This window comes from Shewanella sp. LC6 (genome assembly GCF_006385735.2).
Classification (GTDB): domain Bacteria; phylum Pseudomonadota; class Gammaproteobacteria; order Enterobacterales; family Shewanellaceae; genus Shewanella; species Shewanella xiamenensis.
The window spans coordinates 1,051,373-1,109,043 of the sequence record NZ_CP043902.1 but is presented as its reverse complement, the minus strand read 5'-3'; the positions used below and the strand labels follow the sequence as shown (position 1 = coordinate 1,109,043).

Below are 57,671 nucleotides of genomic sequence, written 5' to 3'. Positions count from 1 at the left end.
TGATAACCATAGGGCGAAATAAAGCTAGCGCTAGCCCCAAACACCACAGCCATAATAAAGGGCCTTGGATCGACGCCATAATTCAGCGCCACCGCATAGGCAATAGGAAAAGCCAAGGCCGCGGCGGCGTTATTGGTGACCAGTTCAGTCAACAACAAGGTAACTAAATAAACCCCCACAAACGCCCCAAACACCCCGTAACCATTTATTGCGCCGAGTAAGCCTTGAGCGAGTCCCTCAGCAAGACCTGTGCTCATCATCAGGTTCGCCAACCCCAAAGCGCTGCCCACAATCACGACTAACTCGAGCGGGAAACGGCGCTTAAATTCAGTTAAGGTTACGGCGCCAATGGCAAAGTAGCTGAGCAGCAATAGCACCAATCCTTTTGCCAAGGGTAAAATCCCCGCCAGACTCAGGCCAATCGTCAACACAAATCCGGCTAACACGATACGACTGCGTTTAGTGTCTAAACGCACATTCAAATCGAGTCCGCTGACAGCGGCAAATTCGGTACTCAGCTTAGCATTGGTGCTAAAACCATCCCCCGGCGTCAGCAGTAACACATCGCCCGGTTGCAATACGATATCGCCCAAGCCGCCTTTTAACGGATGATGGCCACGGCGAATCGCCATAACCGCCGCATCAAACTGTTCGCGAAAGCGAGATTCCTTTAAGCTGCTACCCACTAGGCTCGACGAAGGGGCCAATACCGCTTCGACTAGGTTTTGTCCCTTGGCCTGATGCTTACCAAACCAATCTAGGCCATCGAATTGATGCAATAGCTCCACCGACTCCACCGCGCCACTGAACCGCAGCACATCGTCCGCTTGCAATACTAACTGTGGCGGAACCGGGCAAATACAAATACCGCTTCGCTCAAGCTCCACTAAATAAAGCTTTTTTAGGGCTCTGAGCTTGTTGTCCACCACACTGCGACCGACTAAAGACGAGCCTTTAGCGACATGGGCCTCAAGTAAATAGGGTAGTGCTTCTTCTGTCGTTTCATCCCGTCTGTCGGGCAAGGTATTAGCCAGCATGATCAGTAGCGGAATGCCTAACAGTACAATCAACGCTGCAACAGGGGTAAACTCAAAGAAACCCAGCGCAGGTAAGCCCGCATTCTCCACAAACGAATTAACGATAAGGTTAGTGGAGGTACCAATCAGTGTGAGCGTTCCCCCAAGAATCGTCGCATAGTTAAGCGGCAGTAATAACTTAGCGGGCGCATGGGCCTGATTACGACGCACTACCCCAATCAAAGATGCCACAACGGCAGTGTTATTGGTAAATGATGACAGCAGAGCCGTGGAAAATCCCAACTTTGCCATTGTCATCGCCAACGAGCTATTACCAATCACTTGGCTTAACTTTCCCAGCAATGAAGTCTTTTCCAGCGCTGTCGCCGCAAGCACCAATAACACTAATGTGACTAATCCAGTATTAGTAAAGCTAGTGAGCGCTGCGTCGAGCGTTACCATACCTAGGAGGTAACATATTAAAAAAGCAAATAAAAACAACACCGCAGGGTTTATGCGGCCAGCAATTAAGCCTGCCAACAACCCAAACAACACTATCGCCAATAGCCACAAGTCACTCACAAATTAGGCTCCAAGCTTTGAAATATCAATCGCTTGCCAGTGCGGGAAGTGTTTACGTACTAGCGCATTAAACTCAATTTCAAAGGCACTAAATTGTGAAGACACTTGCTTGCTCACATGTTGACCTGACACAACCATCACCGCCGCCACAGTGGCATTGGATAAACGGTCAATCAGGATCATGCCGCCAGTATCACGTACCAGAGAATAGGCATCGAAAACGATATCTTCGGTCAGCTCTAAGGTCACGCGAGCGATGGCATTGAGCCCTAGTGTGTCGGCGCTGCTGCGCGCAAGTGTGTTCACATCAACCACATATTCTATGGTCGAGACTGAGGCTTGAGTCTTTTTACCCGCAACCTTGATGTCATATAACTGGCCGAGTTGTAGTGGTTTTTCATCCATCCACACGAGGTCAGCCACGATTTGGTTGGCAACCTGTGGCGCACTCTCTGGCAGAGCCAGTAAATCACCACGGGAAATATCGATTTCATCTTCTAAGGTGAGAGTGACGGCTTGCCCCGCCGTTGCCTCGGCCAAATCGCCATCGAAGGTCACGATACGCTCAACCTTGCTGCGTTTACCCGAAGGCAGCGCTACCACTTCATCACCCACCTTGATGACACCAGAGGCTAAAGTACCGGCAAAACCCCGAAAATCCAGATTTGGACGCGACACGTATTGCACAGGGAAGCGCACGGGTAAGGCACTCAGTTCACGTTGGGTATCAATGGTTTCCAACAATTCCAGTAATGTACCGCCCTGATACCAAGGGGTATGTAAACTTGGCTCGACCACGTTGTCGCCATTGAGTGCTGATAAGGGCACAAAGTGAATATCTAACTCACCAAAGCCTTTAACGAACTCACTAAAATCATTACGAATACGATTGAATACTTGCTCATCGAACCCGAGTAAATCCATCTTATTGACCGCGACCACAAAGTGGCGAATACCCAGCAAAGAGGCAATAAAGGCATGGCGCTTGGTTTGGGTCTGCACGCCGTAACGCGCATCCACTAAGATCACCGCTAAGTCACAGGTTGAGGCGCCAGTCGCCATATTACGGGTGTACTGCTCATGACCTGGGGTGTCGGCGATAATGAACTTACGCTTATCGCTTGAAAAATAACGATAAGCCACATCAATAGTAATGCCCTGCTCACGCTCGGCTTGCAGACCATCCACCAGCAAAGCTAAGTCGATTGCTTCGCCCGTTGTACCCATCTTAGCGCTATCATTTTTTAAGCTGGCGAGTTGGTCTTCATATATCTGCGCACTGTCATGCAATAAACGACCAATTAAGGTGCTCTTGCCATCGTCGACGCTGCCACAGGTTAAAAAGCGCAACAAACCTTTATGTTGCTGCTGAGCTAGATATTCTTTAACCCCATGCTGGCTGATTTCAGCCGCCATACGATTAGTTTTATTGACCGCTTTATCCATCTTTATCTCACTCTTATCTTGCTCAACTGTTCGTGAAGTCTGCTGGTACTTGGTTGATCTAAAAGCCTTCATCGGGACATTCACGAAATCGGTTTAATCTGTCTCTGAACCTTCGCTCGAAATGCCTTAGTTTAGAAATAACCTTGGCGTTTCTTCTGCTCCATCGATGCACTCTGGTCCGAGTCAATCAACCGCCCTTGGCGTTCGCTCGAGCGAGTTAGCAGCATTTCTTCGATGATTTTTTCGAGATTGTCCGCCTGCGAATGCATTGCCGCCGTTAATGGATAGCAACCTAAGGTTCTAAAACGCACTATCTCATGCTTGATGGTTTCGCCTTCTTCGAGCTTCATGCGCTCATCGTCGGCCATAATCAACTGACCACCACGCTCAACCACAGGACGCTCAGCCGCAAAATACAGGGGTACTAACTCAATGTTTTCTTGATAGATATATTGCCAAATATCGAGTTCAGTCCAATTCGATAATGGGAAGACACGAATACTTTCGCCCTTGTTCACCGCGCCGTTATAGGTGCGCCACAGTTCGGGGCGCTGATTCTTAGGGTCCCATCGATGGTGGCGATCGCGGAACGAATACACCCGTTCTTTCGCGCGGGATTTTTCCTCATCACGACGGGCGCCACCAAAAGCGGCATCAAAACCATATTGGTTTAATGCTTGTTTTAAGCCTTGGGTTTTCATGATGTCAGTGTGCTTGGCACTGCCATGGTCGAAGGGGTTAATCCCTTGGGCAACGCCTTCTGGGTTAGTATGAGTTAATAATTCAAAGCCAAATTTTTTCGCCTGCGCATCACGAAAGGCGATCATCTCTTTGAATTTCCAGCCCGTATCCACATGCAGCAAGGGGAATGGGATCTTGCCGGGATAAAAAGCTTTACGCGCAAGGTGTAACATCACCGAAGAATCTTTTCCGATGGAATACAACATGACTGGATTATCGAATTCGGCTGCGACTTCCCGAATGATCTGAATGCTTTCGGCTTCCAGTTGTTGTAAGTGGCTTAATTCACGCCCGGCCATACTCTTCTCCGTTTACCTAAAATGGGCTGCGACAGGCAGCTGGATTTAATTTAACTTAACTATTTCTAAAAAATGTTCTGATTTAACTAAATTTTTGCTGCAACTTTGGTCGTATTTAAAGCGTCAAGCGGCAGCAGGCCTTCGCCCTTGGGCTGAAACCAATTTAAGGTTTCGGACAACCCAACCACTTCGCCAATAATCATTAATGCGGGCATTTGCAACTGCGGATCAGCAGCAAGTTGTTCGAGTGAATCTAATTGCCCAATAAAACGTTGCTGCGACTGAGTGGTCGCCTTCGAGACGATGGCCACTGGTGTCTCTGGGCTACGACCTGCGTTGATTAACCCTTGACGGATAATGCCCGCGTTTAAAATCCCCATATATACAACTAAGGTATTGTTGGGATTAGCATAACCCTGCCAATCCATCGGACGGCTTTCGAGCTGACAATGGCCAGTGATGAACGTTACCCCTTGGGCGTAATCCCTATGGGTTAATGGAATGCCCGCATAGGCCGAAGTGCCGCTGGCGGCGGTAATCCCGGGAACCACTTCAAATTCGACGCCCGCTTCGACTAAGGTTTGTAACTCTTCACCACCGCGACCAAAAATAAACGGATCGCCGCCCTTGAGGCGTACCACGTTTTTACGGGTATAGGCTTTCGTCACCAGTAACTGATTAATTTCATCTTGCGCCGCGCTATGCTTGCCTGCACGTTTACCGACGGCAATTTTTTCAGCATCTTTAGGGATCAAATCGAGGATATCTTGGCTAACGAGCGCATCGTATAACACCGCATCGGCAGACTTTAGAATGCGCCACGCTTTAAGGGTTAATAACTCCACATCGCCGGGGCCCGCACCAACCAGCCAGACTTTGCCCTTAGCGCTTTGGCCTGGTAAAGATAAAATTTCCATCACATTCCCCGATATGAGATCAATGTGTAGCAATATAGCGCCAGTTATATTCCATAATAAATATAAAATCATTAATTGTTATATCAAAAAGAAATAACAACCAAATTTGAATTAAGCCAGTTAACTATAAACGAGGTTGGCAAAAGCACCATACTGACTAAAATAAGTTAATTATTTGAAATAACTAAATAAAACATGATAACAGGGCAAATAGGAATGCAACCTAAACTTGCATCACCTCACATAACAGCACTATGTTATTGCTAAAAAATCTACTCAGTCAGCGCGTTAACGCATAAGAAGAGATGCAGTTTCACTCAAGTTAAGTAGTACAAGTGACAGTATTTCTCACAAAAGATCCACAGACTAATGTTAAGCTCGGTAAATAAAGATAAAGCAAACAGACACATCAAGGAGAGTCGATGTCCCCATTTTATCAAGGTATCGCATTAATCGGACTGCTAACTTGTGCAGGGTTACAGGCAGAGGAATCTTTAATCAAAGATCGCGTTAAGGATGAACTGGCGACTTCAGAGCGTCCATTTGTAATAACGCCGCATAAAGTCAATTACATTTTACCCGCGACCTATAATCCCGATCCGAATATGAAACCCTATGCAGGGGAGGCCGCCGGAACAAACTATGAACTCGATGAGATGGAAGCTAAGTTTCAGATAAGCTTTAAGTTTCCAATTTGGTACAATGTCTTTGGTGATAATGGTCACCTATTTTTTGCCTATACCAATCAATCCTATTGGCAGGTATACAATAAGGAAATATCTTCACCCTTTCGTGAAACAAACCACGAACCCGAAATCTTTATGCTATTCAATAATGATTGGAAAATTGGCAGTGTGACAAACTCGTTTTGGGGATTGGGCGCTGTCCACCAATCTAATGGTAAAGCAGGTTTATTATCCCGTAGTTGGAACCGCATCTATGGCACGATGATCTTTGATGCTGGCCCACTGGCGTTTTCAACTAAGGTGTGGTGGCGCATTCCTGAGGATGAAAAAACAGACATCCACCAAGCCCGTGGCGATGATAATCCCAATATTGATGAGTATATTGGCAATGCTGAATTTGTTGGCGTGTATGGGATTGATGAGCATAGATTCACTCTCACCGTTAAAACTAACTTTAAAGATATTGACCGAGGTTCAGCAGAGATCACTTGGAGCTATCCCATCATAGGTAACTTACGCCTTTATACTCAATACTTTAATGGCTACGGTGAAAGCCTGATCGACTATAACCATCATAATCAACGTATTGGGATCGGTGTATCACTCAACGATATTCTCTAGGACGTGACACAGCACAAAAAACAGCCATAATTCTATGCTGACACAAACAAACTGCTGCTAAATTGCTCAAGTGCGAGCAACCTAAGGGAGCTTAATGATGATTTGTATTGCCAACAGCGGCATTTACATCGATAGTCGCACACCTTTTTAGCAGTAAGGGTCGTCATGGAGGAATATGAGTTTTAGCTATCGAACGGTAATAACTTTGCTGAGCATGATTATTTGCGCGAGCCTTATCAGGCTCGCGTTTTTTGCTATTCCTGAAAAAGAACAACCCACGTTAACGACAAAAGATATTCGCCAAGATCTCTATATTCTGCTCAATCAAATTGAACAACACTCCGCATTTTATGCGTTGGATCCACAACATAATGACAACCAACTCGAACGACTTGCTGGACTGATGACTGAGCAATACCAAGATCTTGTTCCTACAGAACGGTTCGCAGCGGAGCTTACAAAACTGCTTAACGCCTTAAAAGATCCTGGTGCTCAAGTTGCGAAGGTTGACAATAGTAGCGCCGACTTACCCTTAACACTGAGACCCGTCAACGAACAATGGCTTGCCTTAGACCATAAAAATAATCCTATTAGTGCCGAGTATCCTTTTATCACCCATATTGATGGCATCCCCTTAAGTAAGTGGATTTCTGCCAGCCAAGCCTATCTGTCAGAGCCTGCAAAAAATAGCCAAGAAATGCAGCTGATTTGGCTTAAACGACTCAACCTACTGCGGGAAGACTTAGGCTTAAGCATCAAACCTTATGTGATTATTAGTTTGATAAATGATGATTTGCAGACAACGCAGGTCACTATTGCTCTGCCTCCCCCTTCTAAAACGATAGTTAAACCGATTGAAGACGACACAGAGATAAGCTTTGAACGCCTACTCACTCAACTTGATGACTTAGGGCCGACTACGGTCTCAAAACCTGACTATTCACTAGAACAGATAAATCCAACCACGGCTCGACTCAAAATAGATGACCTCTATGCTTTTGAACTCGATAAAATACAACAAGAAGAATTACGTAAAGGTATGGAGCAGCCATTACTGATTGTCGATCTCAGGCAAGCGAAGGGATTTAGTCCTAAGTTACTGACCATGCTCTCGCGTTATCAGGATATGCCCGCCATGGACATACCACCTCATTCAGCGGTCGAAAAAATCATGGGGGTTGCCCATTATCGACGCTCGCCAGAACTTAGAAACGATTATTTAAAACCGTTGAATTTTAAACCGCTTGATGAACTTGAACTCAGCCCTGCGCGACTTAACGTGTTGACACGGCGGCTACCAACTATCGATAAAACCCGGTTTAGTCCTTGGTTTGTTCGCACCAAACCTGAAGTACTCACCGAAGGCAATAATCGTCTTGCACTGCTTGTCAGTCCCTTGTGTAAGCAAGAATGCGAGTGGATCGCCTACCGGACAAAAGCATGGTCGAGAGTGAATTTAATCGGCGAAAAAACCTCAGGGGATTTTGCCAGACAACATCAATTTACCTTGCCAAATAGTGACTTAGAGATTCGATTTAGTAGCTCTCTCACCTATGATGCTAAAGGTGAGTTGCTGTCAGGAAAAGGCACTGAGCCCGATATTTGGTTACCACAAAACAATGATATTGAATGGCAAGGACTCGTAAGTTTAGTTAAATCAGCCAAACCCAAAGCCGTAGATCCAACTAACGGTCGACAAACCAAATTAGCCCAATCTCATTAGGGCGTGTTGACGTTTCGAGATTAAATTTTGTTCGTTCTGGCAAGTTCGTGCTCGCGAAACGAGGAATGATGTGTAGTTATTCTACTCAAATGACGAGTGACAAAGAGCAAGGGCTTGCCAGACGAACCCTTCGGGCAGCATTTGGCTGGCTTTTCTGCCGCGTTATCGTCCGTTTATGTAGAATAACTACACTGCACGGACTTTGCCTTGCATAAAAGCCAGCCTAATTGCTGCAAAAATGACCATGAAACGTCAACACGCCCTAGTAAAAAGCCAGCAATTTGCTGGCTTTAAAATGCGGTGGAGTGATAAGTTTATTTCTTATCGCTTGCCTTTGAGTTCATCACAGAGCCAAAAACCAGACCTTGTTTATTCACATCAAAGCTCATTTGCACGCGCATATTATAGTCTTTCAATGCTTGCAGCTCTTCAGGCACTGGTTCACCGGTCATTTCTAACAGCGTCAGCACTGGGGTAAACATCTTACCGTAGTCGGCTGACATGCTGTAAAGGCCATTGGCTGATGGTTTTTCGCTCGCCAGTTTATTGGCTAACGCTAAACCTTTATCGCCAGAGTAAACCACTAAGTGTTGTCCCTTAATCGCCAACATCGGTTTGATATTAAGTTCTGGCGGCAACATTAATAGTGGAGATAAATCAGTGGGTTCACCATTATCCGCGACTTGCAGTTCAGCCAACATAGGTGCAAAAGGCTTAACCATGTTGAATAACATTGAAGGATTATCAGCGGTTAAACTGATTAAGGCATCTAAACTTTCGAGTTTAGGCTCTTGATCCTGTGAACTCATCTTATAGTCGAGTAATGACACACTCAGGCCTTTAACACCATTAGCCATGCCGGTAAACATACCCAACATCGCAGGGCTTTGCTGGCTTAATTCAGCCTGTAGCTCGGCCAGAGGCGCACAGGTCAACTGCGGCTTTTGCAGATCATCCCAAATCGCGGTGAGCGAAGGCGCTACTTCATTAACATCAATCCCAAGGCCCATCGAGAAAATAGTGCTGTTAATATCCGCTAAATGGGCAGGAATAAAGCCGCGCATTTTTTGTAATGCCGTTAAAATTGCTTGGTTTTTGCTTTCAATCACAAAAGAAGCCGCCATATGGCTTTCTTTTTCAGTCGACGTGAATGCGGTTAAACCTCCCACTGTGCGCGGCCAGTTAGCCGCAATCGCGGTTAACTCAGTGCGACATTCTGGTGTACGGATTTGCGCTAACGGATCTTCACCTTGGCTTTCTTCTGCTAAGAACTTGGTGAGCTGTTTAGCTAACATATTGCCATCTTGAGAGGTTATCGCTTTAACAATCTCAACATGGTTGATAAAGCTGATGCTATCGTCCATAAAACCATGGGTTTTAATGATCTCTTGCAACATGCCAGATGCGGCTAAAGATTGGGCGGGTTTCTTCAATCCTAAAGCCATTTCCAATACTTCAGGCTCGATAGAGGAAGCCGAGAATGTGACCGTTAAAATGCCATCTTTATGGGCAAATAATAGGTCAGCTTTATCAGTTGAACCTTCTTCGGCAAACGAATAAGCACGGTAGTCAATCCCTGCTAAAGTACGCTTTTCGTGGGTATAACCACTTTCTTGTTCGGCTTTATCCAGTACAGCCCAGAATGCATCAATTTGATTAATATCTGTTTTAAGAACAGGCACTACACCTAAGGTATAAAAATAAGGCTTGATCTCATTCGGTAAACCGAAAGTCTTAAGCAATGCGGTAGGATCTTTCATTCCATCCATATATTGCTTGTAAATACTCACAAAAAACTTAGCCATTGGGCTATCCAAATCGCCTAACTGAGCTAAGGAATCAGTTGAGTATTGCTGGTAATTGCCAGAAATGGATTGTATGTAGTTTTTCAGTGGAAACGGCTTTAACTGGCCAGTAAACACAGGGGTATCGGCTGGAATATAATCTAGCAAAGGATTGGCTGAAGCACTCGAGCTACTTCCGTGTTGAGTGTACCAATAAGCACCCGCCCCCGCTGCAATAATTGCCGCAGCAATAACTATCTTTTTCATTTAAAACTCCATTTAATTACCGTCAAAGTGACAAAAATAATACCGAAAGCACTTACCTTCGGCATTTAAATACTGACCTATTGTCATTCCTTATTACATCAACATTGCAAAATCAAAAGCTTATTACAACTAATTTTGAGAACGGATAAGCTAAGAAATCACTAATAGCGAATAAGAACTCATTAATTTGCAAAAATCCGCGATAATCTACCATTAAAACCTCTTTGGCGCTAATCGCGACATGTGTCAGAAGCTTCCTATTTACTCGGCGCAATCGTTCGAAACCATCCTGTTACGGAAAAGCGTGGGCGTTTTGCAAACGGTGCGACAAATGAAACAGAGTGAGGATGGTGGACATCGAATAATGCCAAATTATTAAATGTGGGCACCCAAGTATCAGTCAGCACGCCTTTAGGAGTATAAAACTGCAGCAGACCACCCCAATCAGGATGCCATTCTGGCGTAAAGCCAAAAACAAATGCAACTTTACGACCCTCACTTTCCACAACATCATTATGTCTTGTTAAGAAATTCCCCTGAATATAACGACTCGCCTGCAGTGAGGCATAACAAATACCTTCAATACCCGTAATCGTTTGAATAAATTTAAACATGTCAGGGCTGTTAATAAAACGATGTAGCGATGTGAGTAATTCCGGTGACGGCTTTCCATCTAAGCCCCCCACGAGATGACTTCCATATAAAAAACCAATTCCATTGGCAGCATTTTGTAATATTTTTTGTTGTAAATCTTTCTGAGCTTCAACGGGTAATTGACGTATTTGTTGATCCGACACTCTCATTGGCTTATTGTCGACAAACATTGCATTATCAAAACTCACTTCACTAGCAAGTGTGTTAGCAATGACAGCTGCGGTTTCATTCTGCCAGACGTGTTGAATATTGATTTTTGCATCTTTAGCATATTCTTCACGCAGTGAAGCCATATCTCGCTCAAAATTAAACTGAAACATCGTTTATTCCTTGGTTCATCCAAGCACTTAAGCTCATCCCACTAATTAGAAAGACCATAATTACAATTTAACAACAAAATCACAATCGCCAGTTCATTGTGCCTCGTTGACTTTTTTGAGCGTCACCTCACCTAACTGGCGCATTTGCTTGCGGATCCAAGCGGAGCGCTGCTCAACATAAGGTGAAGGGGGGGAGACTTTATAACGCCAAGGATTCGGTAAAACAGCTGCAAGTAATGAGGCTTCATAACGGGTGAGTTTGGCGGCACTCTTACCAAAATAATGTTTAGATGCTGCTTCAGCGCCATATATCCCTGGGCCAAATTCCACGATGTTGAGATACACCTCGAGAATGCGCGCCTTGTCCCAAATCAATTCCATTAACAGGGTAAACCAAGCCTCGATTCCCTTACGGATAAAACTACGGCTCGACCACATAAAGAGGTTTTTTGCGGCTTGCTGGCTTAAGGTACTGGCTCCACGAACCTTTTTACCTTTCTGATTGTATTCGATTGCCGAACTAATCGCGTCTAAATCAAAACCACTGTGACCAGCAAACTTTTGATCTTCTGCGGCAATCACGGCTAATTGTAGCTCAGGGGAGATTTGCTCAAGCGAGCGCCACTGATGCCTCACTTCAGTAATCGGCGCTGGCGGAAATATCGCCCGCTCCATTCGCCAACTCCACATCGGAGGATCAATAAAACGAAGTAATACAACACTTAAAATAGAGGCAAAAAATAAACCCAAAACCAATTTGGCTAACCAAGTGAATACACGCTTTACACCACGCATCTTAGGCTTTGGGGCAGGAAGATTAACTTGGGGACGATTGACATGATCGCGCATGGCATACAAAGGGGCGGTCATTTAATTATCCTCATCAATCAAGCCATCCAAACTGACTGTTAGTCTAAGAGATTTTTTGCTTACAGTAGAATAGCAAAGTGTAAGCCGATGATAGTAAGTCATAAACCGCAAAAAACCGAGCTGAATTGATTTAGGGAGATAAATTAATGATGTCACAAATTTGGCTCAACCTCGGCAGCTTTGACTACAGCTGACCGAGGTGAAAATGACTGATTAACAAGCGCTAGCAAGTCAATCAAACTGCTGGATACTCGCGGCTGCGAGCAAGGTCTTTTGGAATATCTACTGTTTTGGGTCTCGTTATATCGTTACACAGCAAACTAAGCCCATAAATAACGATATTCAACAACTTAACTTGGCAAAATACCGACTAATCTGTATCTGCGCAGTAAACATCCTCAAAACCATCTACGGGAACTTTGAAATATAGCTCAGAACATCCTAATGTGCATAACCCTGTGAGTAAAAATGTACAAAAAATTTAATTCAGGCAAACACATCTTAACTAACTCTATGAAAATACAATTTATCTGACTTTGATGACGGCAGAATGACATACAAAACACCTTAACGGCCAAGCTGCTTTAAAATTAAGCAAAACACTCTTTTGGCGGCATAAAATAAAAAATGCCACAGGGAATACTGTGGCATTTTTCTATAGAATCAAACAATTGGCTATATTTCGTAATGCAAACCGCACTCACGTTTTAAGCCATTAAAGCGCGTTTCTTCCTCTGTCATCCCTAATTCTAAGGGTTTGCTCGAATGAGTATCCCCAACAGAAACATAACCTTGCTCCCATAAAGGATGATAAGGCAAGTCAAATTGCGTCAGATACAGATGCACATCTTTATTCGACCATTCGATAATCGGCAGCAACTTAAAGCGAGTTCCGTGGATAGCCAATATCGGTAACTCTTCGCGAGTGCTCGACTGACTGCGGCGAAGTCCCGCAAACCAAGTTCCGACTTCAAGTTCAGCCAAGGCGCGTTGCATAGGCTCCACTTTATTGAGGCGATTATAACGTTCAAGACCCTCTAAGCCCTGCTCCCACAATTGGCCAAAGCGCGCCTCCTGCCATGCCGCCGTCATCGGCGCTTGGTAAACCTTAAGGTTTAAGGATAAACGCTCGGTAAGCTGGTCAATAAACTGATATGTCTCAGGAAAGAGGTATCCAGTATCCGTTAAAATCACCGGAATATCCGATTGCACCTGACTCACCATATGCAACATCACCGCCGCCTGGATCCCAAAACTGGATGACAGCGCGTGATTACCCGGCAAATAGGCTAAGCCCCAGAGCACTCGCTCTTGAGCCGTCAAGCCAGCTAAGAAGCGATTAATGCGCTCCAGTTCTGCTTGCTGCACATCTTTAGGCGCCGTCAGCAGCGCTTTAAGTTCACTGTGACTTACCACGCTCTGCAACACGTTCGGCAAGCCAGAACCCGTTGCCCCTGAATGAAGATCAGCCATGGAAATCCTTAGCGGCATCGATAACCGCCTTCACCACGCCCACGCGGACAGTGAAGTTACCAAAGGTTTCGCCTGCATTTCGCTCAATCGCGTAGCGGGCAAATAATGCATCCAATTCAGCAAGGATCTCAGCCTCTTGGATATTCTCTCTATACATTTTATTCAGACGAGTACCTTCGAAGTTCGCCCCGAGATACAGGTTGTAGCGGCCCGGCGCTTTACCCACTAAACCGATTTCAGCGGCAAATGGGCGGGCGCAACCGTTTGGACAACCTGTCATTCGCACCACAATGGCTTGATCGCTAATGCCATTTTTTGCCTGCAGCGCATCAATATGGTCAATAAATTCAGGGAAGTAACGCTCAGCTTCCGCCATCGCCAATGGACAGGTTGGTAAGGCCACACAGGCAATCGAATGACCACGGGTTTGAGTCAGCACTTGGCCGAGTAAACCGTGTTTACGGGCAAGCCCTTCGATAGTCGCTTTATCCTCAGGCGCCACACCCGCGATAATCATATTCTGGTTTGAGGTCATACGGAAATCACCCTTGTGGATCTTAGCGATTTCACGCATACCAGTTTGTAAGCTCTTACCCGGCAAGTCTTTGATACGGCCGCTTTCGATAAACAGGGTTAAATGCCACTTACCATCAACACCTTCTACCCAGCCGTAACGATCGCCGCGATCGCCAATCACCACATCGCGCTTGGGTTCAAACTTAACGCCGGCACGGGCTTCCACTTCGGCCTTAAACTTTTCATAGCCATGGTCGACGATGGTGTATTTCAGGCGTGAACGCTTACGGTTGGTACGATTACCCCAGTCACGCTGCACTGTCATCACAGCTTCGGCAAACTTCATCACATCTTCAGTTTTGATAAAACCAAAGTCATCGGCTAAGCGTGGGAAGGTTTCTACCTCTCCGTGGGTCGAGCCCATGCCGCCACCTGCGGTCAGGTTAAAACCGACTAATTCGCCATTTTCAGCCACGGCAATAAAGCCTAAGTCGTTAGTGTAGACATCAACATCGTTATCAGGCGGTACGGCCACGGCCATTTTAAACTTACGTGGTAAGTAGGTTTTGCCGTATACAGGTTCTACGGTTTCGTCTTCTGTGGTCAGTAATTTCTCTTCGTCTAACCAAATCTCTGCGTAAGCACGAGTGTGCGGCAGCAGGTGATCAGACAGCTTTTTCGCCACTTCATAGGCCTGCGCATGCAGCTTAGATTCCACCGGATTGGGGTTACACATCACGTTACGATTAACGTCACCACAGGCAGCGATAGAATCCAGAGCTTCACGATCCAAGCCTTGGATAATGGTCTTCAGGTTACGCTTTGGAATGCCGTGGTATTGGAATGTCTGACGCGTCGTTAAACGAATGCTGTTAGAGCTGGTGAGCGTCGAGGCAATTTCATCCACGCCTAACCATTGCTTAGGCGTACACACACCGCCTGGCACGCGGGCACGTAACATAAAACTATATAAAGGCTCGAGTTTTTGCTCCTTGCGTTCGTTACGTAAATCGCGGTCATCCTGCTGATAGAAACCGTGGAATTTGATCAATTGCTGATCGCCGTCGCTAAAACTGCCCGTCACCGAGGAATCTAACCCCTCTTTAATGGTGCCACGCAGATAATCACTGTCGGTCTTTAGGTATTCGTTTAATGCTAACTTTTGCTCACTCATGGCAACTGCCTCTTAAAATTCGGTCGGCGGCAGTATCTCAGTGGATACTGCTCTCTATCTTTAGGATCGATTAATTAGTACACGTCTTTTTGGTAACGTTTATGACTGCGCAGGGTCTCGAAATATTCTTCCGCCGCCTCGCTCGACAGTCCGCCAAACTCCACCGCAACCGCTAATAAGGCTTGGTGTACGTCTTTAGCCATACGCTCGGCATCACCACAAATATAAAGATGCGCGCCGTTTTGCAGCCATTGCCACAGGGCTTGCCCCTGCTCTTTGATACGGTGCTGTACGTAAACCTTATGGGCTTGATCCCGCGAAAATGCCACATCGATACGGGTTAAATCGCCGTTTTTCAAATATTGTTGCCACTCGGTTTGATACAGGAAGTCCTGTTCGAAATGCGGGTTGCCGAAGAATAACCAGCTATCGCCCTCAGCGCCTTGTGCCACGCGCTCCTGCATAAAGGCGCGAAACGGTGCAACCCCGGTGCCAGGACCAATCATGATGACTGGCGTTTGTGGATCTTCAGGTAAACGGAAATGCTTATTCGGTTCAACATACACTTTTACTTCGGCGCCTTCCTGCGCCGAGGCTAAGAAGTGAGAAGCACCGCCAAAACGCGTTTGCCCCTGATGTTCATCTTCCACCAATGCCACGGTGAGATGCACTTCGGTATCGACTTCACTCTGGCTAGAGGCGATGGAGTAGAGTCTTGGCGTTAATGGGCGTAGTAACTCAACTAACTTGTTAGCGTCGAGATTAGCGTCAGGCTTGAGCTTGTAATTAGCCACTAAGTCAGCAAACTGATGATGTAAGATAAACTGACGAACCTGCTCTTTATCTTCGCTAATAGCAAGCAGCTCAGGACTTGCGGACAACTCGGCCCAAGTTTTGACTAAACCAGGATACAACTGCGTCAGTTCTTTCTTCTCGATCAAGGCTTGCTTGAGGCTGATTGACTCATTAGTGACAGTCACCTTGGTATCGGCCGCTAACCCTAAGCCCGCTAAAATCTCATCGACTAAGGTTTCGCTATTGCTAAACCACACCCCAAGGGCATCACCGACTTCATAGCGTAAGCCTGATTCACCTAAATCAATTTCAACGTGGCGCACATCTCTGTCTGAACCGCGTCCGGTGATCTTTTGGCTCACCAACACTTCGGCACTGTAAGGGTTTTGCTTAGTAAATTCGCCCTCGCTGGCAACTTGCGCCGAAGTTGAATTAATTTCATTCATTGCCACCACATTAGCCGTGGTTTGAATGAGTGGCTTAACCGCAGTAAGCACATCGGCGTGCCACTGTCCGGCCGCAGCCTCATAATCCACATCACACTCAACCAACGGCAATAAGGCTTTAGCGCCTAATGCCGAAAGCCGCGCATCAAAGTCTTTACCGGTTTGGCAGAAGAACTCATAGCTCGAATCACCCAGCGCCAACACAGAGTAATGTAAGTTGTTTAATTGAGGTGCGCGTTTTGATGCTAAAAACTTATGTAATTCAATCGCATCATCCGGCGCTTCACCTTCACCATGGGTACTGACCACCAGCAATAACAAAGTTTCTTGCTTGAGCTGGCGCACATTGTATTCACCCATGGAGGCTAAATTCACGCTATAGCCCTGTGCTTTAGCCTTTTCGGCCAAGGCTTTGGCAATGCCACGACCATTGCCGGTTTGGCTGCCATAGAGAATGGTTACAGTCTGCGCTGCCTGTGTATCAGACACTGGCACTAGCTGGGCTTGATTCCCTCCCGCATTGGCCGTTGCGGCTAAATAACCACTCACCCAAGCAAGTTGCACGGCATTTAATTCCGCGGTGAGTTGTTTCAGCTTGTCGACCTGCGGTTGCGACAGGGGTGAAGCCAGTGATGAAAGTTCTTTTAACAACATGAGACGGCCCTATGACAGTGTAATACCCAGCAGATTAACGTGGATTTGGAAAAGCAAAAAAGAATAAAATTTGATTTTTAATTCCATTTTGGAATATACAAAGTGCAAAAATTAAGCTACAAAAGTGTGCACTGGTTAAAACTTTTTGATACGACCAGTGCAGAATCGACTAGCTTGAGCAATATGCGCTTGTGTCAAACCAAAGTATTGCCACAATGGTGACAAGCCTGCTGTACTGTGACCTTTTGTGGCTCGCGAAGAAGTTTGTTTTAAAACACAAATTTCATACCAAGATTGAATGCGCTAACTAACTGCCACAATTGAATAGACGAGTTCATTCTTACCGCGGCCTAGCCCTACCTAGGTTTAGCTCAAGGGAAGCACTCAGGCGGAACGATTATATAAACCATCAGGGAGTAATCATGCAGATTGGAATACCGAGAGAGAGTCTCGTCGGTGAGACTCGGGTCGCCGCGACTCCAGCCACCGTCGAACAGCTTAAAAAGCTCGGCTTTGAAGTTGTTGTTGAGGCCAATGCTGGCTTACTGTCTAGCTTTGACGATGCCGCTTTTGAAGCAGCTGGCGCGAAGATCACGACAGAGGTTTGGCAAGCGGATCTGATTTTTAAAGTCAATGCACCGACCGATGCTGAAATTGCGCAAATTAAAGAAGGCGCGACCTTAATCAGCTTCATCTGGCCCGCTCAAAATGCTGAGTTGGTCGAGAAACTGTCTAAACGCAACATCAATGTGATGGCGATGGACATGGTGCCACGTATTTCCCGTGCCCAATCCCTCGATGCTCTCTCTTCTATGGCAAATATCGGCGGTTATCGCGCCGTTGTTGAAGCCGCGCACCACTTTGGCCGTTTCTTTACCGGACAAATTACCGCCGCAGGTAAAGTCCCTCCGGCCAAAGTGCTAGTGATTGGTGCCGGTGTGGCAGGCCTTGCAGCCATTGGTACCGCAGGTTCTTTAGGCGCAATCGTTCGCGCCTTCGACACGCGTTTAGAAGTGGCCGAACAAATCGAATCCATGGGTGGCCAGTTCCTTAAGCTGGACTTCACCAATGAAGATGGCAGCTCATCGGACGGTTACGCTAAAACCATGTCGGACGAGTTTATCGCTGCCGAAATGGCGCTATTTGCCGAGCAAGCCAAAGAAGTCGATATCATCATTACTACAGCGCTGATCCCAGGCCGTCCTGCACCTAAGCTCATCACCAAAGCCATGGTCGACAGCATGAAGAGCGGCTCTGTGATTGTCGATATGGCAGCACAAGCGGGCGGTAACTGTGAATACACCCAGCCTGGCGAACTCTTTGTCACCAAGAATGGCGTCAAAGTCATCGGCTTTACCGATCTTCCCGGCCGCTTGCCAGCACAATCGTCTCAGCTTTACGGTACTAACTTAGTCAACCTGATGAAGTTAATGTGTAAAGAGAAAAACGGTATTGCCAGCATCAGCTTTGATGATGTGGTCATGCGCAACATGACAGTCGTGAAAGAAGGCGAAGTCACCTTCCCGCCACCACCTATTTCGGTGTCGGCAGCGCCCGCCAAACCTGCGGCTAAGGTTGAAGCCAAAGCGGCAGAGGCCAAAAAGCCATCCAAACTTAAGTATATTCTCGCCGCCCTTGGTGCTGCGGGGTTTGCCGCTGTGGCCTCAGTCGCGCCAGCCGAGTTTTTATCCCACTTTACGGTATTTATTCTGTCCTGCGTGGTGGGCTATTACGTGGTGTGGAACGTGTCCCACTCACTGCATACGCCTTTGATGTCAGTGACTAACGCAATTTCAGGCATTATCGTGGTCGGTGCTTTGCTGCAAATTGGTCAAGGCTCAACCTTGGTCACTGTGTTGGCGTTTATCGCCGTGCTGATCGCCAGTATTAACATCTTCGGCGGTTTTACCGTCACTCAGCGCATGCTGAAGATGTTCCGTAAGGATTAAGGGGGTATAACGTGTCTCAAGGACTGGTAACAGCAGCTTACATCATTGCCGCCGTGCTCTTTATCTTCAGTCTCGCTGGATTGTCGAAACAAGAAACAGCCAAACACGGCAATTTATTTGGTATCACAGGTATGGCTATCGCCCTACTGGCGACCATTTTTAATCCAGACACCAGCGGTGTCGCGTGGATTATTATCGCCATGGTGATTGGTGGTGCCATCGGCGTGCGTTTAGCACTTAAAGTCGAAATGACGGAAATGCCTGAACTCGTCGCGGTGCTCCACAGTTTTGTGGGTATGGCCGCGGTGTTAGTGGGCTTTAACAGCTTTATCGACTTACATCCAGAAAAAGTATCACAAGTGGTTGTAGCCGTGGGTGGGGACATGAATTCCACTCTCGCAGCCGTGCAGAATGCGCTGAGCGAAGCGGCAAAAGCGGCTGAAAACGCGCATATGACTGGCGCTATGCTCAACATTCACTTAGTGGAAGTCTTCCTCGGGATCTTTATCGGCGCGGTAACCTTTACCGGTTCTATCGTCGCATTTGGTAAATTACGCGGATTAATTTCATCTAAACCGTTGATGTTGCCACATCGCCATAAGCTAAACCTCGCTGCGGTATTGGTATCACTTGGCCTGTTAGTGTACTTCGTGCAAACCGGTGGCACTATGCCAGCCCTACTGTTGATGACACTTATTGCCTTCGCCTTTGGCTGGCACTTAGTGGCTTCTATCGGTGGTGCGGATATGCCGGTTGTGGTTTCAATGCTGAACTCCTACTCAGGTTGGGCAGCAGCGGCAGCGGGCTTTATGTTGTCAAACGATCTGCTGATCGTGACAGGTGCGCTCGTGGGCTCATCGGGTGCGATTCTGTCTTACATCATGTGTAAGGCGATGAACCGCTCGTTTATCTCTGTTATCGCAGGTGGATTTGGTACCGATGGTGTGGCCTCCTCTGGTGATGAAGAAATGGGCGAATACCGCGAAACCAACGCCGAAGATGTGGCGGATATGCTGAAAAATGCCTCTTCCGTTATCATCACCCCTGGCTATGGTATGGCAGTGGCACAGGCGCAATATCCTGTGGCTGAAATCACCCAAAAACTCCGTGACCGCGGCGTAAAAGTGCGCTTTGGTATTCATCCGGTAGCAGGTCGTTTACCTGGCCATATGAACGTACTCTTGGCCGAAGCTAAAGTTCCCTACGATATCGTGCTTGAAATGGACGAAATCAACGAAGACTTTAGCGATACCGACGTAGTGCTGGTGATTGGCGCGAACGACACAGTCAACCCTGCGGCGATGGAAGATCCGGGCAGCCCAATTGCGGGCATGCCAGTGCTTGAAGTATGGAAAGCGCAAAACGTGATTGGCTTTAAACGCTCAATGAACACGGGTTATGCGGGTGTACAAAACCCTCTGTTCTTCAAAGACAATACCCAAATGTTGTTCGGCGATGCTAAGGCCAGTGTTGAAGCGATTTTAAAAGCGCTGTAATCCGTTTAAGCACTGAATCACTCGATACAAAACTCAAAGGGAGCCATTGGCTCCCTTTGCTTTTTAGAGGGTTTTATTGCGCTAGGCTTCACATACTTTTAAGCCTGCTCAGCTAGTCTCTTCGCAGTTTATCGCTTCAGGTAAAAGGAGATATCATGCTGCTTGGATTATTTATGCTGTCGGCAATATTAATCAAAACGTCGTTATTAGGACTGGGTTGGATATCAATTGGTATCGGCGTTGGGGGTTATCTTTTTTGCCGTTTTTACCACATTAATCTTGCAGACCTACTGGTCAAAAAATTTAGACGGCTTTTTATCAGTGGGGCGATATTACATCTGCTGCTGTATCTAGGCCTTATCGTAAAACTCTTCCTGATCGATAGCCTAGAGGATATTCCAGCCTTTTTAATCAGTCATTTGGTATTCCATCATGCACTCTGCGCAATGATTGCAGCCGCCCTTACTTTTATGGCGATTGGCGTTTACCTTAGCCAGCAAAAGCTAAAGCAGGCAAATATCACTTCCCCCATCGCGAACTAATTTAGCCCCTAAAAACCAAAAGGAGCCACAAGGCTCCTTTTGATAGCAATTCATTTTTGATTATGCCGCTTTAGCAATATCAAAATTAGATAACAACATCACAGCTGTACGGCCGAGTAAATGGTTGATGGTACGATCGCCAACCAATCCTAATTCTGCAATGGCTTGCTGACGTGCAGTGCTTACCGCTCTAAACAGAGTGATTTCATTATTGGTGCCGCCGCAAAGGCTAAAGAATAATCTTAACACTGCGCGGTAATGCTCTTCTTGCATCGCTTGCATCCAAGAGGTTTCTAGCGCTTCTTGGCTAGAGAAGTCGAGCGCAGCAACAAAAAGATTACCAATACGGCTGTCTAAGCGAATTAAAAAGTCGTTCTTCCGCGGAAAGTGGTGACTAATACCTGTGCGGCTAATCCCCGTTGCTTCAGATAACGTGGTATAAGACATAGTCTCAAAGCCAATAGTCAAAATTTGTCTTAACGCTTCATCCATAATCTGATTGATGGTTTGCTCAGTCTGTACTCGCGAGCGCTTAGCCATAATAAAGTCTCCCACTGTTCTTTTTGTGGGATAGAGCTTACCAAAGCCTTTCAGGGATTACTGCTGTTTAAAAACGTGAAACAAGTGTATTTCACTTTTGTTCAGCTAGGGTTCAGTTTTAAACAGAGGATTTCATTGCTTTTGTTTACATATTTATAACATTAAATTTTGTACTAACCAGTCGTGTGCTTTTTGCTCCCCCATTAACAATGTTAGGGTAGGCGTTAAATAACGCCCAAGATCGGATTTACGCCAAAACAGGTATTCTGGCAGGGGTTGTAGCACGGTATCACTAAAAGTTCGTTGTATTAAACTCGAATATTCACGCAAAACCTGCGGTTCAATTTGTACCATTTGAGGATAAAAATCGGCTACAAAATCACGATAGTGAGTATATTGAACGATTTGAGTGACTTGATATTTATTTAACACCTGTATCATCATTGGTGCCGTCCAGTGTGACATATATTGCGAACTTGTAAGCGCCGCTAGGTTGCGCCGATGATACTGCTGCCAAGCTAAATCAAAATTGCCTTTAGCATTGGCAATACACCAGATGAGATACAGATCCGCTAACCATTCATGCTGATAAGGTGTTAATTCCTTAGGTAATAAACTCCCCTGCAACGCCAAGTTTTCAAGGTGGCCTAGTTCATGCCAAAGGGTTAATTGTGCTTGTTCTTTTAGATCTAATTGGTAGGTAATACCATCAATATTGGCCAGTTGGATCTCTGGTGTTTCTTGCTCATTGACGAGTATTAGGCCGGAGAAATGACTATCTTCAACAGGTAATACCATGGCACTGCGAAGCCCAAGCTCTGTTTTAAACTGAGCCTCGCTGTGTGGGAGCTGTTCACGAACCTGAGGTGGAAATGTTGCCAGACACTGACTCAATTGCGCTAAAGGACAAAGTAACGCCTGCTTATCGGCAATAGGCACCCAAGTTAAGCTTGATATCAGAGTCAGTGCAATTAAACTCACTGTTTTGCCATGATATTTTGGATAATTGCCGTAGTAGAGATACCGTCTTCAAATCCCAATACTTGCACTTGGCCACCCGCAGCAATGACCTCGGCGCCACCCGCAATATCTTCAACCTTATAATCGCCACCTTTCACTAAAAGATCCGGTAGTAATCTGGCGATGATCCGTTGTGGTGTATCTTCACTAAAAGGCACCACCCAATCGACGGCTGCTAATCCTGCCAACACCGCCATACGTCTATCCACTTGATTAACTGGGCGACCTTCGCCTTTTAAGCGTTTGACTGAGGCATCGTCATTCACGGCCACGATCAATCTGTCGCCTAAGGCTTTGGCTTGCTTGAGGTAACTGACGTGTCCCGCGTGCAAAATATCGAAGCAACCGTTGGTCATCACCACTCGTTCACCACGTAATTTGGCTTGCTCTAGAGCGTAAGCAAGTTGATCTTCACTCACCACCCCAAAACCAGACTCACCGTGATGCAGTGCTAGGGCCTCAATCAACTCAATACGAGAAACCGTAGAAGTACCCAGTTTACCCACCACAACGCCAGCGGCAGTATTGGCTATCGCACAGGCCTGCGGTAACTCAGCACCCGCGGCTAGAGACGTCGCTAAAGCTGAAATCACAGTATCGCCAGCACCCGTTACGTCATACACCTCACGGGCCACCGTGGGAATGTGTAACTCTGGGGCATTGGCCGTCACTAAGGTCATGCCCTTTTCGGAGCGAGTGACTAAGATAGCGTCGAATTGATGTTTATAGAGTAAGCCTCGGGCCTTTTCGAGTAGATCTGCTTCAGAGGTTACCGCGCCAACCACGGCCTCAAATTCACTCATATTCGGTGTGATGAGCGAGGCGCCATGATAACGGCTAAAATCGGAACCCTTAGGGTCAACCAGTACTTTTACGCCTTTGGAACGAGCCAGCGCGATAAAATCCTGCGGCTTATCGATAGCGCCCTTCGCATAATCCGATAGCACGACCACATCGACCGAATCGAGTAAGGCTTCAGACTGCTTAAGTAAGCGCGCACTATCCTGCTTATCGAAGGACTCTTCAAAGTCGAGGCGAATAAGCTGTTGATTGCGCGATAACACCCTAAGCTTGGTAATGGTCGGTTTATCGGCAATTTTCAACCATTGTGGTTCAACCCCAAGTGCTTGTACGCCAAGCGTTAACGCTTTAGCCGTATCATCCTCACCGACTAAGCCCGCCAATTGCACTTGGCCACCTAAGGTCGCGATATTTAGCGCCACGTTTGCCGCGCCGCCCGGTCTATCTTCGACTTGGTTAATTTTCACCACGGGCACAGGTGCCTCGGGGGAAATACGTCCCGTAGGCCCAACCCAGTAGCGATCTAACATCACATCGCCGACGACTAACACTTTGGCTTTTTCAAATGCTGGCAGAGAAACCTTCATAGCGCTCTTATCAGTTGCAGAAATTAAACCGTGATTGTACCTAATTTTCAGCAAAAGATGAGTTAGAATAAGCAGTAATTTTCAAAAGTAGTGAGTATTTTTGTGGTCGAGAAAGCTGAGTTTTCATCATCTTTATATCATCCGAAACACTGGCCCATGTGGTTTGGGGTGTTAGTGATGCGGATTACCCAAGTGTTGCCTCTATCATGGCAGATGAAATTAGGCAAAGGCATGGGCCGATTAGTCAAGGCACTTGCGGCCAGTAGAACCCATACCGCGCGCCGAAATTTAACCCTCTGCTTCCCGGATATGCCAGAGGCCGAGCGAGAAGCGCTCCTCACCCGTAACTTTGAAGAAACGGGCAAAGCGATTTTCGATACCATCAATGCCTGGTGGTGGTCCGATGAAAAAATCCAACAACATATGCAGATAACCGGCAAAGAATACGTTCAAGACACCTTGAACGCTGGCCATGGGGTGATACTGTTTGCAGTGCACTGCTTACCACTGGAAATGGGCGCACGTATTTTTGGTCAATTCCAACCCGGTGTAGGGGTGTACCGCCCACATAACAATCCCGTGATGGAATACCTGCAAGTGAAAGGTCGATTACGTTCGAATAAAGCCTTAGTGCCGAAACGCGATCTACGCCAGATGGTGCGTTGTTTACGTAACCCCGATGTGATTTGGTATACCGCTGACCAAGACTTTGGCCGCTCCAGTGCTGTGTTTATTCCCTTCTATGCCGTGCCCGATGCCGCCACTATTACTGGCGCAACCACGCTGGCAAAGTTAGGTAAGGCCAAGGTATTACCCTTCTTTGTTGAGCGCACAGAAGGAGATACGGGCTACCGGATTGAAATCATGCCTCCATTAGATAATTTCCCAGGTGAAGACGAAGTCGCCGATGCCATCCGTGGTAACAAAATTATTGAACAGATTATCGATAAAAATCGTGCTCAATATATGTGGCTCCATCGCCGCTTTAAGACGCGCCCGGATCCAACGGATAAGTCCTTATATAAGTAAGCTTTTGGTTAATCACATCGAGATAATCGCTTAAAAGAGAATACAAAATGCCAAGCAATCGCTTGGCATTTTGTTTATATCTTTCTGCCTAAGGCATCTTGTAGGGCTCTAAGCGCTTAAACATGGTAGTTAAGCACAACACTTAAACCAGATTAAGCCTCCGCCGGTAAGCGAATACCCACATTGGTGACTTTGCCTTCATAGAGTCCCGCAACGACCCAATGGAGTGATTGCCATTGAAACTGGTCCCCAAGTACTGGATGCGCACCTAGCTCTAAAGCAACTAAATCAGCTACAGTCATGCCGCCGGTTTCATCGTCTAATGTTAAGCCATAGATAGGTGCAAGATCCGCCAATTTAACCTCGGTATCGATAAAGAAGTCACCAAAGAAACGTGGAACCTCCTTGGTTTCAGGGGCTTGGCTAAAGAGGTTACTCAATGCTTCAAGGCTCTTTTCCTGCCCGAGTACGCACAGAATATCACCCGCCTCTAAGCACGTACTTCCCGAAGGATGCAATAACCTATTATTGCGAAATACTGCCGCAATACGAGTACCATCGGGCATTGCTAAGCGTTTTAGCGGTTCACCAATACACCACTTACTTTCACTCAAACGATAGACAAACACTTCCCATTCGCTGCTCGGGTAAATTTCAACCCCCGAACGCGAAACGGGCAAAGGCTTTGGGGGCAATTCTACCTTTGCTAAGCGTGCAGCCGTAGTGAGTGACGCCCCTTGGACTAGCAGAGAGACTAACACCACAAAAAAGGCCAAGTTAAAATACAATTGAGCCCCAGGAAGCCCGGCCATCATTGGGAATACCGCTAAAATAATCGGCACGGCGCCACGAAGCCCGACCCAAGAGATAAACCAGCGGTCACGGCTGCTAAAACTCTTAAATGGCAGCAAACTTAGCCATACCGCTAAAGGTCTGGCAAACAGGATCATCCCAAAGGCCAGTGCTAAGCCCGGCAGCCAAATATCTAATAGATCCGAGGGGGTTAGGAGTAGTCCCAAGACGAGGAACATGCCGATTTGACTCACCCAAGTCATTCCATCCAATACGTTTAATATCGCATGACGTCCACGAGTTGGCTTATTACCGAGGAATAGGCCAACTAAGTAAATCGACAGAATGCCACTGCCACCTAGCTTGTTCGATGCAGCGTAAATAATAAGGCCACCGCTGAGCACGAGAATCGAATATAGACCTTCAGCGAGTTGACTTAAGTTCACCAATTTCCATAGCAGCCAGCCACCACCCAAGCCTAATAAAATTCCCAGCCCAAATTGTTTAATAAAGCTAATCAGCATAAAGCTTGCAGATAGCTCGGCATCGACATTGCCGAGAATGGCAATCAAGGTGACAGTTAAAAATACCGCCATAGGGTCGTTACTACCCGATTCGATTTCCAGCGTTGCTCCAACCCGCTCATTAAGGCTGCGTCCCTTTAACAGTGAGAATACCGCCGCCGCATCGGTAGAGCCGACAATCGCTCCCACCAGCAAACCTTGTAGCCAATGTAAGTCAAATAGCCACGCAGCCATAATGCCTGTGATACTGGTGGTGATCGCCACCCCAAAGGTTGCCAAGGATAACGCAGGCCACAGTGCGACCCTGAAGCTCGCGACCCGAGTGCGCATACCGCCATCGAGCAAAATAATGGCTAAGGCTAAGTTACTGACAAGATAAGCGGTTGAATAATCATCGAAGAGAATACCGCCGGGACCATCTTCACCAGCAAGAATACCTACGGCGAGGAAAATTAATAAGATAGGTATCCCAAGACGGGATGACATGGGACTAAGCAAAACACTCACGGCAGTATGTAAGGCACCGATCAGAAAAAAACTATTGATGGAATCTGCATCCACACATGCCTCCTTAAATGCTGCTGGCTCAGCTAAACGATAGCAAAAACACCTAGATTAAAAATGACTCAATTAAAAATTTCAGTGTTTCTATACTAGCATAAAAAATGCAGATTATTGGAGTTTTAAATATTAAATTTCAATCATCTACACTAAAATAATCATCAACAGTAACTTTAGGCTAATTTTCAGATAAAAACACATAAAAAGACAAATACAACCAGAACATCAAACTATAAGCATAAATAAAATAAAGCTTATATTTATCAAGTTCTTTAAAAAATAAATCCAATACAAACTTTCCATTTTTAATCAAAAAAATATCGGTAACCATCTAAAAAGACACTATATCGATAAAAACATACACCTAACCATATTTATCGCCGCAATACCTTGAAAGAGCACATTAAATTGAATAGTTCATTGTGTTATCAACATTGGCCCACCAATGACTGTCATAAAGACAATTAATGTCATTGTGACAACCTTTATTGCTATCAAAAAGACACTGTTAAGAATTTAAATTAAATTTTTTTCCTTTATTTTCAATAACAAAAATACTTGGCACATATTGCGCAATAGCAAATTACAGGTATCAAAATGACGTTGGATTAAGGGGATTTATGAGCAAACAAAAACTCACCGCTATCGCACTATTATTAGTGTTGATTGCCTCATTTACTGTACTACTGAGCGTAGGCAGTGAAATTTATCGAGAAAAACCACCCATTCCCAGTGCATTTGTCGATGTGAATGGCCAAGTTATCTTTAGTGAACATGATATAGAACAAGGTCAATTAGTATGGCGCTCAATGGGCGGCCATCAACTCGGTTCGATTTGGGGACATGGCTCCTATGTCGCCCCCGATTGGACCGCAGACTGGTTACACAGAGAAGCCCAAGCTTGGCTCGACCTGCGCGCCAAGCAACAATATCAAACGCCTTTCGAGCAACTAGGCTCCCAAGAAAAAGCGGGGCTTGAACAAGCATTAAGGGATGATTTACGCCATAACAGTGTTGAACAACAGATCGATGGCACTCAGCTTATTAGGCTATCGACCACACGGGTAGAAGCAATTCGCACGGTTAATCAACACTATTTATCCTTGTTTGGTGATGACCCTAAACTCAGTTCACTACGCGAACAATACGCCATGAAAGAGGGTACAGTGCCCGATGTTACACGCCGAGAACAACTTAATGCGTTCCTGTTTTGGGGGGCTTGGGCTGCCATCACTGAACGCCCAGATGCACCCTATACATACACCAATAACTGGCCGTTCGATCCTCAATTAGGCAATACTCCCACCTCGGATAATATTGTCTGGTCGATACTCAGTATCGTGACCCTGATAGCGGGTATTGGTGGATTGCTATGGCACCATGCCAGCGGTAAGCACGAAAGTCTGCCTAAGCCGTCGGAACAAGACCCGCTGTTTTTCACTAAACCAACCGCTTCACAAAAAGCCGTCGGCAAATACTTCATTACGGCGATAGGCCTCTTTTTACTGCAAATTTTACTCGGAGGCATTACCGCTCACTATGCGGTAGAAGGCCAAGAGTTTTATGGTTTACCTATTGCGGAAATACTCCCCTATTCAGTAACGCGTACTTGGCACACCCAATTAGCCGTATTTTGGATCGCCACTGCTTGGTTAGGTACAGGGCTGTATATTGCTCCTGCGTTATCGGGCCATGAACCCAAATATCAACGAATAGGCGTTAACGTACTCTGGGTAGCCTTAGTGGTGGTTGTGCTCGGTTCAATGGCGGGCGAATGGATTGGGGTACAACAGTATTTTGACCTCGATATGAACTTTCTCTTTGGTCATCAAGGATATGAATACATAGATCTTGGTCGAGTATGGCAAATCTTACTTCTCGTTGGATTATTGATTTGGCTCGCCCTCGTCACCGCCGCCATCAAACCCGCCCTCAAAGTTCAAGGCGAGATGCGCCCTGTTATTTGGGTACTCTATGCCTCCTGCGTTGCAATTGGTTTGTTCTATGGCGCTGGGCTCTTTATGGGCAAACACTCCAACTTAGCGATTGCAGAATACTGGCGTTGGTGGGTAGTACATCTGTGGGTTGAGGGCTTCTTCGAAACCTTTGCGACTGCCGTTATCGCCTTAATGCTGGTACGTTTGGGCTTAATCCGTGGCCGTAGCGCCAACGGTGCGGTCTTGTTTACAACAGTGATCTTCTTAACTGGTGGTTTAATCGGCACTTTACACCACCTCTATTTTACTGGCACACCAACATCGGTTATCGCCTGGGGCGCAATTTTCTCGGCCTTAGAAGTGGTGCCTTTAGCCATCATAGGTTTTGAGGCAATGGAAACCTACCGCTTGCGTAAAGCCAGTCCATGGATGCAGCGTTATCACTGGGCGATTATGTTTTTTGTGGCTACCGCGTTTTGGAACTTGGTCGGTGCCGGTATGCTAGGCTTCTTAATCAACCCGCCAATCTCGCTCTATTACATTCAAGGATTAAACACCACTGCCACCCATGGTCACGCCGCCTTTATGGGGGTTTATGGCATGCTCGGCATGGGGCTAATGCTTTTCTGTCTGCGCGGTCTAACTGGCAATATGCAGTGGAATGACAAAATGCTCAAAGGCGCCTTCTGGAGCCTCAATATTGGCCTAGCGGCTATGGTGTTTATGTCACTATTACCTGTGGGGATTACGCAGTTTTTTGCGGTCATCGACCACGGCTATTGGTATGCCCGCTCACCAGAGGTCATTCATAGTCCGCTGGTTGAAAGACTGGTATGGATGCGTATGTTTGGGGATATCATCTTCAGTATCGGCGGATTATTGATGGGCACCTTCTTATTTGACTTAATTAGAAAAGCCCTGAATAAACCTGCAAAGTTACAAGGGGAGCAATTATTACCAGACCACTAACACGATACTAAAAACCGGTTAGTCCCACACCAAGGTGCCATTGCTGGCACCTTGGTTGCCTAATCTCTAGCAGCTACGTTGCGGTGAGTCATTCCTGCATGCATTTTGCTGTTAGTCGTGTTTAAACTACATGTGTCAATATAACAATCAATGGTATAAATCAGGGTAATCTAGCTGCTGGAGTTTTTATGGCCCTTAGTCAAACCGATCTTACCCGTATCGCCCTCGATATCACCTCAGGTTTAGCCCATAGAGACCGCTTCTCACGGCTCCTCATCACCGTTAGAGAAAACTTACACTGTGATGCCGCTGCGCTACTCACGTTTCATGGTCAGTATTTTACCCCACTCGCCATCGATGGTTTGAATGATGACGTACTAGGCAGACGTTTTATCCTTAATGAGCACCCAAGGCTTGAGGCTATTGCCCGTGCGGGGGATATAGTACGCTTCCCGGCTGACAGTGAACTTGCAGACCCTTACGATGGTTTAATCCCCAATCAAACAGGCGCATTAAAAGTGCATGCCTGTATTGGACTACCGTTATTTGCCGATGAACAGCTTATCGGGGCCGTAACTATCGATGCCTTTAATCCTCTGCAATTTGATCAATTCAGCAATGCCGAGCTACGCAGTTTAAGTGCCATTGCCGCAGCATCTTTAAGTAATGCTTTACTGGTTGAAAAACTTGAACGTATGGCCCTAAACAGCCATTCAACCCATGCACAAGAAAATAGCCCTAACCTGAGCCAGAATGCCGAAATCATTGGCCATTCGCCCTTAATGCAAAGTTTAAACCGAGAGATTGAAGTCGTAGCCCATAGTGATCTGAATGTGCTGATCTTGGGCGAGACCGGCACAGGCAAGGAGTTAGTCGCCCAGGCGATACATCAAAAATCTGCAAGATCCAGTAAACCATTGGTCTATCTAAATTGTGCAGCACTCCCCGAATCGGTTGCCGAAAGCGAACTCTTTGGTCATATCAAAGGTGCGTTTACAGGTGCAATTAGCCATCGCAGTGGCAAATTTGAAATGGCCGACAAAGGGACACTCTTTCTAGACGAGATTGGCGAACTGCCCCTCACACTCCAGGCCAAGTTATTGCGGGTCTTACAATATGGCGACATACAAAAGGTAGGTGATGATCGCAGCCTAAAAGTCGATGTCCGCATCATAGCCGCAACTAATAAAGATCTTAAGACAGAAGTGCTTGCAGGTCGTTTTAGGGCAGACCTTTACCATAGGTTAAGTGTTTTTCCGATACTGGTTCCGCCCTTACGGGAGCGCGAACAGGACATCACACTTCTGAGCGGATTCTTTGCTGAACGCTACAGGCAAAAACTCGGGATGAAACAACTTAACTTCAGCAACAGTAGCCTACTCTTGCTCAATCAATATACTTGGCCGGGTAATGTACGCGAACTAGAACACGCTATCCATAGGGCGACGGTTCTAGCACGCGTAACCGCACAGGACGGCTGCTGCACCATTGCGCCACAACATTTCGATTTACCTGTTACACTTAACACCTCAAAAATGAGTTCATTGGCAATTACGCCGTTGAGCAATGCAACGCAAATCCAGCAAGAGTTTGTTAGCTTATCCCTAGCAACCGACACATTTCAGCGCAACTACATCAAACAAGTCTTTACCACACATACTGGCAATTGGGCTGCCACGGCAAGGACATTAGGAGTTGACCCAGGTAATCTGCATCGGCTCGCAAAACGTTTAAAGCTAAAATAAGCAATAAATACGCTTTATGAACCATATTTCAGTTGAAATAATATCCAAAATAAGGAAGGATGCGAGCTTCGCGCGCCAGTGCATTGTGTATTACAATTTGCCGCCCGATTTTGGGAAGAAACTGCCGCGTAAAACAGGTTATTTTATTAACAGGAATCGTAGTATCCGCTTATGAGTATGCTTCGCACCACAGCTTTATTATTGACTTTGGTTTTTCCAAGTCTCTCCGCTTTAGCAACGGAATACCCTTTACCGTCTTCTAAGAGCCGGTTAGTTGGCGAGAACCTGTATTACACAGTGCCAGAGGGTAAACATACCCTCGAAGATATTGCCGCTCAGTTCCAACTCGGCCTAAGCAACTTGCTGGAAGCAAACCCTGGTGTTGATCCGTTTCTTCCAAAGCCAGGCAGTAAATTGTTAATTCCTAAACAATTAATTCTGCCCAATGCGCCACGTGAAGGCATAGTTATCAACGTTGCTGAAATGCGTCTGTATTACTATCCAAAAGGCAAAAATACCGTGGAAGTTCTACCTATCGGTATTGGCCAAATTGGTAAAGACACGCCAGAAAACTGGGTAACCAGCGTGCAACGTAAACGTGCTAACCCGACATGGACACCAACGCCACGCATTCGTAAAGAATATGCGGCAAGGGGCGAGATTCTGCCAGCGGTATGGCCAGCAGGTCCAGATAACCCAATGGGACTGTATGCACTCTACATTGGTAACTTGTATGCCATCCATGGTACCAACGCAAGCTTCGGTATTGGTTTACGTGTTAGCCAAGGCTGCGTGCGTTTACGTCACGATGACATTGAACATCTGTTCAAAACAGTGCCAGTTGGAACACGTGTACAATTTGTGAACCAACCGATTAAAGCGACCGAAGAGCCAGATGGAAAGCGTTATTTAGCCGTGCATCAGCCGCTATCACGCACTATTGCTGAGTTTGAGTCAAACGAGCCTGTGGCAATTGCTTTACCAAAAGACATCGCTAAGTTTATTGCCAAAGCTGATACCGACTCCAGCGTGATCAAAAAGCTACTGGACGAGCGCACAGGCGTACCGACAATTATTAATCAATAGTTGTATGGCTAGGGCGTGTTAACGCTGCTTACTCTATAAAAATACCCGCCTTGGCGGGTATTTTTATATTGGTTGCAATCAAGCTTTGTAATCAATCACATAAAGGCGCGCATAGCGCCAAGAAGTGGGTCATTGCCGCGCTATTTGCTAACACCCGTTGATCAAAGTTTTGCAACGCTGGCGTTTCGGTACAGGCGCCAACACGCGCGCCACTGCGCACTAAACATGCCTCAAACGAGGTATCGAAATGATTGAAAATCAAGCCATCTTTAACCGGGCAACCATCAATCTCACCATCAACAGCAATGGGGAAATATCCTGCCAGCGTATCGCGTAAATCGAGACTAAAACGCCCTGGCACTTGGCTTGGCTCAAAAGAATAAACATAAGCTTCATGACTTAAGACGTCTTCATGGCAGGTTAAAATACCATCACGACTCGCCGCAATCAGTAATTGTGCGTGTTCTAACAGTAATTTACCTTCAACTGAGGTGCTCTCATTTGCCTTAGGTTTTCCGTTTTCAAATACAAAGCCTCGGTTAGGGTTTTCACCAAATTTGTTAAATCGGTGGCCGCGTTTAAACCCCGTTGGATTCACCAAGGGCAAAATACTTAAGTTTACCCGTTCGAATAATTCGACTGATGCCTCACTTAAAAAGTGCAGTAATCCCCAAGGACCCGCTGACTCTTCACCGTGAAATCCTGCGCTGATCAATAACGAAGGTAAGCCAGATTTCGCGGCAGGTGACTGATACAGACTGACACTGTATTTGCCCACGTCACCGAGTTTTTTCTCAACCATCCCCAAACGGGACATTTCCTGCTCAAGCTGTAGATAAAAATTATCGATATCAGTGCTTTCACAGTTAAAAATATCGCTTTTCCACTGAAAGGATTCGAACGGAGATCTGCTTACCATATCTTGTACTTATGCCAGAAAAAGAACTGTGCCATCATAGCAGCTCTTTACAAAAACTGAATGCTATTCAACTGATTTAGATGAAATCCGACGAGTGTCTGACGCGCCAACACCATCACTGCGTTATGCCATCAATCGGAAATTGAGATGGGATGCCAAATGAACACACACACCCGCCTTGGACTTGCTATATTGGTAATGCTGCTTAGTCCAGCGCTCAAGGCACAATGTCAAATCGAAGGCGCTGCAACGCTATATCAATTAGAATCACGCATCGAAACTTACTCCCTCGCGAATGGCCTTACCGTACACTTATTGCCCCTTGAGGATAAACACACCCTCACCATTGCCAGCCAATTTACTGTGGGGGCGCGCAACGAGACTAAGGGGCAAACGGGATACGCGCATTTATTCGAGCATATGTTATTCAAGGGCAGTGAACAGGCACCCGGCGACACCTATGCACAACAGCTAAGCGCCTTAGGCGCCCGCTTTAATGCCAGCACCCACTTCGATTACACCAATTACTATGTCACTCTGCCGAGCCAAGCCCTCGCCTTGGGCTTGTTCCTCGAGGCCGATCGTTTTATTCGCCCCAATTTGACCGAAACCACAGTGAAAAATCAGCAAGAAACCGTGCTCCAAGAGATGGCGCAGACCATAGATAATCAACCCTATGTGCGTAGTGCGATGGAATTTCTGCTAGCACAGGTTAAAGATACGCCCTATGGCCACGGTATTATCGGTAGCCGTGAGGATATTACTCAGGCAAGTCCCGAGCGGTTAATCGCCTTTCATAGCGCCCATTATCGTCCCGATGCGATGCAGCTATCTCTGGTCGGCACACTTCCCTCCGACGTCAAGTCGCTTATAGCACAACACTTTAGTGCTTGGCCCACGCCTAATCAGCCGATTGCAAAATTTGACGAGCTAAAAATCAACCCTAAGCCCGTGCATGCGGAGCTCATCGATGAACGTGGCCCTTGGCCCGGTTTACTGCTTGCTTGGCATACGGTAGGTAAAAATCATCCCGATGCTGCCGCTATACGCCTGCTAGAAGGCTATTTATTTCAAAATACTCGCAGCGCCCTCGCACAAATCAGCCTGCACGATCCGGCACAAATGTTGAGTTATTCACTGCCCTTTGAGCTAGAAAATCATGGCATAACCAATCTGGTATTAGTGCCAAGGGCAAAAACCTCCCTTAATGCGCTAACCGACATGGTCTTAGCGTTAGTTAAGCAAACCCAACAAACTCGCATAAGTGATGCAACGCTTTGTCAGCTCAAGCAAACCTGGTTAAACCAGCGTTTGGGGCAGCTCGACAACACTCAATCCCTAGCCACCTTACTATCCGCCACCGACAAACAGGATCAAGCCCATCCCTTAACGGCGCAATGGGAAAGGATTAACGCAGTAACCACAGCGGATATCCAGCGCGTTGCCCTGCAATACTTTACTCCCAATATGGTCAGGGTTGATCTGTTACCGCCTTGGTATATCCGCTTTGGAAAAACCTTACTCGAATGGTTACCCACAGGTGTTAGCGACGATTTAGAGGATGCAGTGCTATGATGAAAACATTCAGATACAACTGCTTAATGCCAACATCAAGATTATCTAACGCACTGCAAACCATGAGTATTGGGCTTATTGCAGTCATACTTGGCGCCTGTCAGCAGACGCCGCTTAGCTTTACCCCAACTCAAGCGCCCAGTTTGGCAAACTTTGATACCCAACCCAACCTACCTCAAGTCGGGAATATTTATCTTCCCAATGAGCAACCTTTTATTGATGTCACCCCCAATGGCGTCACCCTACCTTACCAGTTACAGCGTACGACTAGCGCGACTCAAAACCTTAGTAACAGAATGAGCCTAGTAGCAATTAGCCCCACTATACCCTTTGATAATCCTGATATTTTACAAGTCGCCTTTCAGGAAAAAGCTCGTAGCCTAGCGCTGACCCAAGCCGATGCTTGCCTTGAAACCTTCGAAACTCGAGTCACGCTGCATAGCATTAATATCAGCTTAACGTGCCCCGCATCAGCTAATCATCTCTACCAGTTACTGATACAGTTTTGGCAACCCGATGCATTTAGTGAAGCGGCGGCAATCGATATCGATAATATTCGTCGTCAATTGAAGCTTAATAAGCATTTAAATGCCTTTAGTGGCGCCGAAATCGATAAAGTCTGGCGGGACAAACTCCTAGGGACAGCACATCCCTACAACAAGAACATCAACAATCAGGCCTTGTTTGACTCACTTAGCCTAAGCGAACTGTCGCGGCTACAGCAGAACACCTTTGCTCAGGCAAACTGGCAGTTATTTTTACCTAATCATGCGCAAACCGAGTTTGATATTAAGCAGAGCCTCAGCCAGTGGCCAACTCGCATAAATACGGACTCTCCATCACACCTCATCAACACTCAAAAGCCACCACAATCCCGCACGCTGTATTTGATTGATGCACCGGGTAGTGTGCAAACACAAATGCGAATAGGGTATGCCCTCGACGATAAGCATTTGTCAGCGCGGGATATGCCGTTAGCTTGCCGCAGCTTAGCCGCACTCTTAGGACGCAGTTTTTCCGGACGACTCTATTACGATTTGCGAGAAAAGCGCGGTTTGACCTACGGGATCTATGGTCAGTGCGCCAATGCACCACTCTCCACTAGCATCAAGTTTTATGGCAGCACGGCAATAGAACATACGGGCGCCTTTGTGGTGGGGATCTTAGATCATTTGAAACTGCTGGCTTCAACGCCTGCAAGCGAAGGGGAATTAGCCGCCCTCAAAACCTATCTGATTGGCGAAGCCTTGTTAACGCAAGATAATCCTAACCTGAGCGAAACCCAATTTATTCATCAACAGGTGCTTAGATTAGATCCACAATCGATACAAGCCATAAACCTTAAACTGCAGGCACTATCGCCCAATCAGTTGATGCAATTAGCACAACAAGCGTTTTATGGTGAACCTCTAATCATTTTACGGGGAGATGTCGCCAAAATCTCGGCGGATCTCTCAGCTAAGCTGCCGGGATGGCAACTAGAGGAGGTCAAGGTGAATGATTGATCTCGTTATAATTTATCCTTAGGAACATCACTCGCGTTGCCTTGCTGTAACATTTGGGCATGGCCTTGTTCCATTTGCGCTAAGTCTTCCATAGCAGCGCCCGAGTCGATATTCATATGGGCTTGATGATTTTCAGCACTGCTGGTCTCGACCTTATCCGAGGTTATCAATGCAGCATTTTGCGACTCGTTATCGGTAGCGGCCATAACGCCATTCGGCGCTAAAGAGTCATCTTTTACTGGCGATAACAACATAGACTCAGTTGTCACTGACGGACTCTGCTCAGTACTCACTGACGTTGAAGCCGTTTGACCAAGGGTTGTGAACCATGAAGTCAACGGTGTTGGTGCCATCATTCCAGCAACCGTGATGAGCGCAACTGCGGCAGCGCCATAGGACAACCATTTGTGTACTCCCTGCCGATGATCTTTAGGCTCGCTGGCATATAAGGCGTTAACGTGATCGGTTTTCGCATTGGAAGCAATAACGTCTGGCGCTAAGGTCTGAAGTAAATCGGGCAAATGATCCAATTCAGTATTTTTTAGGCGCTGACCGATAAATTGTCCGCCCTCATAAATCTCTAATTGATGGCTCAACACTTCGCCTTCAACGACACCAGAACTCACAATCACTAACTTATTACAACGCACTTTGCCACGAAAAACCCCGCAAACTCTCAGTTCATCACAACTCACGTCACCCGTGATCTCACCGCCAAACTCGATTTTAATCAGTCCAGCACCGCGGATCTTACCTATTAATGCCCCCGCAACGAATGCCGTGCCCGCAAGTTGCATCTCACCTTCAATTGCGGTTGAGGCACTGATAAATGTGGCACTATGGCCTTTGCTACCCATAGGTTTAGTTCCAGATCATTATTTTTGTGAAAAAGATGTTAGGTTAAAAGTTCTCAATAATAAAGCATTGGATTCCTTTGATATTTAACTAGGCTGTGTTTTAGACAAGATTTTAGCCCTGCAACAATCTATGTTAGGCTGAAGACGATTGGGCTGATATCCCACCCCATATTGGTCCTAGCACCGCCTAAAATTGACTCAATTTATGACAAATTCCATGACCTTCAACCCGTTGTCACCCTCAACTCAAAACCAAACACCATTAGCCATTTATCAAGCCAAAATCGGCGCCGAGCTGATTGAAGATCCCGCGCAGGCGCAGGCAGTGCTCGCCTTAGATAAGTTGTATCAGCAGATTATTGGTAGAACAGACGCTCAGCCACTCAAAGGTTTATATCTATGGGGCGATGTCGGTCGCGGTAAAACCTTTCTGATGGATTTGTTCTTTGATGCTCTGCCACAGCAAGGAAAACTGAGATTGCACTTTCACCGCTTTATGGCGCGAGTGCACCAAGCCTTAAAGGAACATGCGGGGCAGCGCGATCCCCTTAAATTGATTGCAAAAAATTTAGCAAAGGAGTGTAAGGTACTCTGCTTCGATGAGTTTTTTGTCTCAGATATTGGCGATGCCATGATCCTCGCCGGATTGTTTGAAACCTTGTTTGCCCAAGGAGTCGTGCTGATTGCCACATCCAACATTCCCATCGAACGTTTATATGAAAATGGCCTAGCAAGGCACAGATTTTTACCCTGCATTGCCCAGCTCCTGGCCCATACCCAAATGCTGCATCTGAATGGCGAGCAAGACCACAGGTTGCACGCCTTGAATCACGAACCGTCGGCAGAGGCCATCGCCGCCATCTCAAACCATATTGGACTAAGTGGCACACTGGATTTTGATGGTATTTTTACCACACTCACTCAAGGCGCAAACACTGTTCAAACAAGAACTCTGCGAGTCTGCCAGCGGGATATCCCCGTCGTGCGCGCCACAGCTGAAGGCCATCTCCCCTCCGTCGCTTGGTTCGACTTTTATGCCCTGTGTGATGGCCCGCGCTCACAACTCGATTACATCGAAATTGCCAGTCGATTTAAGATCGTAATGCTGAGCGGTGTTCCCAAACTGGGCGGCGAAGTAAAAAGTTGGATCCGTGCCCGCGGCACTGAGGATGGCACTGGTGCAAACCAAGCGGCCACTACGGGAGAGCGGCAACTTTCCTACGCCGCCAACGATGATCCTGCTCGGCGTTTTATCAGCCTTATCGATGAGTTATACGATCAAGATGTCAGTTTATATTTAAGCTGCGACGTCCCACTGATGGACCTCTACCAAGGCGGCGCCCTCAGTTTTGAGTTTCGACGCACCTATAGTCGGCTAATCGAAATGAGCCACAGCACAAAACAATCCTGAACCCTCAACACGCCCAAAGAAGCGGCAGCGGTCAACCTCTGCCGTAACCCTTTACCAAGACAAACTTTCAGGCGCAAAGATAGCACTTAACTGCTGGATATCCGCCGCAACCCACTCTGGTTCGATACACTCGGCAAGATGGGTCGCCATAAACGCCACAAGCTGCATTGCGGCATAGGGCAAACGCTTGTCCCGACGGCCAACAAGATACCAATTACTCTCCAGCGGAAATCCGTTCACTGACAAGATTGCGGGTTTTTCACGCCCTTCCTGCAAAGTGTGCGCTGAAATAACCGATAAGCCTAAGCCTGATGCCACGCTCAAGCGGATCGCTTCATTACTCTCAATTTGCATCGTTTCACTCAAGGCGATCCCTTGAGCGCTACACCAAGATTCAAACATCAGGCGGGTTGCCGAGCCGGGCTCGCGGATAATAAAACGCTCTTGCTTCAATTCACTAAAGCGAACTTGTTGACGGCCAACCGCCCAATGATCCTTAGGCGCAATAAGCTGCAGCGGATTTTTAATGATCCTCGCCGATAATACTTGCTCACCACTGGGTGGATGACTGAAGAGATATAAATCATCTTCTTGGCGCTCAAATCGTCCCAAAATATGCGCGCGGTTACCGATATTTAAGGTCACTTTGACCTGCGGAAATTGCCGATAAAACGCCCCTAAAATCCGTGGTACCACATATTTTGCCGTAGTCACTAAACCGATATTGATATGGCCAATGCTGCCACCTCTGGCTTGCTGGATAAAGGCATCGAAATCTTCAAAGCGGCTCAAAGTATCGCAGGCGGCTCGGTAAAGCTCTTGCCCTATTAAGGTTGGCGACATACGGCCATCAATACTGTTCAGCAAAGGTTCGCCCAAAATATCCGCTAACTTTTTAAGTTGCAGTGACACTGTGGGCTGAGTAAGGTGCAGGGTGCGAGCCGCCGCCGAAATATTGCCCAATCGAACCACCTGCACATAAACCTCAAGTAACCGAAAACTCAAATGCCGTAGTTTTAATTGACCTTGAGAAGATTTATCCATAGATAATTATCTATACCTAATTAGCAAATAATTTATTTTTCAATATATCGAATTAGGTTCAGAATCTCCAGCGTTCAATGGTTTTCAAATAAAATGATAGCCTTAAAATATTAATGCCTTTATTAATGAGATACTTATGCCAGATATTGTCATTGCATTTTTCGCCTTAGGTTTGCTCGCAGGCTTAGTCAAATCCGACCTTAAAGTGCCACCCGCCATTTACGAAACCCTATCCATTTTGTTAATGCTGACCTTAGGGTTAAAGGGCGGAATGGCACTGCATGGTCATACTCAACACTTAGTGATCACTGAACTCGTTGCTGTTGTTGCACTGGGTTTGATCATCCCATTAGTACTTTACCCTGTGCTCACGCGCTTAGTTCGGCTCGGACGCACGGATGCCATTAGTATTGCAGCCCATTATGGATCGGTCAGCGCAGGCACATTTGCCGTTGTTATCGCCATGGTGGAAAAATCAGGGATGATATTAAGACCGGAAACCACCTTATATTTGGTGTTACTCGAACTCCCAGCGATTGTGGTTATGCTCTGGTTACACCGATATTTAAGCGCTAAACAGCCGCTAGAAGCTACAGTGCCTAATACTCAGCAATCGAGCATACTGCATGAGGCCTTGACCAGCCGCGGCGTAATACTCCTAGTGGGTGGAGTCGTCATCGGTTGGCTTTATGGTCCGACAGGGCTTGCACCCATTAGTCCTGTATTACTAGGAGGTTTTAAAACGCTACTGGCCTTGTTTTTACTGGAGATGGGATTAGTCACAGCGAAAGTCTGTTTACCACTCCCATTGCAGCAGTGGCGCTTATTAGTGTTTGCCGCCGTCACACCTTTTATCTTGGCATGGTGTGGGATTGGAGTGGGGTTATGGCTCGAGTTACCTGCCGGAAGCATCTTAGTGCTTGCAGGTTTAAGTGCCAGTGCCTCTTATATTGCCGCACCCGCCGCCATACGAGCCGCAATTCCCGAAGCGAATATCGGACTCGCTATGTTAGCATCCCTCGGGATTACGTTTCCGGTGAACGTGTTAATCGGTTTACCCTTGTACCAACACTGGATAATGCAAATTACCGGATAACAATTTGTCATAAGGGAGACTCAGGTCTCCCTTTTTATATCCGCCATTAAGGTTTTTTTGAATGATGTTCGGCTTTATCCTGATACATTGCCCTATCGGCAGCATCGAGTAAATCCTCAAGATTGATATCCGAATCAGGCGACCAATGGGCGATACCTATACTGGTTTTTAAGGAGTTTTGCTGTGGATGTTGTTGATTATATTGGTCAAGTAATAATTGAAATCGTTTGATGGCAAAGCCAACGGTATCGGGCTGCACTAAACTTAATAGCACCACAAACTCATCGCCACCTAATCTCGCGATTACATCTGATTCCCGAAATGCCGCCATTAAAATATGGGCAAAATCATAAAGTACCTGATCGCCCTTGCGATGGCCAAAACGGTCATTGACCTCTTTAAAAAAATCCAGATCAAAAAAGACTAACGCTGCCTGAGAATCCATGCGTCGACAACTAGCAAGAGATTGATAAGCAAGGAGTTCAAATCCTCTCCGATTAGAAATCATCGTTAAAGGATCTAAAGTATTCTGTGCAATAGACAACAACTCAGCCTCAACCATCTGCCCCAAATCCGTTAAGGTTTCGATATCATCTTCGCTAAATTCCCTCGGCTCATTATCAATTAAGCACAACGTCCCCACCCGATATTCGCTATGAATAGTCAAAGGATAACCAGCATAAAAACGAATATGGGGAGACTGAGTGACTAAAGGATTATCGTGAAAACGGGGATCCGTTAAGGCATCGTTAACGATAAAAATACCATCGTGATTAATGGCGTGGGCGCAAAACGAAACATCCCTTGATGTCTCCGTCACCGCTAATCCTTGGCGGGATTTAAACCATTGACGATTTGCATCAACTAAGGTCACCACGCAAATCGGCAGAGCAAAGATCCGCCGAGTCAGCCGAGTGATCCTGTCAAATCTTTCCTCGGCATCGGTATCGAGTATATTCAATGCCCTTAAGGTGGCTAAACGTTGCAACTCATTCTCAGGGATAGGAGGTAATTGCATAGCTCGCTCCAATTCTATATCAAGCATCGACTCACTACTTGATTCACTTGTTTTTACTTACTCAAGTATCGTCTGATAAATGGCGAGTATCCGCTCCGCATGAGCAGCTACATCGGCGTAAGCCAACTTCCCTGATTTTTGCTGTAGAGTTAGGCGATGATTTTCATCCCTTAACCAGCAATAACTTTGGGTTAAATGTTGAGCGCTCATCAGTGGCAAGAGCTCAAGCTCAGCCAACACGCCGAAGATACGCACATTATCTGACCAAATTGACAACTCAGGGTACTCATGGGCATTGGCGAGCACTAAGTATTGTGCAATAAACTCAATATCCGCAATCCCGCCAGGACTCTGTTTTAAATCAAACTCACCTTCGGCAACCTTAAGCAAATGGTCGCGCATCTTCTGCCGCATCTCACGAACCGCTTTTTTAAGCTCGTCTTTGTCCCTTGGCTGCTCTAAGACTGAAGCGCGGATTTGGCTAAACTTGACAGCCAAGCTATTATCACCAAACACAAAACGTGAACGCACTAACGCTTGATGTTCCCATGTCCACGCCTCTTGGGTTTGATATTCACTAAAGCGGGCGATCTCACTCACCATAAGACCCGATGCCCCAGAAGGACGCAGGCGCATATCCACTTCATACAATTCACCCGAGGTCGTTCGGGTCGAGAATAAGTGCAGAATACGTTGAGCAAGTTTAAGGTAAAAATGACCAACTTCAATCGGTCGATCACCATTGGTTAGGCTATTGGTCATATTTTCCGGCGCTTCATACAGAAAAACCAAATCCAAATCTGAGCCATAACCCAGCTCAATACCCCCTAACTTGCCATACCCAATCACCGCAAAGCCCGTGTCGCTGCTTTCCGCTAGATAACTTGGCACGCCATGGCGCACCGCTATCTGCTGCCATGCCTGCATCACCACTTGTTCGATAATGGCTTCAGCCAAAAAAGTCAAATGGTCACTCACCTGCATCACAGGCAATACACCGGTGACATCGGCGGCGGCAATTTTAAGTTGTTGCGATAACTTAAATTGACGCAGCGCCTCCATTTGCTGCTCCATATCATCCTCTGGTACCCGCAGCAGATACTGGCGCAGTTCACTCGGATAATCATCCAGCGAAGTTGTATCGTATAGATGCGCTGGGTCGATAAGCTCATCAAGCAGCATAGGAAACTTTGCAAGTTGCACCGCAATCCAAGGACTTGCGCAGCACAGACTCACCAGTTGCTGACGGGCGCCGGGGTTTTCGCACAGTAACTCAAGGTAGGTAGTACGCGTTAAAATTTGCTCAAGCACTTTAGACACGGGCTCAAAAGCCGCTGAAGGGCTAGGTTGATTAAGCAACTCGTCGAGCAACCTTGGCATTAATTTATCGAGAGTTTCACGTCCACGCGGGCCAATCGAGCGTTTCGTCACGGTTTCACGCCAACGACTCAGTAAAGGCCAGAGTTTTTCATCATCAATCTGCTGCTCAGCTAACAAGTTGATTGCGTGATCATCCTGCTGTACGTTCCACAACTGCGCTGTCCAATGCTCGGCTTTTTCTTCGCCTTCTTCGCCGCCAACGGTAGCCTTAAAGTGACGATGAATTTTCGCCATCGCCGCCTCGATATGGGTACGAAGATCAGTTTCATTAGCTATCTCTAGCACATAACAAAGCCTCTCCCAATCGAGAGGATTATTCGGCAAGGTTTGCGTTTGTTTATCATCAATCGCTTGCAAAAGATTCTCGACACGGCGCAGCAATAAATAACTGTGTTTTAGCTCATCGACCGCCAGATATTCAAACTGCCCAAGGCTATAAAGGGTGCCCATAGCACCAAACAGACTTTGCTGGCGCAGCGAGGGTTCACGACCACCACGGATCAACTGGAAGCTTTGTACAACGAACTCCACCTCACGAATCCCTCCCGCACCGAGCTTAATATTGTCGGTTAACTGACGACGGCGGACTTCTTGTGCGATAAGTTGTTTCATTTTTCGCAGGGATTCAATCGCCGAAAAATCGATATAACGGCGATAAACAAAGGGGCGCAACAAACTGTGTAGCTCGTCGGAAAAATGATCCCAAGGCCCGAGCGAGCGGGCTTTAACCATGGCATAGCGCTCCCAATCACGCCCTTGCTCTTGGTAATAATCCTCAAGACCACTAAAGCTCACGACTAAAGGCCCGCTCTCGCCATAAGGGCGCAGGCGCATATCGACGCGGAATACAAAACCATCAACAGTAATTTGGTCGAGTAAATTAACGAGCCTCTGTCCCATTCGGATGAAAAACTGTTGATTATCAAGACTACGACGACCACCAACGGTTTCACCATGTTCTGGGAAAGTAAAAATCAGATCGATATCAGAAGAGAAGTTCAACTCTCGGCCACCGAGTTTTCCCATACCCAAAATTAATAGCGGTTGAGGATTACCCGCCTTATCCATTGGTGTCCCGTATTGCGCGCACATCTCTTTATAAAGCCAATCCCTTGCGCCAATAACTAACGCCTCTGCGAGCGCAGAAAGATCGAGCAAAGACTCCTCTAAGCTGGCGTAATCTAAAAAGTCTCGCCATGCTAACCGCACCATTTGATAATTACGGAATCGCCGCAATAGGCGTTTTGCCATGTCTTCGGTAGTGGCGCTGGTTAATAGCTCGCGTAACTGGGCATCAAACAATTTTCGTTCGACTTGCTGCAAATCATCGGCAAACAGGGTGTTGATCCATTCAGGAGAACGAGTTAACTGCGCCGCGATATAATCGCTTAATCCTAAAACGTTTTTTAGTTCCTGCTGCTGCGCAGGCGTTAAATTTGCCAGTCCTTCTGACCATACTTCAGCGAGACGTGCCCAATGGCGCTCTGCGGCTTGAGTGATGAGGGGAGACAATGACTTATTACTGTCTTTTTGTACGGCCATAATAATCCCTAACAAATTTAAACATCGACATATTATGTCACAAATGATATAGAATGAAATCGCATCAGGTTTAACAAAGTTGCTATGCCTTAACGCGTGTTTCTATAAATGGCAAAACTTAAGTTCCCTCAAGAGAGCAACCCCTCTTTCTTGGCTGTTTAGGGTACTATAACCTGCGAGGCAAACATATTGGGCAAGTTGATTATTATTGTCCGCCCATATTTGAGTTTTATTTCAGCACTTTTGGAGAAAACATGGCAGGAATGCTAATGCGTGTTCTCACGTCGATGCTCATTTTGGCCGCGACCTTATCGCTAACGGGTTGTGGCGATGATCGGCCGGAGAAAATAGAGAAGTATCAACAACTCACAGAGCAGCGTCTCACAACCCTCAATACCATGCTTGATGACGGTCAGGTGCGTAATGCTAATCTGCTCAAGCAATATAGCAGCTTGCTAAAACAGCAAAAGCCCGATTTGGCGCCATTAGTGGATGAATTAGCCAAGGATGCAACCGCCGAAGGGCCCATGTATGCCTCGCTCAAACGCCGCTTAGCTGATGCCAAAAATTCGGCCAACTTTACCGATCTCGACCAACAATTAGCCGAGGTTGAGAATCTCTATCAAGCAGCCGATCCTAGCCTGTATAACGACATGCTATCCGATCCGGTGAACGTGATCGCAGATATGTCAGAGGGTAAGCTTGCCCGTGTCAATGCCATCAGCCGTGAAGCGGCGGCCCTTGCCAATAATGCCGAGGACTATGGCCCTGGTAGTCAACTAGTGGGTAACCCAGCCTATGGAAGTTGGCAGACTGACTCTAGTGGCATGTCTTTCTGGGCTTGGTACGGCATATATTCCATGTTCTCCAACATTTTTCAGCGTCCAATCTACTACGACCGCTGGTCAGGTAACCGTGGATATAGTTATTACAACGACGTTGGCAGATATCGCTACACCTCGCCAAAACAGGTAGAAGCTCAAGCTAGAGTCTTTGCAGAAACGAAAAAACGTTTCGATTCTCAAGGAAAGCGCTTCGATAGCCCCTATGCAAAATCACGTACAGGCTCAACCGCTCTCTCCCGCGAGAGCACTAGCGCCCCCAAAGCAAATACTGCTGGTTCGAGCTCAGCAAATAAGTCAGGCGCGCAATCGGGCAGTAAATTCCGCTCAAATTATTCTAAAGACAGCAGTTTCCGTAATTCCAGCAACCGCACGACCCGCAGTGTGCGCCGAGGCAAGTAACGTAAAGGATCTCCCATGACACTATTTCAGGATTTCGGTATCACACCAGAGCTAATCACTATACTCGCAATCGACCTCACGATTGCGGTTATCCTATTGACATTAATGCGTTATTTACAAGGATGGAGCGTTAGCGTCAACAGCAGTAAAGAACTGGCTGAACGCGATAACTTTGCCTTTGGGATCAGCACTGCTGGCGCAGTTGCTGCGTTAGGCATTGTGCTCACAGGCGCCATCACTGGTGCCGCAGCGCCCTCCTATTTAACTGAAGCGATAGGCATGAGTGCCTATGGTTTATTTGGTTTAATACTGATTAAATTTGGGCGCTTTCTACACGATAAAATCGCGTTAAATGAACTCGATAAAAATCAGCAAATTGTTAAAGGTAACGTGTCTGTCGCCATTGTGGATGCCAGTGTTGCTATCGCCACCGCAATCATTATTCGCGCAGTACTGTTATGGGCTGAAGATTTAACAATCGACACTTTTATTGCCATCTTTAGCGCCTTTGCGATTTCACAACTCATGCTGGTGCTTCTCACCCGCTTACGTGAAAAACGTTTCGCAAGCCGTAACCAAGATTCATCAATGCAACAGGCACTCGCTCAAGGTCATACCGCTTTAGCCATCCGCCACGCCGGATTTATGATCGCTATGGCGCTCAGCTTTAATGCTGCGAGTCACTTTATTCTTTTCAATCCAACGGCCTATGTCACTAACATCATTGGTTGGTTGGTGTTTTCAATCATAATGTTAGTCGTACTGACACTGCTGCTGTTTATCATTAAAAAGCTGGTTTTAGCACGTATCAATTTAGCGGATGAAGTCGAAAGACAACATAATATTGGTATCGCAGCCGTGGAAATGGCCATCAGTATTGCAATCGCACTTATCCTCACGGCCCTAATGGCGTAATCCAATGCACGAGTCACAATTAACCACTTCGGCGGCTAAACCTAGCCGCCTAGGCTGGTTCGACGATGTCCTATTACTGGGCATAATGGCCGTGCTCGCTGGGTGCGGTCTTATCTACGAATATCTGCTATCCCACTACGCAGGGCGGATTTTAGGCGCACTTGAGGCCGCCATCTATACCATGATCGGTCTGATGATCGTCTCCATGGGCCTTGGAGCCTTTGCCGCGCGTAAAATTAAGGATGCATTCACTGGCTTTGTGGTGCTCGAACTCACCGTCGCGCTCTGTGGTTCGCTGGCAATTCTAATTACCGCTGCCGTGATAGGTTTTGGCCAACAACTACCGATGATCATCGCCAGCACCTTGGGCTTGCCGCCGGATCAACTACCCGAAGGTGGGATGATTGGCACGCTACAAAAGCTTAGCGAATATCTACCCTATGTTTGGGGCGTACTGCTCGGCTTGATGATTGGGATGGAAATCCCGCTGATCGCGAGGGTGAGGCAATCTCTGTCAGATGAACACTTACTGCATAATGCTGGTACTATTTATGGCGCCGACTATATTGGCGCGGGCATTGGCGCAGCCATTTGGGTCGGCTTTATGCTGGCTATTGACATACAACTGGCCGCAGCACTCACCGCCAGCTTTAACTTGTTAGCTGGGTTTGTATTTATCTGGCGCTTTTGGCCAAAGATCCAAAGACCGAAATTACTGTTAGTGGGCCACTTAGTCGTCACTGGCGTATTGTTGCTGCTCGCCATTCGAGGGCCAAGCTGGGAGCAACAGTTCAACAATCTGCTTTACAAAGATAAGGTGGTCTATGCCAAGGCAACGCGTTTTCAACAGTTGACCTTTACAGAGCGCCTACGCGGCAATGGTCTTCTCCCCGTATATGCCTTGTATATCAATGGTCGTTTACAGTTTTCGAGTAGCGATGAACACATTTACCATGCGTTTTTAGTTCATCCAACCCTTGCTGCTAGCGCTCGTCATAACAAGGTATTAATCATTGGCGGCGGTGATGGGCTGGGCCTAAAACAAGTATTGCGCTGGGAACCTGAACAAGTAACCCTACTCGACCTTGATGCAGCATTGGTGCAACTGTTTAAATCCCCCGATTCTGATATGCCTGCGCGTTTAAGCCAAGCCCTGCTATCACTCAATGGCAATGCGTTTAACGATCCTCGAGTAACGGTCATCCACGATGATGCTTTTAATGGAGTAGATAAACTGATTGCGAAAGGGGATAAATATGATGCGATTATTGTGGATTTACCCGATCCCAGCCATCCAGATCTGAATAAGCTTTACTCGGATTATTTCTATCGAAAACTTAAGGAACTAATGAGCAGTGATGGCGCTCTGACAGTACAGTCAACGTCACCCTATCATGCGCAAAAAGCCTTTATTTCAGTAGCAAAAACCTTGGCATTAGCGGGATTTGATGTAAAACAATATCACCACAATGTCCCTAGTTTTGGCGAATGGGGTTGGAGTATTGCCACCTTAAATGGCAAAGATGCTCAACATCGTTTGGCACAGCTGACAGAGCTGCCTATTGTGGATGACTGGCTAACCTTAGGTTTAGTTAAAGGCGCGTTTGAATTTCCTGCCAATTTTTATCAGGATGCGACCAATATAAAGCCCAATGAACTGGGGTCATTACAGTTGTACCATTATCATCAACAGGCTTGGTCCGAAACCCAAGGACTGGATCTTTTTTAACGGATGAAGATAGTGCTTGACATATTATGTCTCAGTGCTATCTTTGAACACAGACATAATATGTCAATAAGGACAAATATGAATATCCATACTCTTGCTAATCACCTCAACAGCCTTGGCAATAACAGCCAAACCGGCTTCCAATTCGATTGCTATCCAATTGATGGTGAAGTCGAAGTGTTGCAAGTGAATGTGGTCGGCCGTGAAGAAATCCCGGTATTCGTATCGGTTACGGATAACCAAATTCTCTGCATCAGTTACCTGTGGGGCGAAAATGAAGTAAACCAAGAACGTCGCAGTGAAATGTTTGAAACCATGCTCGAATTGAACATTCCAATGCCATTGTCAGCCTTTGCCAAGATTGATGACAAATACGTGGTTTACGGTGCACTGTCTCTGCAATCTAGCATGCTCGAAATCGAGCAAGAGCTAGCAGTATTATCCGATAACTGTTTAGAAGTTATCGATGAAATGGTCGACTATCTGAAATAAGGAGCCACAACATGGGCATTCTGAATAAAATTTTAACAGCGTTTCGCGGTGGTGCCACCGAAGTTGGCCAAAGCATCGTAGACGCAAACTCGACCCGAATTTTCGAACAGGAAATCCGCGATGCCGAGAAACATTTAACCAACGCCAAGCGCGAACTGACCGATGTCATGGCCAAAGAAATGCAAGCCAGCCGCGAAGTTGACCGCTTAAAGCGTTCGATTGCTGAGCACGAAGGCTATGTCGCCCAAGCGTTAGACAAAGGCAATGAAGCCTTAGCGATTGAAGTGGCGGAAAAAATTGCCCAATTGGAGCAAGAACTATCTGAGCAGCAGACCGCCAATGATAGCTTCAGCGCCCATGCGGTACGCTTAAAAGATTTGGTGAAGAAAACCGAGCGTCAACTGTCTGATTATCAACGTCAGTTAAGCATGGTAAAAACCACCGAAAGCGTGCAAAAAGCCACGGCAACGATTACCGACTCTTTCGCATCAAGCAACTCTAAGCTACTGAATGCAAAAGACTCTTTAGAGCGTATCAAAGCGCGTCAGCAGCAGTTTGATGACAGATTAAAAGCAGCTGAAGCCTTAGCCGAAGAAGGCAGCGATAAATCATTGCAGGCTAAGTTAGCTGAAGCGGGCATTGGTGAGCAAAAATCCAATGCTAACGCTGTGCTCGAACGTATCAAGGCACGTAAAAGCTAATTAAGATTGACCAAACGCCGAGCACTGATGGGACCATCCCCCCCTATTGTGCTCGGCTTTTTTGTTTTAGGTATACCAACATTCACCCAAGTCTAAGCTAACTCATGGGTTAGTTCAGAACATTGGCGCACAGCTTAGGAGCGAATATGGGATTTTTTAACAGTATTTTTGGTAAAAAGGCGCCACCAGCGCGTGAACTCAATCATCCCTCCGCGCTCAAGATCGGTGACATGATCTCCATCGACAATAGTTTTGCACTGCCACCACAATTGCGCGGCCAACAACTCAAAGTCGAAGCCGTTAATACCTACGAATTTGAACGTAAACAACAAACCGAATGGGTACTCAAAGGGCATGGTAGTGACACCTTGTTTTTAAGCATCGAAGAAGACGATGAAACTTACCTTGCTTTTTCCCTTAAAATTACCCGTTCCCAGGTTGAGCAAATATTCGACCTAGAGCAATTTAGCACCCTGTTCGATGAGCCTGGACACGCCGAGCTCACCACCCAAGAGTTATCGCCAGATGTAGCAGAACAACTCGAACAATGGTTGGGCAAGCAATACCACCAAGTGAGTTTTGCACTCTTTGGCTACTTCCACCGTGAAGATTATCGAGGACTTAAACCGCCGCAGGATGCCAATGGTGCCAGCGGTGAACCCTTCGAATATTATTTGCTGCTCGATGATGACGAAAGCCGCGCAGTAGAAGTTGAAGTGTATGAGGGTGGCGATACCGATGTGGTACTGACCTTATACCGCCCCTTGTCGGACATTCGCGACTACTGGCCAGGTCAGTAAAATTTGGCAAAAGATAAAGTGCGTGACTCGCACTTTATCGCTTAAGCCATTACAATCCCCATTGAATTGGCTCGCAATATACGGTTGATAGCAACAGGTAAAACCCAATGAGTAAAATGAAACACCCTCTTCCAGAGCAATGGCAGAAGAACCAAGATGCTGCAAAGGCGACTCAAGTGGCTTTCGACCTCGATGAAAAGTTTCAATATTCTATTCGTAAAGCGGCGCTCGATGCGGGCGTTAGCCCTTCCGATCAGATCAGAACGATTTTGGGCTTAAGTGTTTCAAAACGTCCGACTCGCCCCCGTTTAACCGTGTCACTTAACGCCGACGATTATGTGCAACTTGCTGAAAAATACGGCCTAAGTGCTGATGCCCAGCTTGAAATTAAACGTAGAGTGCTTGAAGATCTCGTGCGCTTTGTCGCAAAGGACTAATAATTTCAGCGTTAATCCTGCACAAAAATCGGCGTCAAATGGCCTGACTGGACTAACTCGGGCGATTTATCACAAAGTTAATTTACTCATAGCGTAAACTCTTTTACCTTAAACATTCGCCTTAAAACACAGGGATCATGTTAGGCATGACAGATAAAACCTCTTGGTCACTCCGCGCCGTTGGTAATCCCTCACCCATCGAAGTTGCAATGATGCTGCTATCGCTGCTATCGGTGATCATAGTGCTAGTGATGACCTTTGGCCGTCTCGATACAGAAACCTATCGATTACTCTTTTTCATCGATACCACGATTTGCATGATTTTTATGGTCAACTTTTTTGCTGGCCTATTACGCTCGCGGAATAAACTCTTTTACCTACGCCATCATTGGATCGATTTCATCGCCAGTATTCCTGCTATTGAGGCGCTACGCATTGCACGGGTCTTCCAAATCCTACGGGTGATCCGTTTAATCCGTATGAGCCGTTCCTTCCTTATCCCACTGATAAAACAACGTAAACAAGCCACCCTTGCCAGTTTGCTGGTGGCGATGGTGACCATTTTAACCTTCGCTTCAATTATCATTTTGATTGTCGAAAGCGGCACTGAAGGCGCCAATATCCAAACCGCCGAGCAGGCTATTTGGTGGGCATTAGTGACCATTTCGACCGTAGGTTACGGCGACTTTTATCCCGTCAGCACCGCGGGGCATATTGTGGGTGGCATAGTGATCGTTAGTGGTGTGAGTTTTTTCGGGGTAATTTCGGGCTATATGGCTTCTGTGTTTGTTGCACCAGATGAAAGCGAACGACAGGAGCGCCAAGATGCCCATAAGGCAGAAATCAAGTCAGAACTTGAACTAGCGCTTGCCAGAATGGAAGAAAACCAGCGGCAAATGGAGCAAAATCAGGCACAGATGCTGGCCAAAATTGCTGAGTTAAAACAAGCTTTAGAAGCCCAAAAAAATTAGGAAGGCACTGCCTTCCTAAGCTTCGTTCAATATGGCGATTCCAACAGGCCGTTTACCAATAGGTCGTTTGCTCAATCGCGTTTTGTCTCGATGCCTCCATCGCAAAAAGTAAGCTTTGCTGCTTGTCCTCAAGCCAATCGGTTAAATCGACACCAAGCGATTTGGCCGCAAGTGTTAATTGTCGATAACAGGCTAAGGTTCTAATCCCTAACACTAAATCCTGCCATGGCGCCCTAAAGGCATCACGGGATTTTGCCTCATATAAAAGCCCATACGCTTGCCCTATTTGAATACTCTCATCCAGCAACGCGGCACACTGCAAATAATCCTCGGCGGTCATTGTTTTATCGCTAGGCATGGCAGCTAAAATCGCCTGCCATGAGGCTTCCTGAGCATGATCAGCATGGTGGGATAATCCAAGCTCTGCGGGCAGTTCGATATTCCCCGCGCTGAGTGCCAATAGGATCTCGACAATCGCTAACTGCAATTGACCGTATTCAACTCTTTGCCAGAGTAAATTTAACCGCCCAGAGATATCCATGGCTTCAAATTGCAGCTGTAGTTGTTGCATCAAAGCTTGACGGGCGTCGTGCCGAGTTAATAAGCCTTTTTGACTACCGAGCAAGGCTGCTAAGGCCTGTGCCTCTTCAATAAACGTTAGTTGTGATTCAATAAGATTAAATTGCTGCATCAAAGTAGCATTAGCGAGACCAAACTGGCTCAGAGTCATCCGCAATAAACGAATACAAGCACGCATCCGCCACCAAAGGGCTATCTGAGCTTCGTTATCTTGTTCATCAGCTATCATCGCCTCAAGCAACTGCCAACGTTCAAGTGCCGTTTCAAGTAACACTTGGCAGGTCGCCGTTAAATCCTGTTGATGGGGTTGATGTAGATTCAAATCTTCAGGCACAGGCAGAGGCAAAAACTCCAGCGCACTTAAGGCTAACGGCTTAGATTGCCCCGCGAGTCGATAGCCCCGCTGCGCCTTACTGGCTTTGCCTAAACGCACTGGAACAGTATCAGCCACTTCCGTTGCCAATACTAATAGTGCATTAGCATCTCCACTTAACAGCTCAAATTCCAGTTCACAGAGCGCCTCGTGCTTGCCATTGGCGGTAATTTCGCCAGTATCTAAGGCGACCTCCACTAGGCTATTTCCCACAGTTACATGCCAAGCTCGGCGATAAAAATCAGTATGGAACACGCAACCAAGCTCAGTTTGTACAGCGGTTAGATTAGCATTTAAGGGCCAAATGTTTGCCGGAAACAGGCTTAAATCAGGGCTATCAGCTTGAATAGTGACATTATATTCGGGGCGTGAATGGATCCCTCCAATCACTTGCCCTGCTGTTTTGATGGTTTGTTCTTTGTGTCCATCATAGCCACGAACCCGCAATCCCATATCCCATTGACGCAATTGCAATGTGGGTGTGTCAAAGTAACCGTTGGTTAAACGACGTGTGCCTTGCGGAGCAGCATTTTCTAAGCTATCTAGCTTATTTATCAGGGTTTCTAGAAATTTAGGTAGGAAAAACAGTTTTAATTCAATCTCAGCATTCATTACTGCACCGCTCATTTTGTCATCAAATATTCATTCACGCGTCATTTTTAGTTCATAATGTCACAAATGTGTCATAAAAATCCCGTAGGATTTGGTTTTGAAGTTGGTATATAACCCGTTAGAATAAAGCTGTGATTTTTTCTCAAAAAACACAGTTTCAATACGCGGACGCATAGGGTAACATGCGCCCGCTTTTTCCAATCATGGAACAATCTAAATAGGTAAACGGCAATGCCAGTAAACTCTATTTTGGGCGTGTTTGCAAAATCGCCAATTAAGCCTCTTCAAGAGCACATGGACAAAGTCTACGATTGCGCATCGTTACTGGTCCCCTTTTTCGAAGCCACCATCACAGGTAACTGGGATGCTGCAGTTCAACTACGTAAACAAATTAGTTTAGCGGAAAAGCAAGGGGACTCACTCAAACGTGAAATTCGCCTCACTCTGCCAAGCGGTTTGTTTATGCCTGTTGAGCGTACAGATCTATTGGAACTACTGACACAACAAGACAAAATCGCTAACAAAGCAAAAGATATCTCTGGTCGTGTAATCGGCCGTCAATTGCTTATCCCTCAGGTCATGCAAGTCCCCTTTATCGCATACTTACAACGTTGTATCGACGCTGTTGGTCTTGCAAAAGAAGTCATTAACGAACTCGAAGATTTGCTCGAAGCAGGTTTCCGTGGTCGTGAAGTCGACTTAGTGGCCAAAATGATCAACGAACTCGATATCATCGAAGAAGATACTGACGATTTACAAATTCAACTTCGTCGTCAATTATTCGCATTGGAATCAGAATTGAATCCTGTCGATGTGATGTTCCTCTATAAAACGATTGAATGGGTCGGCGGTCTTGCAGATCTGGCCGAACGCGTCGGTTCGCGTCTTGAGCTTATGCTTGCTCGCGTTTAATAAATAAGGTTATCAAGGTATCAATATGGTTGATGCAGGTATGGAGGTGGCTAACGTATTAGCCACTAATGGGCCGTGGCTTATTGCCATTGCGGCTGCGTTTGGTTTTCTAATGGCGTGGGGCATTGGTGCAAACGATGTGGCCAATGCGATGGGAACCTCTGTTGGTTCTAACGCTATTACGATTAAACAAGCGATTATTATCGCTATGATCTTCGAATTTGCAGGTGCTTTTTTGGCCGGCGGCGAAGTGACCAGTACAATCCGTAACGGTATTATTGATTCAAGTTATTTTACCCAAACCCCTGAATTGCTGGTATATGGCATGATTGGCTCATTGTTAGCTGCGGGGATTTGGTTAGTCGTGGCATCGGCATTAGGCTGGCCAGTATCAACGACTCACTCAATTGTAGGCGCGATTATCGGCTTCGCGGCTGTAGGCGTTGGCACTGAGTCTGTCGCTTGGGAAAAAGTAGGCGGTATTGTTGGTTCTTGGGTCATTACACCAGCAATCTCTGGCTTTATGGCGTTCATTCTGTTCCAAAGCACTCAAAAACTGATTTTCAACACCGATAACCCACTTGCTAATGCTAAACGTTATGTACCTTTCTACATGGCGTTCGCAGGCTTTATGATGTCATTAGTCACGATCCTCAAAGGGTTGTCACACGTTGGCATTCATTTAAAAGGTGCCGAAGCTTATATCCTGGCGGGCGTAATAGCATTGGTCGTTGGTATCATAGGTAAAGTGTTTATTTCTCGTCTAAAAATGGATGAGAAAGCAAGCCACAAAACCATGTACGCTAACGTCGAAAAAGTGTTTGCGATCCTGATGGTTTTAACCGCTTGTTGTATGGCATTCGCCCACGGTTCAAACGATGTTGCAAATGCGATTGGTCCTTTAGCTGCGGTGGTATCTGTAGTTAATAGTGGTGGCCAAATTGCATCTAAATCACCGTTAGTATGGTGGATCCTACCTTTAGGTGCTGTCGGTATCGTTATGGGTCTGGCGATTTTCGGTCAGCGCGTAATGCAAACCATTGGTAAAAATATTACTCACTTAACCCCAAGTCGCGGTTTTGCTGCCGAATTAGCCGCAGCCTCTACTGTAGTGATTGCTTCTGGTACTGGTTTACCTATCTCTACCACACAAACGTTAGTCGGTGCGGTATTAGGTGTGGGTATGGCCCGTGGTATTGCGGCAATTAATATTGGTGTGGTGCGTAACATTGTTGTGTCTTGGGTGGTTACTTTACCTGCGGGTGCAGGTCTATCGATCATCTTCTTCTATATGATTAAAGGCATCTTTAACTAAGAAGCACATGACGACTATGGCAAGCTCGCCGTAGAAATGTACTAAACACAGAGGAATTGCTAGCATGGATGCGGCAAAGTTGAGGGAAGTCTATGACTTCCCTCTTGCATTGCAGGCCTCAAATCCCTAGCATGTGGTCACTATTTCGTTGATGAGAATACAAAAGTGTTAAGAATGCTGACTCTGGTGGGAATGATGTTACTCTCCCCTAACCTGCTGGCCGAAGGCCAACCCCGCTATATCTCGGATAACGTGTTTCTTTATATTCTCAACGGCCCTGGTACTGATTATCGTATTTTGGGTTCGATTGAAGCGGGACAACCCGTTACGTTACTTGGCGAAACTCAGGGTGATTATTCAAAAATAATCGACCATAAAGGTCGTGAAGGTTGGGTGCCAACCAACTTAATCAGTTCAACGCCTAGTTTTCGTGAGCAAGTTTCAACACTCACTAATGAGTTAAACGAAACCAAAGCCAAGCTTGCAGAAGTCTTAAGTTCGACGAATAACCATTCCGATGAAGTGGATGAACTCAAAGCCAAGCTAAGCGAAGCCGAAGCTATGCTGAACAAAACCACTCAAGAGCGTGATAACCTCAAAGTAGCGGTTGATCATAGCGCCCAAGAGGCACAATTTGCGCTATGGCGTGAGGGCGGACTTATTGCCGCCGCAGGTTTAGTGGTTGGGGTAATTTTGGTATATCTACCAAGACCACAACGCCGCAACAAGAAGCGTTGGATGTAAATTTTTACGCAAATAATCTGAAAGTCAAAGCTAAAGCCAGTGTTTTCAAACACTGGCTTTTTGTCAATCAAGCGTTACAACTAACACTTAACAAGCCAATCAAACAATCCTCACATTCTTTCACGCTATAGTGTTGTCCGTCACATTTTGGTTGTATAATCTGCGCGCGCAAAGCTTCATATTGTATACAAAATATCAAATGCGTTTCGCGCCCCCCATTTTTGTTTCAACAATAGAGCCGAAAACAACTGGCCAAGATGGAAGCGATTACTATGTTCAAAGCGAGTGAAGTGCTGGCAGGCCGCTACGATTCTGCCAATCTCGACGAACTGTTCAAAGCCGTCACCGACAACTACATTGTCGATGAAGAACAATACTTGTCAGAGCTAATCAAACTAGTACCCTCCAGTGATGAAGCCATCGAGCGCGTCACTCGTCGTGCCCACGAACTGGTAAACAAAGTTCGTCAATTTGAGAAAAAAGGCTTAATGGTTGGCATCGATGCCTTCCTGCAGCAATACAGCTTAGAAACACAGGAAGGGATTATCCTGATGTGTTTAGCCGAAGCCCTGCTGCGTATTCCCGATGCGGCCACCGCCGACGCCTTGATTGAAGATAAACTCTCAGGCGCAAAATGGGATGAACACTTAAGCAAAAGCGATTCGGTGCTCGTTAATGCCTCCACTTGGGGCCTAATGCTCACGGGTAAAATTGTTAGCTTAGATAAAAAAATCGATGGTAGCCCAAGTAGCCTATTAGGCCGTTTAGTCAATCGTTTAGGTGAACCCGTGATCCGTCAAGCCATGATGGCTGCGATGAAAATCATGGGTAAGCAGTTCGTTCTCGGCCGCACCATGAAAGAAGCGCTCAAGAACAGCGAAGACAAGCGTAAATTAGGTTACACCCACTCCTACGATATGCTGGGCGAAGCCGCGCTG

At 46.5% G+C, this 57,671-nt stretch carries 45 protein-coding genes (2 of these 45 running past the window's edge); 25 read left to right on the top strand and 20 right to left on the bottom strand.

The genetic code is table 11. The features are described from left to right. The 4 genes from FJD32_RS04945 to cobA all read right to left on the bottom strand — a co-directional run. On the bottom strand, positions 1 to 1,598 hold the 5' portion of the coding sequence (locus FJD32_RS04945) for an SLC13 family permease (RefSeq protein WP_140906484.1). The gene continues 127 nt to the left of window position 1, outside the view; only the first 1,598 of its 1,725 coding nucleotides appear in the window; the start codon lies at positions 1,596 to 1,598; its stop codon lies beyond the left edge, outside the window. Positions 1,599 to 1,601: 3 nt separating this feature from the next. Next, complete coding sequence (gene cysN / locus FJD32_RS04940; RefSeq protein ID WP_037426105.1) at positions 1,602 to 3,044, bottom strand: sulfate adenylyltransferase subunit CysN; 1,443 nt, start codon at positions 3,042 to 3,044, stop codon at positions 1,602 to 1,604. Between the two features lie 131 nt (positions 3,045 to 3,175). Next, entirely contained in the window at positions 3,176 to 4,084 is a 909-nt protein-coding gene (gene cysD / locus FJD32_RS04935; RefSeq protein ID WP_037421642.1) for a sulfate adenylyltransferase subunit CysD, read from the bottom strand. A gap of 86 nt (positions 4,085 to 4,170) precedes the next feature. After that, positions 4,171 to 5,001, bottom strand: a complete 831-nt coding sequence (cobA, locus tag FJD32_RS04930) for a uroporphyrinogen-III C-methyltransferase (protein WP_037421675.1) — start codon at positions 4,999 to 5,001, stop codon at positions 4,171 to 4,173. Positions 5,002 to 5,423: 422 nt separating this feature from the next. On the opposite strand from cobA, the gene FJD32_RS04925 reads away from it, so the two are divergent. Then, positions 5,424 to 6,308 carry a phospholipase A gene (locus FJD32_RS04925; RefSeq protein WP_099457568.1) on the top strand — a complete coding sequence of 295 codons (885 nt, stop codon included), beginning with the start codon at positions 5,424 to 5,426 and terminating at the stop codon, positions 6,306 to 6,308. Between the two features lie 175 nt (positions 6,309 to 6,483). Then, complete coding sequence (locus tag FJD32_RS04920; protein ID WP_140906483.1) at positions 6,484 to 8,031, top strand: S41 family peptidase; 1,548 nt, start codon at positions 6,484 to 6,486, stop codon at positions 8,029 to 8,031. A gap of 314 nt (positions 8,032 to 8,345) precedes the next feature. On the opposite strand, the gene FJD32_RS04915 is transcribed toward FJD32_RS04920, so the two are convergent. The 6 genes from FJD32_RS04915 to FJD32_RS04890 all read right to left on the bottom strand — a co-directional run bounded on the left by FJD32_RS04915 (position 8,346) and on the right by FJD32_RS04890 (position 16,984). Continuing rightward, positions 8,346 to 10,082: a hypothetical protein gene (locus FJD32_RS04915; protein WP_140906482.1), complete on the bottom strand. Its 1,737-nt coding sequence runs from the start codon at positions 10,080 to 10,082 to the stop codon at positions 8,346 to 8,348. Positions 10,083 to 10,339: 257 nt separating this feature from the next. Continuing rightward, on the bottom strand, positions 10,340 to 11,056 hold the full coding sequence (locus FJD32_RS04910; RefSeq protein ID WP_140906481.1) for a 2OG-Fe(II) oxygenase family protein: 717 nt from the start codon (positions 11,054 to 11,056) through the stop codon (positions 10,340 to 10,342). 93 nt (positions 11,057 to 11,149) lie between these two features. Further along, a complete protein-coding gene (gene mtgA / locus FJD32_RS04905; protein ID WP_140906480.1) occupies positions 11,150 to 11,926 on the bottom strand; it encodes a monofunctional biosynthetic peptidoglycan transglycosylase in 777 nt (258 codons plus the stop codon). Positions 11,927 to 12,601: 675 nt separating this feature from the next. Then, positions 12,602 to 13,399 (bottom strand): phosphoadenylyl-sulfate reductase, encoded by a 798-nt coding sequence (locus FJD32_RS04900; protein ID WP_140906479.1) that lies wholly within the window; start codon positions 13,397 to 13,399, stop codon positions 12,602 to 12,604. Then, positions 13,392 to 15,089, bottom strand: a complete 1,698-nt coding sequence (gene cysI / locus FJD32_RS04895) for an assimilatory sulfite reductase (NADPH) hemoprotein subunit (protein ID WP_069454348.1) — start codon at positions 15,087 to 15,089, stop codon at positions 13,392 to 13,394. The genes FJD32_RS04900 and cysI overlap by 8 nt, the downstream gene beginning before the upstream one ends. 74 nt (positions 15,090 to 15,163) lie before the next feature. Continuing rightward, positions 15,164 to 16,984 carry an assimilatory sulfite reductase (NADPH) flavoprotein subunit gene (locus FJD32_RS04890; protein ID WP_140906478.1) on the bottom strand — a complete coding sequence of 607 codons (1,821 nt, stop codon included), beginning with the start codon at positions 16,982 to 16,984 and terminating at the stop codon, positions 15,164 to 15,166. A 422-nt stretch (positions 16,985 to 17,406) separates the two neighbouring features. Here FJD32_RS04890 and FJD32_RS04885 point away from each other — a divergent pair, with 422 nt between their 5' ends. From FJD32_RS04885 to FJD32_RS04875, 3 genes are all read left to right on the top strand, one after another. Continuing rightward, entirely contained in the window at positions 17,407 to 18,933 is a 1,527-nt protein-coding gene (locus FJD32_RS04885) for a Re/Si-specific NAD(P)(+) transhydrogenase subunit alpha (protein WP_140906477.1), read from the top strand. A gap of 11 nt (positions 18,934 to 18,944) precedes the next feature. Beyond that, entirely contained in the window at positions 18,945 to 20,429 is a 1,485-nt protein-coding gene (gene pntB, locus FJD32_RS04880; protein WP_140906476.1) for a Re/Si-specific NAD(P)(+) transhydrogenase subunit beta, read from the top strand. Positions 20,430 to 20,584: 155 nt separating this feature from the next. Continuing rightward, positions 20,585 to 20,971 (top strand): hypothetical protein, encoded by a 387-nt coding sequence (locus FJD32_RS04875; RefSeq protein WP_088586763.1) that lies wholly within the window; start codon positions 20,585 to 20,587, stop codon positions 20,969 to 20,971. A 60-nt stretch (positions 20,972 to 21,031) separates the two neighbouring features. Here FJD32_RS04875 and FJD32_RS04870 read toward each other — a convergent pair whose 3' ends face one another. From FJD32_RS04870 to hldE, 3 genes are all read right to left on the bottom strand, one after another. Next, the gene (locus tag FJD32_RS04870; protein WP_037421701.1) at positions 21,032 to 21,511 is read right to left on the bottom strand and encodes a TetR family transcriptional regulator; all 480 of its coding nucleotides are present in this window, start codon (positions 21,509 to 21,511) and stop codon (positions 21,032 to 21,034) included. A 153-nt stretch (positions 21,512 to 21,664) separates the two neighbouring features. Continuing rightward, entirely contained in the window at positions 21,665 to 22,492 is an 828-nt protein-coding gene (locus FJD32_RS04865; protein WP_140906475.1) for a hypothetical protein, read from the bottom strand. Then, entirely contained in the window at positions 22,489 to 23,919 is a 1,431-nt protein-coding gene (hldE, locus tag FJD32_RS04860; protein ID WP_140906474.1) for a bifunctional D-glycero-beta-D-manno-heptose-7-phosphate kinase/D-glycero-beta-D-manno-heptose 1-phosphate adenylyltransferase HldE, read from the bottom strand. Before hldE ends, FJD32_RS04865 begins: the two co-directional genes overlap by 4 nt. 102 nt (positions 23,920 to 24,021) lie before the next feature. On the opposite strand from hldE, the gene FJD32_RS04855 reads away from it, so the two are divergent. Continuing rightward, complete coding sequence (locus tag FJD32_RS04855) at positions 24,022 to 24,948, top strand: LpxL/LpxP family Kdo(2)-lipid IV(A) lauroyl/palmitoleoyl acyltransferase (RefSeq protein ID WP_037421862.1); 927 nt, start codon at positions 24,022 to 24,024, stop codon at positions 24,946 to 24,948. A 152-nt stretch (positions 24,949 to 25,100) separates the two neighbouring features. On the opposite strand, the gene FJD32_RS04850 is transcribed toward FJD32_RS04855, so the two are convergent. After that, positions 25,101 to 26,825, bottom strand: a complete 1,725-nt coding sequence (locus FJD32_RS04850) for a potassium/proton antiporter (protein WP_205403029.1) — start codon at positions 26,823 to 26,825, stop codon at positions 25,101 to 25,103. Positions 26,826 to 27,445: 620 nt separating this feature from the next. Here FJD32_RS04850 and FJD32_RS04845 point away from each other — a divergent pair. The 3 genes from FJD32_RS04845 (at position 27,446) to FJD32_RS04835 (ending at position 32,562) form a co-directional block, all read left to right on the top strand. Then, on the top strand, positions 27,446 to 29,731 hold the full coding sequence (locus tag FJD32_RS04845) for a nitric-oxide reductase large subunit (RefSeq protein WP_037426066.1): 2,286 nt from the start codon (positions 27,446 to 27,448) through the stop codon (positions 29,729 to 29,731). 188 nt (positions 29,732 to 29,919) lie between these two features. Beyond that, a complete protein-coding gene (gene norR, locus FJD32_RS04840) occupies positions 29,920 to 31,476 on the top strand; it encodes a nitric oxide reductase transcriptional regulator NorR (protein ID WP_140906473.1) in 1,557 nt (518 codons plus the stop codon). Between the two features lie 171 nt (positions 31,477 to 31,647). Further along, positions 31,648 to 32,562 carry a L,D-transpeptidase family protein gene (locus FJD32_RS04835; protein ID WP_037421718.1) on the top strand — a complete coding sequence of 305 codons (915 nt, stop codon included), beginning with the start codon at positions 31,648 to 31,650 and terminating at the stop codon, positions 32,560 to 32,562. A gap of 91 nt (positions 32,563 to 32,653) precedes the next feature. Here the strand turns inward: FJD32_RS04835 and FJD32_RS04830 are convergent, their stop codons facing one another. Then, positions 32,654 to 33,481, bottom strand: a complete 828-nt coding sequence (locus FJD32_RS04830) for a M14 family metallocarboxypeptidase (protein ID WP_037421721.1) — start codon at positions 33,479 to 33,481, stop codon at positions 32,654 to 32,656. 159 nt (positions 33,482 to 33,640) lie between these two features. Here FJD32_RS04830 and FJD32_RS04825 point away from each other — a divergent pair, with 159 nt between their 5' ends. Both FJD32_RS04825 and FJD32_RS04820 read left to right on the top strand, forming a co-directional pair. Next, positions 33,641 to 35,056 (top strand): pitrilysin family protein, encoded by a 1,416-nt coding sequence (locus FJD32_RS04825; RefSeq protein WP_140906472.1) that lies wholly within the window; start codon positions 33,641 to 33,643, stop codon positions 35,054 to 35,056. 26 nt (positions 35,057 to 35,082) lie between these two features. Further along, positions 35,083 to 36,561: an insulinase family protein gene (locus tag FJD32_RS04820; RefSeq protein ID WP_140906471.1), complete on the top strand. Its 1,479-nt coding sequence runs from the start codon at positions 35,083 to 35,085 to the stop codon at positions 36,559 to 36,561. 5 nt (positions 36,562 to 36,566) lie between these two features. Here FJD32_RS04820 and FJD32_RS04815 read toward each other — a convergent pair whose 3' ends face one another. Further along, positions 36,567 to 37,418 (bottom strand): polymer-forming cytoskeletal protein, encoded by an 852-nt coding sequence (locus tag FJD32_RS04815; protein WP_140906470.1) that lies wholly within the window; start codon positions 37,416 to 37,418, stop codon positions 36,567 to 36,569. A 205-nt stretch (positions 37,419 to 37,623) separates the two neighbouring features. On the opposite strand from FJD32_RS04815, the gene zapE reads away from it, so the two are divergent. Then, positions 37,624 to 38,829, top strand: coding sequence for a cell division protein ZapE (gene zapE, locus FJD32_RS04810; protein ID WP_140906469.1), 1,206 nt, complete (start codon positions 37,624 to 37,626; stop codon positions 38,827 to 38,829). Positions 38,830 to 38,880: 51 nt separating this feature from the next. On the opposite strand, the gene FJD32_RS04805 is transcribed toward zapE, so the two are convergent. Next, a complete protein-coding gene (locus FJD32_RS04805; RefSeq protein ID WP_088586753.1) occupies positions 38,881 to 39,873 on the bottom strand; it encodes a LysR family transcriptional regulator in 993 nt (330 codons plus the stop codon). A gap of 136 nt (positions 39,874 to 40,009) precedes the next feature. On the opposite strand from FJD32_RS04805, the gene FJD32_RS04800 reads away from it, so the two are divergent. Further along, on the top strand, positions 40,010 to 40,969 hold the full coding sequence (locus tag FJD32_RS04800; RefSeq protein WP_055647754.1) for a sodium-dependent bicarbonate transport family permease: 960 nt from the start codon (positions 40,010 to 40,012) through the stop codon (positions 40,967 to 40,969). A gap of 46 nt (positions 40,970 to 41,015) precedes the next feature. On the opposite strand, the gene FJD32_RS04795 is transcribed toward FJD32_RS04800, so the two are convergent. Further along, positions 41,016 to 41,987 (bottom strand): sensor domain-containing diguanylate cyclase, encoded by a 972-nt coding sequence (locus FJD32_RS04795; protein ID WP_037430251.1) that lies wholly within the window; start codon positions 41,985 to 41,987, stop codon positions 41,016 to 41,018. A 57-nt stretch (positions 41,988 to 42,044) separates the two neighbouring features. Beyond that, positions 42,045 to 44,909 (bottom strand): bifunctional [glutamate--ammonia ligase]-adenylyl-L-tyrosine phosphorylase/[glutamate--ammonia-ligase] adenylyltransferase, encoded by a 2,865-nt coding sequence (gene glnE, locus FJD32_RS04790; RefSeq protein ID WP_140906468.1) that lies wholly within the window; start codon positions 44,907 to 44,909, stop codon positions 42,045 to 42,047. A gap of 254 nt (positions 44,910 to 45,163) precedes the next feature. Between glnE and FJD32_RS04785 the strand changes: the two genes are divergently transcribed. The 8 genes from FJD32_RS04785 (at position 45,164) to FJD32_RS04750 (ending at position 52,198) form a co-directional block, all read left to right on the top strand. Next, a complete protein-coding gene (locus FJD32_RS04785) occupies positions 45,164 to 46,153 on the top strand; it encodes a hypothetical protein (RefSeq protein WP_140906467.1) in 990 nt (329 codons plus the stop codon). 15 nt (positions 46,154 to 46,168) lie between these two features. Continuing rightward, positions 46,169 to 47,068: a DUF350 domain-containing protein gene (locus tag FJD32_RS04780; RefSeq protein ID WP_037421752.1), complete on the top strand. Its 900-nt coding sequence runs from the start codon at positions 46,169 to 46,171 to the stop codon at positions 47,066 to 47,068. 4 nt (positions 47,069 to 47,072) lie between these two features. Further along, a complete protein-coding gene (locus tag FJD32_RS04775) occupies positions 47,073 to 48,797 on the top strand; it encodes a polyamine aminopropyltransferase (RefSeq protein ID WP_140906466.1) in 1,725 nt (574 codons plus the stop codon). Positions 48,798 to 48,875: 78 nt separating this feature from the next. After that, positions 48,876 to 49,289: a DUF2170 family protein gene (locus tag FJD32_RS04770; RefSeq protein WP_007645549.1), complete on the top strand. Its 414-nt coding sequence runs from the start codon at positions 48,876 to 48,878 to the stop codon at positions 49,287 to 49,289. Positions 49,290 to 49,300: 11 nt separating this feature from the next. After that, positions 49,301 to 49,990 (top strand): PspA/IM30 family protein, encoded by a 690-nt coding sequence (locus tag FJD32_RS04765; protein ID WP_037421761.1) that lies wholly within the window; start codon positions 49,301 to 49,303, stop codon positions 49,988 to 49,990. Positions 49,991 to 50,136: 146 nt separating this feature from the next. Next, positions 50,137 to 50,790, top strand: coding sequence for a hypothetical protein (locus tag FJD32_RS04760; protein WP_037421764.1), 654 nt, complete (start codon positions 50,137 to 50,139; stop codon positions 50,788 to 50,790). Positions 50,791 to 50,897: 107 nt separating this feature from the next. Then, positions 50,898 to 51,227 carry a hypothetical protein gene (locus tag FJD32_RS04755; protein WP_037421772.1) on the top strand — a complete coding sequence of 110 codons (330 nt, stop codon included), beginning with the start codon at positions 50,898 to 50,900 and terminating at the stop codon, positions 51,225 to 51,227. Positions 51,228 to 51,373: 146 nt separating this feature from the next. Further along, complete coding sequence (locus tag FJD32_RS04750; protein ID WP_140906465.1) at positions 51,374 to 52,198, top strand: ion transporter; 825 nt, start codon at positions 51,374 to 51,376, stop codon at positions 52,196 to 52,198. A gap of 52 nt (positions 52,199 to 52,250) precedes the next feature. On the opposite strand, the gene FJD32_RS04745 is transcribed toward FJD32_RS04750, so the two are convergent. Further along, positions 52,251 to 53,762, bottom strand: a complete 1,512-nt coding sequence (locus FJD32_RS04745) for a CYTH and CHAD domain-containing protein (RefSeq protein WP_055647748.1) — start codon at positions 53,760 to 53,762, stop codon at positions 52,251 to 52,253. Positions 53,763 to 53,993: 231 nt separating this feature from the next. On the opposite strand from FJD32_RS04745, the gene FJD32_RS04740 reads away from it, so the two are divergent. From FJD32_RS04740 to putA, 4 genes are all read left to right on the top strand, one after another. Beyond that, positions 53,994 to 54,674 (top strand): TIGR00153 family protein, encoded by a 681-nt coding sequence (locus FJD32_RS04740; RefSeq protein WP_037421779.1) that lies wholly within the window; start codon positions 53,994 to 53,996, stop codon positions 54,672 to 54,674. A gap of 25 nt (positions 54,675 to 54,699) precedes the next feature. Beyond that, the gene (locus FJD32_RS04735; RefSeq protein WP_080612413.1) at positions 54,700 to 55,989 is read left to right on the top strand and encodes an inorganic phosphate transporter; all 1,290 of its coding nucleotides are present in this window, start codon (positions 54,700 to 54,702) and stop codon (positions 55,987 to 55,989) included. 195 nt (positions 55,990 to 56,184) lie between these two features. Beyond that, entirely contained in the window at positions 56,185 to 56,733 is a 549-nt protein-coding gene (locus FJD32_RS04730; protein WP_037421868.1) for a TIGR04211 family SH3 domain-containing protein, read from the top strand. Positions 56,734 to 56,990: 257 nt separating this feature from the next. Continuing rightward, positions 56,991 to 57,671: the 5' end (the start) of a bifunctional proline dehydrogenase/L-glutamate gamma-semialdehyde dehydrogenase PutA gene (gene putA / locus FJD32_RS04725; RefSeq protein WP_181159773.1), read on the top strand. 2,514 nt of this gene lie beyond the right edge of the window; only the first 681 of its 3,195 coding nucleotides appear in the window; the start codon lies at positions 56,991 to 56,993; its stop codon lies beyond the right edge, outside the window.

Excerpts from the sequence above, each read along its gene's own strand:
- cysN (WP_037426105.1), bottom strand. The coding sequence starts at position 3,044 with ATGGATAAAGCGGTCAATAAAACTAATCGTATGGCGGCTGAAATCAGC.
- cysD (WP_037421642.1), bottom strand. The coding sequence starts at position 4,084 with ATGGCCGGGCGTGAATTAAGCCACTTACAACAACTGGAAGCCGAAAGC.
- cobA (WP_037421675.1), bottom strand. The coding sequence starts at position 5,001 with ATGGAAATTTTATCTTTACCAGGCCAAAGCGCTAAGGGCAAAGTCTGG.
- FJD32_RS04925 (WP_099457568.1), top strand. The coding sequence starts at position 5,424 with ATGTCCCCATTTTATCAAGGTATCGCATTAATCGGACTGCTAACTTGT.
- FJD32_RS04920 (WP_140906483.1), top strand. The coding sequence starts at position 6,484 with ATGAGTTTTAGCTATCGAACGGTAATAACTTTGCTGAGCATGATTATT.
- FJD32_RS04915 (WP_140906482.1), bottom strand. The coding sequence starts at position 10,082 with ATGAAAAAGATAGTTATTGCTGCGGCAATTATTGCAGCGGGGGCGGGT.
- FJD32_RS04910 (WP_140906481.1), bottom strand. The coding sequence starts at position 11,056 with ATGTTTCAGTTTAATTTTGAGCGAGATATGGCTTCACTGCGTGAAGAA.
- mtgA (WP_140906480.1), bottom strand. The coding sequence starts at position 11,926 with ATGACCGCCCCTTTGTATGCCATGCGCGATCATGTCAATCGTCCCCAA.
- FJD32_RS04900 (WP_140906479.1), bottom strand. The coding sequence starts at position 13,399 with ATGGCTGATCTTCATTCAGGGGCAACGGGTTCTGGCTTGCCGAACGTG.
- cysI (WP_069454348.1), bottom strand. The coding sequence starts at position 15,089 with ATGAGTGAGCAAAAGTTAGCATTAAACGAATACCTAAAGACCGACAGT.
- FJD32_RS04890 (WP_140906478.1), bottom strand. The coding sequence starts at position 16,984 with ATGTTGTTAAAAGAACTTTCATCACTGGCTTCACCCCTGTCGCAACCG.
- FJD32_RS04885 (WP_140906477.1), top strand. The coding sequence starts at position 17,407 with ATGCAGATTGGAATACCGAGAGAGAGTCTCGTCGGTGAGACTCGGGTC.
- FJD32_RS04875 (WP_088586763.1), top strand. The coding sequence starts at position 20,585 with ATGCTGCTTGGATTATTTATGCTGTCGGCAATATTAATCAAAACGTCG.
- FJD32_RS04870 (WP_037421701.1), bottom strand. The coding sequence starts at position 21,511 with ATGGCTAAGCGCTCGCGAGTACAGACTGAGCAAACCATCAATCAGATT.
- hldE (WP_140906474.1), bottom strand. The coding sequence starts at position 23,919 with ATGAAGGTTTCTCTGCCAGCATTTGAAAAAGCCAAAGTGTTAGTCGTC.
- FJD32_RS04845 (WP_037426066.1), top strand. The coding sequence starts at position 27,446 with ATGAGCAAACAAAAACTCACCGCTATCGCACTATTATTAGTGTTGATT.
- norR (WP_140906473.1), top strand. The coding sequence starts at position 29,920 with ATGGCCCTTAGTCAAACCGATCTTACCCGTATCGCCCTCGATATCACC.
- FJD32_RS04835 (WP_037421718.1), top strand. The coding sequence starts at position 31,648 with ATGAGTATGCTTCGCACCACAGCTTTATTATTGACTTTGGTTTTTCCA.
- FJD32_RS04830 (WP_037421721.1), bottom strand. The coding sequence starts at position 33,481 with ATGGTAAGCAGATCTCCGTTCGAATCCTTTCAGTGGAAAAGCGATATT.
- FJD32_RS04825 (WP_140906472.1), top strand. The coding sequence starts at position 33,641 with ATGAACACACACACCCGCCTTGGACTTGCTATATTGGTAATGCTGCTT.
- FJD32_RS04820 (WP_140906471.1), top strand. The coding sequence starts at position 35,083 with ATGCCAACATCAAGATTATCTAACGCACTGCAAACCATGAGTATTGGG.
- FJD32_RS04815 (WP_140906470.1), bottom strand. The coding sequence starts at position 37,418 with ATGGGTAGCAAAGGCCATAGTGCCACATTTATCAGTGCCTCAACCGCA.
- zapE (WP_140906469.1), top strand. The coding sequence starts at position 37,624 with ATGACAAATTCCATGACCTTCAACCCGTTGTCACCCTCAACTCAAAAC.
- FJD32_RS04805 (WP_088586753.1), bottom strand. The coding sequence starts at position 39,873 with ATGGATAAATCTTCTCAAGGTCAATTAAAACTACGGCATTTGAGTTTT.
- FJD32_RS04800 (WP_055647754.1), top strand. The coding sequence starts at position 40,010 with ATGCCAGATATTGTCATTGCATTTTTCGCCTTAGGTTTGCTCGCAGGC.
- FJD32_RS04795 (WP_037430251.1), bottom strand. The coding sequence starts at position 41,987 with ATGCAATTACCTCCTATCCCTGAGAATGAGTTGCAACGTTTAGCCACC.
- glnE (WP_140906468.1), bottom strand. The coding sequence starts at position 44,909 with ATGGCCGTACAAAAAGACAGTAATAAGTCATTGTCTCCCCTCATCACT.
- FJD32_RS04785 (WP_140906467.1), top strand. The coding sequence starts at position 45,164 with ATGGCAGGAATGCTAATGCGTGTTCTCACGTCGATGCTCATTTTGGCC.
- FJD32_RS04780 (WP_037421752.1), top strand. The coding sequence starts at position 46,169 with ATGACACTATTTCAGGATTTCGGTATCACACCAGAGCTAATCACTATA.
- FJD32_RS04775 (WP_140906466.1), top strand. The coding sequence starts at position 47,073 with ATGCACGAGTCACAATTAACCACTTCGGCGGCTAAACCTAGCCGCCTA.
- FJD32_RS04770 (WP_007645549.1), top strand. The coding sequence starts at position 48,876 with ATGAATATCCATACTCTTGCTAATCACCTCAACAGCCTTGGCAATAAC.
- FJD32_RS04765 (WP_037421761.1), top strand. The coding sequence starts at position 49,301 with ATGGGCATTCTGAATAAAATTTTAACAGCGTTTCGCGGTGGTGCCACC.
- FJD32_RS04760 (WP_037421764.1), top strand. The coding sequence starts at position 50,137 with ATGGGATTTTTTAACAGTATTTTTGGTAAAAAGGCGCCACCAGCGCGT.
- FJD32_RS04755 (WP_037421772.1), top strand. The coding sequence starts at position 50,898 with ATGAGTAAAATGAAACACCCTCTTCCAGAGCAATGGCAGAAGAACCAA.
- FJD32_RS04750 (WP_140906465.1), top strand. The coding sequence starts at position 51,374 with ATGACAGATAAAACCTCTTGGTCACTCCGCGCCGTTGGTAATCCCTCA.
- FJD32_RS04745 (WP_055647748.1), bottom strand. The coding sequence starts at position 53,762 with ATGAATGCTGAGATTGAATTAAAACTGTTTTTCCTACCTAAATTTCTA.
- FJD32_RS04740 (WP_037421779.1), top strand. The coding sequence starts at position 53,994 with ATGCCAGTAAACTCTATTTTGGGCGTGTTTGCAAAATCGCCAATTAAG.
- FJD32_RS04735 (WP_080612413.1), top strand. The coding sequence starts at position 54,700 with ATGGTTGATGCAGGTATGGAGGTGGCTAACGTATTAGCCACTAATGGG.
- FJD32_RS04730 (WP_037421868.1), top strand. The coding sequence starts at position 56,185 with ATGTTACTCTCCCCTAACCTGCTGGCCGAAGGCCAACCCCGCTATATC.